Source organism: Dokdonia sinensis, assembly GCF_003688895.1.
Classification (GTDB): Bacteria; Bacteroidota; Bacteroidia; order Flavobacteriales; family Flavobacteriaceae; genus Dokdonia; species Dokdonia sinensis.
The window spans coordinates 57,672-115,342 of the sequence record NZ_REFV01000006.1 but is presented as its reverse complement, the minus strand read 5'-3'; the positions used below and the strand labels follow the sequence as shown (position 1 = coordinate 115,342).

Annotated in this window: 56 protein-coding genes (1 of these 56 only partly in view); 27 read left to right on the top strand and 29 right to left on the bottom strand. The window is 39.6% G+C overall.

Annotated elements, in window-relative coordinates:
• The 4 genes in view from EAX61_RS07875 to EAX61_RS07860 are tightly spaced (at most 18 nt apart) and all read right to left on the bottom strand, a layout consistent with a single transcriptional unit that may run on beyond the window.
• Window positions 1-907, bottom strand: the 5' portion of a protein-coding gene (locus tag EAX61_RS07875) for a class I SAM-dependent methyltransferase (RefSeq protein ID WP_121917133.1). Its footprint begins 278 nt before the window's first position; only the first 907 of its 1,185 coding nucleotides appear in the window; its start codon is at window positions 905-907; its stop codon lies beyond the left edge, outside the window.
• The gene (locus EAX61_RS07870; protein ID WP_121917132.1) at window positions 904-1,992 is read right to left on the bottom strand and encodes an AI-2E family transporter; all 1,089 of its coding nucleotides are present in this window, start codon (window positions 1,990-1,992) and stop codon (window positions 904-906) included. Before EAX61_RS07870 ends, EAX61_RS07875 begins: the two co-directional genes overlap by 4 nt.
• Before the next feature lie 18 nt (window positions 1,993-2,010).
• Window positions 2,011-2,514, bottom strand: coding sequence for a TrmH family RNA methyltransferase (locus tag EAX61_RS07865; protein ID WP_121917131.1), 504 nt, complete (start codon window positions 2,512-2,514; stop codon window positions 2,011-2,013).
• Between the two features lie 6 nt (window positions 2,515-2,520).
• Entirely contained in the window at window positions 2,521-2,928 is a 408-nt protein-coding gene (locus EAX61_RS07860) for an acyl-CoA thioesterase (RefSeq protein WP_430641067.1), read from the bottom strand.
• Window positions 2,929-2,996: 68 nt separating this feature from the next.
• Between EAX61_RS07860 and EAX61_RS07855 the strand changes: the two genes are divergently transcribed.
• Both EAX61_RS07855 and EAX61_RS07850 read left to right on the top strand, forming a co-directional pair.
• Window positions 2,997-3,629, top strand: coding sequence for an NAD(P)H-dependent oxidoreductase (locus EAX61_RS07855; RefSeq protein ID WP_121917129.1), 633 nt, complete (start codon window positions 2,997-2,999; stop codon window positions 3,627-3,629).
• Window positions 3,630-3,726: 97 nt separating this feature from the next.
• Window positions 3,727-4,173, top strand: a complete 447-nt coding sequence (locus EAX61_RS07850; RefSeq protein ID WP_121917128.1) for a thioredoxin family protein — start codon at window positions 3,727-3,729, stop codon at window positions 4,171-4,173.
• Window positions 4,174-4,236: 63 nt separating this feature from the next.
• Here the strand turns inward: EAX61_RS07850 and EAX61_RS07845 are convergent, their stop codons facing one another.
• Complete coding sequence (locus tag EAX61_RS07845) at window positions 4,237-5,451, bottom strand: bifunctional alpha/beta hydrolase/OsmC family protein (protein ID WP_121917127.1); 1,215 nt, start codon at window positions 5,449-5,451, stop codon at window positions 4,237-4,239.
• A gap of 118 nt (window positions 5,452-5,569) precedes the next feature.
• Here EAX61_RS07845 and EAX61_RS07840 point away from each other — a divergent pair, with 118 nt between their 5' ends.
• The 8 genes from EAX61_RS07840 to EAX61_RS07805 all read left to right on the top strand — a co-directional run bounded on the left by EAX61_RS07840 (window position 5,570) and on the right by EAX61_RS07805 (window position 12,918).
• Entirely contained in the window at window positions 5,570-6,775 is a 1,206-nt protein-coding gene (locus EAX61_RS07840) for a DUF418 domain-containing protein (RefSeq protein ID WP_121917126.1), read from the top strand.
• 98 nt (window positions 6,776-6,873) lie between these two features.
• On the top strand, window positions 6,874-7,542 hold the full coding sequence (locus EAX61_RS07835; protein ID WP_121917125.1) for a DUF2306 domain-containing protein: 669 nt from the start codon (window positions 6,874-6,876) through the stop codon (window positions 7,540-7,542).
• Window positions 7,543-7,619: 77 nt separating this feature from the next.
• Window positions 7,620-8,243, top strand: a complete 624-nt coding sequence (locus EAX61_RS07830) for a hypothetical protein (RefSeq protein ID WP_121917124.1) — start codon at window positions 7,620-7,622, stop codon at window positions 8,241-8,243.
• Window positions 8,244-8,246: 3 nt separating this feature from the next.
• Window positions 8,247-9,575, top strand: a complete 1,329-nt coding sequence (locus tag EAX61_RS07825; RefSeq protein ID WP_121917123.1) for a histidine kinase — start codon at window positions 8,247-8,249, stop codon at window positions 9,573-9,575.
• A gap of 128 nt (window positions 9,576-9,703) precedes the next feature.
• A complete protein-coding gene (locus EAX61_RS07820) occupies window positions 9,704-9,967 on the top strand; it encodes a DUF2061 domain-containing protein (RefSeq protein ID WP_121917122.1) in 264 nt (87 codons plus the stop codon).
• Between the two features lie 5 nt (window positions 9,968-9,972).
• Complete coding sequence (locus EAX61_RS07815; protein WP_236642004.1) at window positions 9,973-10,599, top strand: phosphoadenosine phosphosulfate reductase domain-containing protein; 627 nt, start codon at window positions 9,973-9,975, stop codon at window positions 10,597-10,599.
• 5 nt (window positions 10,600-10,604) lie between these two features.
• Window positions 10,605-11,543 (top strand): sulfate adenylyltransferase subunit CysD, encoded by a 939-nt coding sequence (cysD, locus tag EAX61_RS07810; RefSeq protein ID WP_121917121.1) that lies wholly within the window; start codon window positions 10,605-10,607, stop codon window positions 11,541-11,543.
• A gap of 127 nt (window positions 11,544-11,670) precedes the next feature.
• A complete protein-coding gene (locus tag EAX61_RS07805) occupies window positions 11,671-12,918 on the top strand; it encodes a sulfate adenylyltransferase subunit 1 (RefSeq protein ID WP_121917120.1) in 1,248 nt (415 codons plus the stop codon).
• A gap of 72 nt (window positions 12,919-12,990) precedes the next feature.
• Here the strand turns inward: EAX61_RS07805 and EAX61_RS07800 are convergent, their stop codons facing one another.
• On the bottom strand, window positions 12,991-14,637 hold the full coding sequence (locus tag EAX61_RS07800; protein WP_121917119.1) for a SulP family inorganic anion transporter: 1,647 nt from the start codon (window positions 14,635-14,637) through the stop codon (window positions 12,991-12,993).
• A gap of 291 nt (window positions 14,638-14,928) precedes the next feature.
• On the opposite strand from EAX61_RS07800, the gene EAX61_RS07795 reads away from it, so the two are divergent.
• Entirely contained in the window at window positions 14,929-16,230 is a 1,302-nt protein-coding gene (locus tag EAX61_RS07795) for a DEAD/DEAH box helicase (RefSeq protein WP_121917118.1), read from the top strand.
• Window positions 16,231-16,320: 90 nt separating this feature from the next.
• Here the strand turns inward: EAX61_RS07795 and EAX61_RS07790 are convergent, their stop codons facing one another.
• Together EAX61_RS07790 and lysA are read right to left on the bottom strand one after the other, a co-directional pair.
• Complete coding sequence (locus tag EAX61_RS07790; protein ID WP_121917117.1) at window positions 16,321-17,439, bottom strand: serine hydrolase; 1,119 nt, start codon at window positions 17,437-17,439, stop codon at window positions 16,321-16,323.
• Window positions 17,440-17,515: 76 nt separating this feature from the next.
• Window positions 17,516-18,739: a diaminopimelate decarboxylase gene (lysA, locus tag EAX61_RS07785; RefSeq protein WP_121917116.1), complete on the bottom strand. Its 1,224-nt coding sequence runs from the start codon at window positions 18,737-18,739 to the stop codon at window positions 17,516-17,518.
• A gap of 154 nt (window positions 18,740-18,893) precedes the next feature.
• Between lysA and EAX61_RS07780 the strand changes: the two genes are divergently transcribed.
• Both EAX61_RS07780 and EAX61_RS07775 read left to right on the top strand, forming a co-directional pair.
• Window positions 18,894-19,541 carry an LON peptidase substrate-binding domain-containing protein gene (locus tag EAX61_RS07780; RefSeq protein ID WP_121917115.1) on the top strand — a complete coding sequence of 216 codons (648 nt, stop codon included), beginning with the start codon at window positions 18,894-18,896 and terminating at the stop codon, window positions 19,539-19,541.
• A gap of 178 nt (window positions 19,542-19,719) precedes the next feature.
• The gene (locus EAX61_RS07775) at window positions 19,720-20,595 is read left to right on the top strand and encodes a zinc-dependent metalloprotease (RefSeq protein ID WP_121917114.1); all 876 of its coding nucleotides are present in this window, start codon (window positions 19,720-19,722) and stop codon (window positions 20,593-20,595) included.
• An 80-nt stretch (window positions 20,596-20,675) separates the two neighbouring features.
• Here the strand turns inward: EAX61_RS07775 and EAX61_RS07770 are convergent, their stop codons facing one another.
• From EAX61_RS07770 to EAX61_RS07740, 7 genes are all read right to left on the bottom strand, one after another.
• Complete coding sequence (locus tag EAX61_RS07770) at window positions 20,676-21,749, bottom strand: M28 family metallopeptidase (protein ID WP_121917113.1); 1,074 nt, start codon at window positions 21,747-21,749, stop codon at window positions 20,676-20,678.
• Window positions 21,750-21,926: 177 nt separating this feature from the next.
• The gene (gene dnaN / locus EAX61_RS07765) at window positions 21,927-23,045 is read right to left on the bottom strand and encodes a DNA polymerase III subunit beta (protein ID WP_121917112.1); all 1,119 of its coding nucleotides are present in this window, start codon (window positions 23,043-23,045) and stop codon (window positions 21,927-21,929) included.
• 119 nt (window positions 23,046-23,164) lie between these two features.
• Complete coding sequence (gene gldG, locus EAX61_RS07760; protein WP_201739433.1) at window positions 23,165-24,853, bottom strand: gliding motility-associated ABC transporter substrate-binding protein GldG; 1,689 nt, start codon at window positions 24,851-24,853, stop codon at window positions 23,165-23,167.
• 16 nt (window positions 24,854-24,869) lie between these two features.
• The gene (gene gldF, locus EAX61_RS07755) at window positions 24,870-25,598 is read right to left on the bottom strand and encodes a gliding motility-associated ABC transporter permease subunit GldF (RefSeq protein ID WP_121917110.1); all 729 of its coding nucleotides are present in this window, start codon (window positions 25,596-25,598) and stop codon (window positions 24,870-24,872) included.
• Window positions 25,599-25,669: 71 nt separating this feature from the next.
• The gene (locus EAX61_RS07750; protein WP_121917109.1) at window positions 25,670-26,338 is read right to left on the bottom strand and encodes a SanA/YdcF family protein; all 669 of its coding nucleotides are present in this window, start codon (window positions 26,336-26,338) and stop codon (window positions 25,670-25,672) included.
• A 132-nt stretch (window positions 26,339-26,470) separates the two neighbouring features.
• On the bottom strand, window positions 26,471-27,055 hold the full coding sequence (locus EAX61_RS07745) for a hypothetical protein (RefSeq protein ID WP_121917108.1): 585 nt from the start codon (window positions 27,053-27,055) through the stop codon (window positions 26,471-26,473).
• Window positions 27,056-27,190: 135 nt separating this feature from the next.
• Entirely contained in the window at window positions 27,191-27,913 is a 723-nt protein-coding gene (locus tag EAX61_RS07740) for a DUF4159 domain-containing protein (RefSeq protein ID WP_121917220.1), read from the bottom strand.
• A gap of 140 nt (window positions 27,914-28,053) precedes the next feature.
• Between EAX61_RS07740 and EAX61_RS07735 the strand changes: the two genes are divergently transcribed.
• The 6 genes from EAX61_RS07735 to EAX61_RS07715 all read left to right on the top strand — a co-directional run bounded on the left by EAX61_RS07735 (window position 28,054) and on the right by EAX61_RS07715 (window position 34,292).
• Window positions 28,054-30,633: a phosphoenolpyruvate carboxylase gene (locus EAX61_RS07735; protein ID WP_121917107.1), complete on the top strand. Its 2,580-nt coding sequence runs from the start codon at window positions 28,054-28,056 to the stop codon at window positions 30,631-30,633.
• A gap of 127 nt (window positions 30,634-30,760) precedes the next feature.
• On the top strand, window positions 30,761-31,078 hold the full coding sequence (locus EAX61_RS07730) for a hypothetical protein (RefSeq protein ID WP_121917106.1): 318 nt from the start codon (window positions 30,761-30,763) through the stop codon (window positions 31,076-31,078).
• A 63-nt stretch (window positions 31,079-31,141) separates the two neighbouring features.
• On the top strand, window positions 31,142-31,861 hold the full coding sequence (locus tag EAX61_RS07725; RefSeq protein WP_121917105.1) for a DUF1223 domain-containing protein: 720 nt from the start codon (window positions 31,142-31,144) through the stop codon (window positions 31,859-31,861).
• Window positions 31,862-31,962: 101 nt separating this feature from the next.
• The gene (locus EAX61_RS16455) at window positions 31,963-32,103 is read left to right on the top strand and encodes a hypothetical protein (RefSeq protein WP_161555208.1); all 141 of its coding nucleotides are present in this window, start codon (window positions 31,963-31,965) and stop codon (window positions 32,101-32,103) included.
• Window positions 32,104-32,267: 164 nt separating this feature from the next.
• Complete coding sequence (locus EAX61_RS07720; protein WP_121917104.1) at window positions 32,268-33,662, top strand: NAD-dependent succinate-semialdehyde dehydrogenase; 1,395 nt, start codon at window positions 32,268-32,270, stop codon at window positions 33,660-33,662.
• Window positions 33,663-33,746: 84 nt separating this feature from the next.
• Window positions 33,747-34,292, top strand: coding sequence for a DUF4251 domain-containing protein (locus tag EAX61_RS07715; protein ID WP_121917103.1), 546 nt, complete (start codon window positions 33,747-33,749; stop codon window positions 34,290-34,292).
• A 193-nt stretch (window positions 34,293-34,485) separates the two neighbouring features.
• Here EAX61_RS07715 and EAX61_RS07710 read toward each other — a convergent pair whose 3' ends face one another.
• Window positions 34,486-35,703, bottom strand: a complete 1,218-nt coding sequence (locus EAX61_RS07710; protein WP_121917102.1) for a multidrug effflux MFS transporter — start codon at window positions 35,701-35,703, stop codon at window positions 34,486-34,488.
• Window positions 35,704-35,892: 189 nt separating this feature from the next.
• Here EAX61_RS07710 and EAX61_RS07705 point away from each other — a divergent pair, with 189 nt between their 5' ends.
• Both EAX61_RS07705 and EAX61_RS07700 read left to right on the top strand, forming a co-directional pair.
• Window positions 35,893-36,996: an alkene reductase gene (locus EAX61_RS07705; RefSeq protein WP_121917101.1), complete on the top strand. Its 1,104-nt coding sequence runs from the start codon at window positions 35,893-35,895 to the stop codon at window positions 36,994-36,996.
• Window positions 36,997-37,115: 119 nt separating this feature from the next.
• The gene (locus tag EAX61_RS07700; protein ID WP_236642003.1) at window positions 37,116-37,553 is read left to right on the top strand and encodes a nucleoside deaminase; all 438 of its coding nucleotides are present in this window, start codon (window positions 37,116-37,118) and stop codon (window positions 37,551-37,553) included.
• A 44-nt stretch (window positions 37,554-37,597) separates the two neighbouring features.
• On the opposite strand, the gene EAX61_RS07695 is transcribed toward EAX61_RS07700, so the two are convergent.
• Window positions 37,598-38,389, bottom strand: a complete 792-nt coding sequence (locus EAX61_RS07695) for a CDP-alcohol phosphatidyltransferase family protein (RefSeq protein ID WP_121917100.1) — start codon at window positions 38,387-38,389, stop codon at window positions 37,598-37,600.
• Window positions 38,390-38,502: 113 nt separating this feature from the next.
• Here EAX61_RS07695 and EAX61_RS07690 point away from each other — a divergent pair, with 113 nt between their 5' ends.
• From EAX61_RS07690 to EAX61_RS07680, 3 genes are all read left to right on the top strand, one after another.
• Complete coding sequence (locus tag EAX61_RS07690; RefSeq protein ID WP_121917099.1) at window positions 38,503-39,225, top strand: hypothetical protein; 723 nt, start codon at window positions 38,503-38,505, stop codon at window positions 39,223-39,225.
• 145 nt (window positions 39,226-39,370) lie between these two features.
• The gene (locus EAX61_RS07685) at window positions 39,371-40,756 is read left to right on the top strand and encodes a CotH kinase family protein (protein ID WP_121917098.1); all 1,386 of its coding nucleotides are present in this window, start codon (window positions 39,371-39,373) and stop codon (window positions 40,754-40,756) included.
• A 90-nt stretch (window positions 40,757-40,846) separates the two neighbouring features.
• Window positions 40,847-41,566: a DUF429 domain-containing protein gene (locus EAX61_RS07680; protein ID WP_121917097.1), complete on the top strand. Its 720-nt coding sequence runs from the start codon at window positions 40,847-40,849 to the stop codon at window positions 41,564-41,566.
• Between the two features lie 696 nt (window positions 41,567-42,262).
• On the opposite strand, the gene EAX61_RS07675 is transcribed toward EAX61_RS07680, so the two are convergent.
• The 4 genes from EAX61_RS07675 to EAX61_RS07660 form a co-directional block, all read right to left on the bottom strand.
• The gene (locus tag EAX61_RS07675; protein ID WP_121917096.1) at window positions 42,263-42,739 is read right to left on the bottom strand and encodes a cupin domain-containing protein; all 477 of its coding nucleotides are present in this window, start codon (window positions 42,737-42,739) and stop codon (window positions 42,263-42,265) included.
• Between the two features lie 120 nt (window positions 42,740-42,859).
• Window positions 42,860-43,402 (bottom strand): pyridoxamine 5'-phosphate oxidase family protein, encoded by a 543-nt coding sequence (locus EAX61_RS07670; RefSeq protein ID WP_121917095.1) that lies wholly within the window; start codon window positions 43,400-43,402, stop codon window positions 42,860-42,862.
• A gap of 37 nt (window positions 43,403-43,439) precedes the next feature.
• Window positions 43,440-44,039: a DUF6642 family protein gene (locus tag EAX61_RS07665; RefSeq protein ID WP_121917094.1), complete on the bottom strand. Its 600-nt coding sequence runs from the start codon at window positions 44,037-44,039 to the stop codon at window positions 43,440-43,442.
• Between the two features lie 214 nt (window positions 44,040-44,253).
• Window positions 44,254-46,284: a sensor histidine kinase gene (locus EAX61_RS07660; RefSeq protein ID WP_121917093.1), complete on the bottom strand. Its 2,031-nt coding sequence runs from the start codon at window positions 46,282-46,284 to the stop codon at window positions 44,254-44,256.
• 358 nt (window positions 46,285-46,642) lie between these two features.
• Here EAX61_RS07660 and EAX61_RS07655 point away from each other — a divergent pair, with 358 nt between their 5' ends.
• Window positions 46,643-47,203 (top strand): DUF4494 domain-containing protein, encoded by a 561-nt coding sequence (locus EAX61_RS07655; protein WP_121917092.1) that lies wholly within the window; start codon window positions 46,643-46,645, stop codon window positions 47,201-47,203.
• An 89-nt stretch (window positions 47,204-47,292) separates the two neighbouring features.
• Here the strand turns inward: EAX61_RS07655 and EAX61_RS07650 are convergent, their stop codons facing one another.
• On the bottom strand, window positions 47,293-48,552 hold the full coding sequence (locus EAX61_RS07650) for a cation:proton antiporter (protein WP_121917091.1): 1,260 nt from the start codon (window positions 48,550-48,552) through the stop codon (window positions 47,293-47,295).
• A gap of 188 nt (window positions 48,553-48,740) precedes the next feature.
• On the opposite strand from EAX61_RS07650, the gene thiE reads away from it, so the two are divergent.
• Entirely contained in the window at window positions 48,741-49,382 is a 642-nt protein-coding gene (thiE, locus tag EAX61_RS07645; RefSeq protein WP_121917090.1) for a thiamine phosphate synthase, read from the top strand.
• 124 nt (window positions 49,383-49,506) lie between these two features.
• On the opposite strand, the gene EAX61_RS07640 is transcribed toward thiE, so the two are convergent.
• The gene (locus EAX61_RS07640) at window positions 49,507-49,698 is read right to left on the bottom strand and encodes a cold-shock protein (protein ID WP_121917089.1); all 192 of its coding nucleotides are present in this window, start codon (window positions 49,696-49,698) and stop codon (window positions 49,507-49,509) included.
• A gap of 69 nt (window positions 49,699-49,767) precedes the next feature.
• Window positions 49,768-51,330: an SDR family NAD(P)-dependent oxidoreductase gene (locus EAX61_RS07635; RefSeq protein WP_121917088.1), complete on the bottom strand. Its 1,563-nt coding sequence runs from the start codon at window positions 51,328-51,330 to the stop codon at window positions 49,768-49,770.
• 156 nt (window positions 51,331-51,486) lie between these two features.
• On the opposite strand from EAX61_RS07635, the gene EAX61_RS07630 reads away from it, so the two are divergent.
• On the top strand, window positions 51,487-52,380 hold the full coding sequence (locus EAX61_RS07630; RefSeq protein WP_121917087.1) for an EamA family transporter: 894 nt from the start codon (window positions 51,487-51,489) through the stop codon (window positions 52,378-52,380).
• Window positions 52,381-52,551: 171 nt separating this feature from the next.
• Here the strand turns inward: EAX61_RS07630 and EAX61_RS07625 are convergent, their stop codons facing one another.
• From EAX61_RS07625 to EAX61_RS07605, 5 genes are all read right to left on the bottom strand, one after another.
• Window positions 52,552-52,803 (bottom strand): cold-shock protein, encoded by a 252-nt coding sequence (locus EAX61_RS07625; protein ID WP_121917086.1) that lies wholly within the window; start codon window positions 52,801-52,803, stop codon window positions 52,552-52,554.
• A gap of 125 nt (window positions 52,804-52,928) precedes the next feature.
• Window positions 52,929-54,980, bottom strand: a complete 2,052-nt coding sequence (locus EAX61_RS07620; RefSeq protein WP_121917085.1) for a M13 family metallopeptidase — start codon at window positions 54,978-54,980, stop codon at window positions 52,929-52,931.
• Window positions 54,981-55,053: 73 nt separating this feature from the next.
• Window positions 55,054-55,614, bottom strand: coding sequence for a hypothetical protein (locus EAX61_RS07615; protein WP_121917084.1), 561 nt, complete (start codon window positions 55,612-55,614; stop codon window positions 55,054-55,056).
• Between the two features lie 160 nt (window positions 55,615-55,774).
• Window positions 55,775-57,061 carry a DEAD/DEAH box helicase gene (locus EAX61_RS07610; protein WP_121917083.1) on the bottom strand — a complete coding sequence of 429 codons (1,287 nt, stop codon included), beginning with the start codon at window positions 57,059-57,061 and terminating at the stop codon, window positions 55,775-55,777.
• 119 nt (window positions 57,062-57,180) lie between these two features.
• Complete coding sequence (locus EAX61_RS07605) at window positions 57,181-57,630, bottom strand: KTSC domain-containing protein (RefSeq protein ID WP_121917082.1); 450 nt, start codon at window positions 57,628-57,630, stop codon at window positions 57,181-57,183.
• Between the last annotated feature and the right edge of the window lie 41 nt (window positions 57,631-57,671).

Genomic DNA, 57,671 nt, shown 5'->3' with positions numbered 1-57,671 from the left:
TAAAATGACCAGAAACCCATTGAAAGGCGCCTGCTTTCATAAGCGTTGCCATAGGCTCGTAGAGAAAGTTCGCCACATTTCCATATGTCGCACTAGCAAGAATTAAAGCTTCATAACTCATCGTTATATGGTCGCTCGATCTTTCATTTAAATTTACACAATGCACCCGCAATCCAGTAGGTGAAACTTTCCCCTCTATTTTCCAAAGCAATTCCTTAACCTCGTTTTTTACCGCAACGATATGAATTTCTGTGACATTGTGTAGTTCTCTTAGCCCTGCGGCAATATCCAGCATAGGCGCAGTTTTAACCCAAAGGGTCTTACATTTAGAAAGCAACAATAGCAATGATGCAGGAACATTTGGTAAACAATCGGCGAGCATAAAGACTTTGCCTTTGTTGTCGTTTCTTCTTCCTGGATCTAAAAAAATAGTGTCGTAGGTATCCTCCGTGTTCTGGAAATAGGAAATGGAATCGCCTGCTACACAAGTTATATTTTTGGCTTTTAGAGTTTTGAAGTTCGCTTTCGCGAAAGCGGATAACTTGGCATTCATTTCTACATGGATAACCTCGGGAACAACTTGAGAGAAATAGTAGCTATCTATTCCAAAACCACCTGTACCGTCAACTAAAGTTTGACCTGTAATTAAACTGGCTTTGTACGTTGCCGTTTGCGCAGAGGATGTTTGCTCAAGGTTAAGTTTGGGTGGGAAAATTATTCCATCGGTTTCGTACCAAAGCGGAAGTTTCTCTTTTGCCCGGCGTTTTCCTTCGAGCTGCTGAGCTAGTTCTTGTATCGTTATCTCAGAAAATGGACTTCCTTTAAAGATAAAACTAGAAATTGGTGTGCTCTCGTGGGCTGCAAGATAAGCTTGGACTTCATCTGTAAATAATGCCTCGTTAATCACAGGTCACGCGTTAGATTCTGTACAATTTTATATTCGCTTAAGAACTCATTTGAGATAACCTTAATAGCTGTATACGTAGGAATTGCAAGTACCATTCCGATTACACCAAATAATAATCCCGCAATAATTATCGCAAGAAAAACCTCCAGAGGATGAGATTTTACACTATTCCCAAAAATTTTGGGTTGTAATATAAAGTTATCTATGAGCTGCGCAAAACCGTAGCATATAGATATGTATATAAGGTTGGGCAATATCACCGTTTGGAAATCGGCATCAAGATTACTTGATGTTGCCAGTAAAAGCATTACGCCACCACCTACTAATGGTCCTAAATAAGGTACAAGATTAAGTGTAGCACAAAAAAGCGCCACAGCAAAAGCATTTTCTACACTAAAGAAATTTAGAATAATGGAGTACAAAACAAACATTATAAATACTTGCAATAATAAACCGATAAAGTAGCGGGAAAGCAGGTACTTAATTTTTTCAAAAACTCTAAGAAATTTACCCTCATTACCACGATTTGCAAACACGAGAATACTGCTTACTAAAAGTCTGCTATCTTTTAGGAAAAAGAACGTAATAAAAATGACAGAAAATATCCCAATAAGCGCAGCACCTAGGTTACCAATGATCCCATTTAAGAAACTCGGTATAATGCCAAAGTCAATATCCTTTATAAAATTGGATTCTTGGACGCTCCTAATGATCGTTGTGCGACTAACCCCAAAATATTCGGCAATTTCTCCGTAAAGCCTATCAATACTTACCTTCACCTCATTAAAATCGATGTTGGAGAGGTGCGCGCTTTGATCTATAATCACAGGAATAAAAAGCGTAAGGACTCCAGCAATAAACAGAAATACAAAGAGTATAGTAGTTATCGCTGCCCACGTATCTCCCATTTTAAGCCTACGCTTTAAGAAAATAGTGATAGGTCTACCTATTAATGAAATCACAGCTGCCACGGCTAGATAAACAAGGACACTCTGTATTTCATATAGAAACCATAGCAAAAAAAATATCCCAGCAAGGATGCCAAGCGCCCGTAATATACCGTAAGCTATTGCTTTTGAATTCACGATTCAAATATAATAGTTTTATTTACGTCGCAATTCATAAAAAGCAATCGCAGCGGCCTGAGCCACATTCATACTGCTATTATTTCCTAACATAGGTATATGGGCAGTATGTTGTGAGAGTTTGAGGAGTTCTTCAGAAACGCCATTGCGCTCATTCCCTATGATGAGCACCACTTTTTTGGGTTTTGTTTTGATTTGGTCTATTGGGATGCTGTTTTGTGTAATCTCGAGAGCGATACTAGAATATCCCTCGCTGTGGAGTTGAGTAAGGGTAGTGGTAAGGTATTCGCTTTCGCGAAAGCGGACAACCTCATACGTATTGCGCGCCGTCCTACGCAGTCTATTGCTCGAAAGGTCTATCTGTACCCCTCCAAAAATTATTTCATCTACGCCAAAAGCATCTCCTAGACGAAATAATGACCCTATATTGGCAGGACTTTGAACGCCATCACACATCAATATAATTTGTTTTGATATATGCGGTTTTGAGTGGTCTGTATGGGATAGTTGTCGATCAGCCATTTCAAATTAATCTAACATAGGTATGGGTTTTTTGTCTTCATCTATAGCCACAAACGTAAAATAGCCAGTAACAGCTGTCTCGCGGTCTAGACTGTACATGTCTTCCATAAAGATATCTACACGCACCACACAACTTGTTCTTCCCACTTTTTCTACACGGGCTACGAGCTCAATAATAGTACCTTGTGGGATGGGTTTTGTAAAATCAATTTTATCTGTAGAGATAGTTACGACACGTTTTCTACTAAAGCGTGTTGCGCAAATAAAGGATGCTTCGTCCATCATATGGAGCGCCGTCCCGCCAAATAGCGTGTCGTAGTGGTTCGTAGTATTAGGGAAAACAGCTTTAAAAATACGTGTCTCACTTGCCGCTTTACGTTGTTCTATAACTTCCATATTAATTGGTATCAGCATTTATGATACTGTCTGTTATGAAAGCCATAACGAGCATCGTACCTTTGCAAGGTTAAAAAAAGGAAACAATGACGCAAGTAATAGAAGCGCTAAAATGGCGTTATGCCACAAAAAAATTTGATAATCAAAGACTTATCCCTGATGAGAAGATTGAGGTAATAAAGGAAGCTTTTGACCTTACCGCAACAAGTTTTGGTTTACAACCTGTGAGACTGGCTATTGTAAAAAATAAAGAAATACAGCGTGCGCTTGTAACGGTTTCAATGAATCAGGAGCAAATTGCACAAGCATCACACGTCCTCGTTTTCTGCAGGGAGCGTGAGATAGGAACAGATTATGTGAACTCCTATTTTGACAACGTAGTACAAATAAGAAAAACTCCAGAGGAAATTCTTGCGCCCTTTAAAAACTACCTACTTAAAACATTTGAGAACGATACTCCTGAATCTATTGCATTATGGGCAACAAAACAGGCGTATCTGGCAATGGGTAATCTTTTAACGGTGTGTGCGCTAGAGAAAATAGACGCTTGCCCGATGGAAGGCTTTTCTCCAGAGGGGTACAATGAGATCTTAGGCTTGGAAGAAAAGGGACTAGATGCCGTTCTCGTTATGCCCGTAGGGTATCGTGCAGATGACGATATGTTTGCAAGCTTTAAAAAAGTGCGGAAAGGTACTGCAGCAGCTGTTCTAGAACTATAAAAGACACCCTTGCTTTACTTAAATGGACAATATAATGGCAAGATTCTTGTTATTTCGTAAGAGTTTTATATTTTGCAAGAACCCTAATTTGAAACTAATGAAACGAATTACTCTAATCTTATTCCTATTTGTAGCCTTTGGCGTGCAATCGCAGGAAGCCGAATGGCTTACAGATTTTGAAAAAGCAAAAAAGACAGCGCAAAAACAGAAAAAGCCCATATTAATGTACTTCACAGGAAGCGACTGGTGTGGACCTTGTAAAATGCTAAAGAAAGATTTCTGGCAGAGTGAAGAATTTGTAGCTCAATCTAACGATTTTGTTCTGTTAGAAGTAGATGTGCCCTTTAGACTTGACGTGATCTCCGAGTCGCAGATGAAGAAAAACAAGGCGCTTCAAGCAAAATATAATAAGGAAAAATCATTTCCAACTCTTTTAGCCTTAGATGCTAGTGGACGTGTAAAGGATAAAATATCAGCCTATAGTATGTTAAGAGACACAGCACCTTATTTTGCATTTATAGATAAAGCTAGATCTATCCGATAGGAAAATTTAGCATTAAAATAGAAAAAACCGCTCTTGTAGCGGTTTTTTTTGGTCTCGATAAAACTAGACGAGCTTCGTAAGAATTTGCGTCTCACTATGAAGTGTCTTGTGTACAGGACATTTATCTGCAATTACTAAAATTCTTGCGAGTTGTTTCTCATCTAGATCAGCGATAAGCTTTATCTCTCTATGAAAGGTGTCAATTTTTGCATTTTCATCATTTTCACAAGCTTCGCAATCTGCTGCATACGTTTTTGAGTAACTCGTATGAACTTCTACATTATCTATTTTCCAGCCTTTACGCTTAGCATACATCTGTATGGTCATAGCGGTACAAGCAGATAATCCAGCCGCCACGAGTTCATAAGGCGTGGGTCCGTAATCGTTACCACCTACTCGAACAGGCTCATCTGCTCGCATATAATGATTGCCCATCTTAAGCTGAGTAGTGAATCCGTCTTCGTCATCGAGACTCGCTGCCACTTGATGGGTAGTTTTAATTTCCTCCACTTCTGGACTAGGAATATATCTTGCAGCCCATCCAGCAACTATTTTACCCACATATGAGGCGTTTTCTTTATCAATAAGTAAATGTTCTGAGCCGTCTAGAGTTACAAAACTCTTAGGATGCTTTGCGGCGTGGTAGATTTCCTCAGCATTCTTAATCGATACCGTGGCATCCTGAGGGGAATGAAGTATGAGCAAAGCTTTATCAAGGTCGTGGGCAGCTTCGGCACACGATTGAGCCTCGAGATCATCTATAAATTGCTTTTTGAAGGTGAAATCACGTCCCGCAAGGGTTACTTCGGCTTGCCCTTCATTTCTTATTTTTTCTAATTGTGACCCTAGTTGTTTCTCTACGTGTGCAGGATTACTAGGAGCTCCTATGGTAGCAACCGCTTTAATCGTATCGATTTTTTTACCTGCAAATATCACAGCCGCGCCTCCTAGAGAATGACCTACGAGTAGGGAAGGAGCTTTGTAGTCCCTTGCCAAAAAAGCGGCCGCAGCTATTAAATCCTCTACATTACTGGAAAAATTAGTGTCTGCAAAATCTCCATCTGAATCACCAAGGCCCGCAAAGTCAAAACGCAGCACCCCAAACCCCTGAGAGGCCAATGCCCGACTTACATTACGCACCGCAGAAAAGTCCTTTGTGCAAGTAAAGCAATGTGCAAAAATGGCAAAATTATGGGGATGCTGGTCCGCTGGTAAATCGAGGCGAGCGGCTAGGGATTGTCCCTTATTATTTTGAAAACTTATTTTACTTGATTTCATAAACGGTGATTTGCTAGTGAGTTTCTGTCGGTTAATGTTATGACATCTTACTCATCGAACTTTAAGGTACATAAAAAGTACTAAAATAGTTACTTTCGTAAGTGATTGCAGTAGTATAATGACAGATAATCTTTCTTCAAGACCCACACAGCCCAATAAACGCATTGAAACTTTAGATATCCTACGTGGCTTTGCCATCTTCGGGATATTTATGGTTAATGTCGAGATTATGAATTGCGTTTTTATGAATCAAGACGCTTTTGGAGCGCAATGGACAGGAACGGTGGATAAGCTAGCTGTACGCATCAAACAGTTAATCTTTTACAATAAATTCTTTCCTATTTTCTCTTTGCTTTTCGGTATAGGAATAAGTATTCAGATCAGGAATATTAGATCCAAAGGAATTTCGCCCTCATTTTTCTACAGAAGAATGTTTGCGCTTTTCATTTTTGGTGTTGCTCATATCCTATTTTTATGGTCTGGAGACGTCATTCATTTGTATGCTGTTTTAGGAGTTTTGACATTTGCTTTAGTGCGATTGTCTTCTAAGAGACTTTTTTGGCTTGCGCTATTACTTTTAATATTCCCTTTCTATAATCAGCTGTTCGAGTGGCTCTTGTCCGTTACCGGATATACGCCAGAAAGTTACCTATCTGCATATAGTGCTACAGATATTGTGGACACAATAAGAGGCGGTAGTTACATAGATGGTATAAAACTCAGAATACAAGAGTATAAAAGTAACGTGACCGTTTTGTTTGTATTCCTTATGCCTATCGCGCTCGCAATGTTTGTTTTGGGACTGGCAATAGGAAAGAAAGATTGGCTTTATGAAATAAGCTCTAAGGTGAACCAAATCAAGAAATCGGTGCTCCTCATTGCTTTGGTTTCCAATCTATATCGTGTCTTTTTCTTATTCTTTCTTTGGGATTTAGATATTTGGAAAGACCCTTTTTGGCGGGAAGTATTCATCTACTTGATGCAAATTTGTGATACTTTAATGGGGTTGTTTTACGTTTGGGTCATTGCTTATTTATGCCAATACAAACGATGGATTAATCTTTTTATACCACTTAAAGCGGTGGGAAAGATGGCGCTTACTAATTATTTATTACAGAGCTTTATAGGGTTAATTATCTTTTCTTCATTGGGCTTCGAAAAGTATGAGACATTCTCTCCTTATCAAACCTTATTAATTGCTCTCATTGTTTTTGTTTTTCAAATAATAATAAGTACGCTTTGGTTACAATATTTTAAATATGGCCCTATGGAATGGCTCTGGAGGTGTATTTCATATTGGAAAATATTGCCATTTAAAAAGTAGTCCCATAATAAAGTTCAGCCTTGTTTTTCTGCAACTGAGATAGAAATAGTGTTTTAAGTGACTACTCCCTTTTTATATTGCGAGTAGAAAACAATGCAATGACCATCGACCAATTTTTTACAATATTTATTTCTATACACGCGCTCTTTGGGAGCATTTCACTTCTCGCGGGAACTATCTCGGTAATCGCAAGAAAGGGCGGGCGCTGGCATAAAAAGTCAGGGATTATTTTTTATTATGGGATGCTCGTTGCCAGTTTATCGGGAGTTGTAGCATCCTTTATTCCGGGACATGTCAATCCATTTTTATTTGTCGTCGGTTTATTCAGTTTCTATTTGGTTTTATCTGGATATCGGGCGTTACGATTTAAGCGTATAAAGTCACAGGAGCAATTACTTTGGGATAAAATACTTTCTTGGGGAATGTTCATAGTTGGTCTAGGAATGATATTTTTTGGAGTTTCTTCTATTGTTCGAGGGGCTAATATGGGAACTATTCTTATAGTGTTTGGCTTAATTGCCATCTTTAATGCGTCTATCGACTTAAGAGCCTTCAGAGATTTAAAAATGCTTCGGAAGAAGAGTATACGTTTACATATTGGAAAAATTTCTGGAGCATACATAGCCTCTTTTACCGCATTCTTTGTGACCAATAATGTCTTGCCGGCGCTATTGAGTTGGTTACTACCCACAGTTTTTGGCGTTATATTTATTACATATTGGCTCAGGAGAACCAGAATTCCTAAGAAAACTACAATTCGGTCGTGATAAATGACGGTTGGGGAGGTTCCGCTTTCGCGAAAGCGTACAAATCCCAATATTTACACTATCAAAAAACAACCATTATGAAATCAATCTCTCTTTTACTCGCCATCACTTTTTCAATAGGAATGCAGGCACAATCCAAATACGAACAAGGAATGCGCAAGGCCTTCGAACTGTGGGAAGCCGAAAAACTGGACGAAGCCTCAAACCTCTTTGAACGCATCGCTACTGCCGAAAAGGACAATTGGTTGCCAGATTATTACGTCGCGCAAATTCAAGTACTTAAAAGTTGGGATATGAAAGATGAGGCTGTACTGAAAGCTCAACTCGATAAAGCACAGGAGTATGTAAATATGATGAAAACCAAGGCTGGCGAAAATGTATATGCGCTACAAATGCAAGCACAGTTATATACCGCTTGGATTGCCTACGATGGGATGAAATACGGAATGAAATATGCGGGAACGGTCGGTCAACTGTATGACAAAGCTGTACAAATGGAACCAGAAAATCCAATGCTAGTATTGTCTAAAGCCGAGTGGGATATGGGGAGTGCGAGCTATTTTGGGACACCTATAGAGCCCTATTGTGACGACGTGCGCCGTGCTGAAAAACTCTTTACTACCTTTACTCCAGAAACTGAGTTTCACCCTTCTTACGGAGCAGAAAGGGTAGCCGAAGTTTTAAAGAAATGTAACAAGTAAGCAATGACTGGTTTTTTAAAAGAATTTAGAAACGCTTTTCTACTAGGGCTTAACATCTTTGTGGTACACGCTCTAGTGGTGTATTTACTTGGGAATCCTTGGTATGGACAAAGCCCTTGGGAGTTCTTTTATCAGAACCAAATGTTCTCCGTAGCGCTCTATCTCGTTAACACCTACGTTTTTAAGGTATATTATGGCAGATATGATGAGAATTTCTGGACGGTAAATAAGGTGCTTCTCGGACTTTTTCTAGGTGCAATGGCATCTATTGTGACGGTTTTCTTTTTACGCCTTACACTCATCGTAGTTCCTGGATATAGAACATTCTCAGCGTTTGTAGAAAATGAGCGCATCAGCGAGTATTACTTATCACTATCTATATCTGTGGTAGCTACCGCCATTTATTATGCTGTTTTTTACTGGAAAAGTAAACAGGACAAAAAAGTAAAGCGTAGTCGTATCATTGCGGGAACTGCTTCGGCAAAGTTTGATGCACTTAAGAATCAGCTGGATCCACACTTTTTATTTAATAGCTTGAATGTACTTACGAGCTTGATAGAGGAGAACCCGCAACAGGCGCAAAAGTTTACAACCTCGCTTTCTAAAGTTTATCGCTACGTACTGGAACAAAAAAGCAAAGAACTCGTCCCTGTAGATGAGGAACTTGCGTTTGCGCGCACGTATATGAATCTTATTAAAATGCGTTTTGAGGATAGTATAGAAATCATAATCCCAGAAAAAGCCTCAAATCCAGAAGCCAAAGTTGTTCCACTTTCTTTACAGTTATTACTAGAGAACGCTGTAAAACATAATATGGTCACACCGTCTAAAAAGCTTTTCATAACAATAGCCGAAAAGGATGGAATGCTCACCGTGTCAAACAACCTACAGCCCAAACAGATTCTAAAAAAGAGTAGTGGAGTAGGGTTACAAAATATCAAGCAACGCTACCAGCTATTAACCGAACGTAATGTAGAGATACTAGAAAGTAAAACACAGTTTAGCGTGGGTATTCCTATGCTCACGAAGCAAAGTCCTATGGAGGCTGTACAGGAAACCTATATTGAGAATAAAAAATATAAATTGGCCAAAGAGCAGGTAGAAAAAATGAAAGGTTTTTACGTACACTTTGCTATTTACCTCCTTTTTGTTCCCATATTTATTTACCTTAATGTTCAGTCTACCTCATTTCCTTGGGCCTTATTTCCCATAGGAGGTTGGGGGCTAGGAGTTGCGGGTCACGCTTCAGAAACCTTTAACTGGAGTCCTATTTTTAATAAGGAATGGGAGAAACGTAAGATACAGCAGTATATGGAGGACAAGGATTTTTGATCTTCCTCATAGACCTACGTAAAACAAAAAACCTTCATAAATAATTGGGTGCGTCATATATATTTCTTTTTTTTGTGATCTAATAGTCTACTAAATCCATAGACTAATAGACTAAACGATTGAATAGTATGATTTTAGACCAAATACTCATTTCAAATAAGGGATATAAGAAGCGGTACACGGCAGATATTTCTAACGAAAAACCTCTTAGAAGTGTTGTCAAAGCTATAAGCTGGCGCCTCATCGGTACGATTGATACGCTATTAGTATCATACTTACTGACAGGAGAATGGTTGCTTGCGACTTCCATCGCTTCTATAGATTTTGTAACCAAGCTCTTACTCTACTTTTTTCACGAACGCATTTGGAATCGTATTCAATGGGGGAAATAATGACTATGAAGGCACACACACCGACAGAGATAGCCCATCTCAATGAGAAATTTAGGAAAGCATCGCCAGAGGAAGTTGTTTCTTACGCTTTCGCGAAAGCAAACCGCGCAGTCATCACAACAAACTTTAGGCCTTATGAGGTTGCTATTTTACATCTGGTGACAAAAAATCATCCAGAAATACCGGTCTTGTGGTGCGACTCAGGGTACAATACTGCACATACCTATAGGCACGCAGAAGAATTGATTAATACACTTAGTCTCAATATTCAATTATTTGTACCTAAGCAAACGGTAGCTCACCGTAATATTACCCTAGGTATTCCAGAAGTAGATACACCAGAACACGTATTATTTACAGAACAAGTAAAACTAGAACCCTTTAAAAGAGCAATGCAAACTTTTCAGCCAGACGTGTGGTTTACGAACCTCCGCAAAGGGCAAACGGCATTGCGTGATACATTGGATATTTTTAGTACCGATAAAAAGGGAGTGCTCAAGGTAAGTCCGTTTTATCATTATGATGACAAAGCGCTTGATACCTATCTAGAGCAATACCAGTTACCTAACGAATTTAACTATTACGACCCCACAAAAGCACTTGAAAATAGAGAGTGCGGTATACACCTATAACATTTATGGCAACTATAGAAGTTCAAGAGATAACTCGAATAAATCAACCTATTCTCAAACAGAATCCACTAGAAAGCGAGGCGATTTTTATTTTCAGGGAAGTTGTTGCCCAGTTTGAGAAGCCGGTACTCCTATTTTCTGGAGGGAAGGATAGCATCACATTAGTGCGACTGGCTCAAAAAGCATTTCATCCTGCAAAAATCCCATTCCCGCTATTGCACATTGATACAGGACATAACTTTCCAGAGACTATCGCTTTTAGAGATGCGTTGGTAAAAGAACTTGGCGTACAACTTATCGTACGGCACGTTCAGGATGCCATAAATGATGGTAAGGTTATCGAAGAACAAGGAAAATACGCCAGCCGCAACAGCTTGCAGACCACGGTGCTTCTTGAGGCATTAGAGGAGTTTAAGTTTGACGCAGCCATAGGCGGTGCGAGACGGGATGAGGAGAAAGCGCGTGCTAAGGAGCGTATTTTTTCAGTACGCGACGATTTTGGACAATGGGATGAACGCAACCAGCGACCTGAGTTGTTCAGTTATCTTAATGGTCGCATCGATCTAGGGCAGAATGTTCGCGTATTTCCTATAAGCAATTGGACAGAACTTGATGTATGGAACTATATTGCTCGGGAAAAAATTGAGATCCCTTCTATTTACTTTGCCCATCACAGAAAAACCTTTTTGCGCGACGGTATGATTTGGTCTGCTCAGGATGATGTGGTTTTTAGAGCCCCTGATGAAGCGGTTGAGGTGCGTTCGGTACGTTTTAGAACTGTGGGAGATATGTCCTGTACCGCCGCTGTACTCTCTAAGGCAGACACTATCGAGAAGGTGGTTGAAGAAATTAAGGACGCCACCATTTCAGAGCGTGGTGCACGCATAGACGATAAGCGTTCTGAAGCAGCTATGGAAAAAAGGAAGCAACAAGGTTATTTTTAAGGAGAGACATTTATATACATCTCAAAAGGCAAGCTACGCATACTGTAATTGCAATAATTACGCTTTCGCGAACCTGCCTGCCGGCAGGCAGGAGCGTAAAAAACAAAAGTATAACAAGAAGGAATTTATGGAAGTTTTAAAAATAGCAACTGCAGGAAGTGTAGATGACGGTAAAAGCACGTTGATAGGTCGTTTGTTGTACGATACGAAATCTCTTACGACAGATAAGGTAGAGGCGATTGAGGCCAAAAGTATTGCAAACGGGTTCGACTACTTAGATTTTTCCCTTGCCACAGATGGACTAGTTGCCGAAAGAGAGCAAGGAATTACTATAGATGTGGCACATATCTATTTCTCTACAGCAAAGAAAAGTTACATTATTGCAGATACTCCTGGACATATAGAATATACACGCAATATGGTTACTGGCGCATCTATTTCACAGGCATCCATTATTCTCGTTGATGCTAGGAAGGGAGTAGTGGAGCAAACGTATCGCCATTTCTTTATAAATGACCTGTTGTGCGTTCCAGAAGTTATCGTTGCGGTAAATAAAATGGATCTTGTAAATTATGATAGATCTGTTTTTGAATCTATAAAAAAGGATTTTCTGGATTTGGCAGAGCATCAAAGTTTCAATGCTCAAAAAATCACTTTCATTCCCATTAGTGCGCTCAAAGGTGATAATGTAGTACAACCGTCGCAGGCAATGCCTTGGTATAAAGAAGAAACGATTCTTGAATATCTGGAGGAATACACTCCTAAAAGCGATATAACTTCAGATGATTTTCGTTTTGCGGTACAAACGGTTATCCGTCCTAAACAAGATGAATACCACGATTTTCGGGGTTACGCAGGAAAGATCGAAGGTGGCGATATTAGTGTGGGAGATGCTATAACGGTATTACCATCTGGTATGTCCAGTAAGGTAAAAGAAATACTGTTTTACCAAGACTCTTTCGAATCGGCGGGAGCGGGTACCTCTTGTACGCTCACGCTGGAAGATGATATTAACATCAGTAGGGGAGATGTGCTCGTTACTGGTCTTGCCCTGCCACAAACTACCAGACAGCTTCACGCTACCGTTTGCTGGATGGATAATAAGAAGTTACAACCCAGTACAAATTACCTTGTGCAGCAAGGAACTGCACAAGTACTGGCTCGCATAAAAAATATCGACTATAAAATCCATCCTGATTTCTCTGGAACAGATAATCAGGCAAACTACCTCTCCCTTAATGAAATAGGAGATGTAGAAATTCAACTAAGTAAACCTTTGTTAAACGATACATTTGTAAAGAACAAGGCAACAGGAGCATTTATTCTGATAGACCCACAATCAAATACGACTGCGGGAGTTGGGTTTATAAGGTAGAAGCATAACGCTTTCGCGAAAGCAAAACATTGATTCTTGAAGTAAATACCGAGAACCTTTTTTTACTTTGAACTACACCTCTGCATCCATTAAATCTGTCACAACGTGATAGCGTGGATCATCTATCGCTGTTTCGATAACCGTATCAAATCGCGGATTTGCCTTGAGCAAGAGCGCCTTGCACTCTGGAGAAAGGTGCGTGAGCTTAATTTCCTTTCCTGCATCTAGATATTTATTGGCCAGACTGTGCAGCGCTTCGATTCCAGAGTGATCGTTTACACGGGACTCAATAAAATCTATTTCTACTTTATCTGGATCTGTACGCACATCAAATTTTGAATTAAAATTCTGAATAGAACCAAAGAATAAAGGTCCCCAGATACTGTAAACCTTAGTCCCATCTGGTTTTATCGTTTTTCTGGCACGAATCATCGTAGCGTTTTTCCAAGCAAAAACCAACGCACTCATAATCACACCAGCGATTACGGCAACAGCTAAATCCTGCCATACCGTTATTGCCGAAACGGCTATAAGTACAAATGCATCTGCGAGCGGAATTTTATTTATGATTCTAAAACTAGACCACGCAAAAGTTCCGATGACTACCATAAACATAACTCCCACAAGCGCCGCAATAGGAATTTGCTCAATAAGTGGAGCTGCAAAAAGAATGAAGCATAAAAGCGCTACGGCTGCAACTGCACCAGACAACCTACCACGACCACCAGATTCTACATTGATAATAGATTGCCCAATCATCGCGCAACCACCCATACCGCCAAATAGACCATTCAGGATATTTGCACTTCCTTGAGCCACACATTCACGGTTACCGCTTCCGCGCGTTTCCGTAAGGTCATCTACAAGATTAAGGGTCATTAAGGATTCTATAAGACCAACTGCCGCCAGAATTCCCGCTGTAGAGATAATTAATCCCCAGTGTCCATTTAAAGTATCCAGTAATGAAAATATCTGAAATTGGAAGGTAGGAAGACCACCTTCGAGACCAGTACCACCGCCTTCTCTGATGAAAGAACCTACGGTTCCTAATTCTAGTCCGCCAAAGATTACTATAGCAGCAACCACAATTATTGCTACAAGCGCTGGGGGAACTTTAGTAGTAATTTTAGGCAGGAAATACATAATCGCCATCGTAAGTCCTACAAACGCTAGCATTAACCAGAAGTTCCCGTTGCTGAAGAGCTCAGAAAACCATCCTCCCAAGTTGTTCCAGAATGGCGTTTCAGTAGAAACTACATTAGGAAATAAGCCCAGTTGTGAGAGAAAAATAACAATAGCGAGACCGTTTACAAATCCCATCATCACTGGATGTGGTATGAGTCGAACAAATTTACCTAGTTTGAAAATCCCAGCCGTAATTTGGATGGCACCCACAAAGAGGAGTGTTATAAACAACCATTGTAATCCAAGATTCTCAATGGGCGTCGCGAGCGCATCGCCCACTTCATTTCCCTTTTGAATCATATGAACCATTACAACCGCCATAGCCCCCGTGGCGCCAGATATCATACCAGGACGACCACCAAAAAGCGCTGTTACGATTCCCATCATAAAAGCACCATAAAGACCCACAAGTGGATCAATTCCCGCAACAAATGCAAAAGCAACTGCCTCTGGAACTAAGGCTAGAGCCACAGTAAGTCCAGAAAGGATATCATTTTTTGGGTTCTCAGTAAAGTTGTTGAAAATAGGTTTCATTAGGGCTATTTTAAAGCGTGCAAAGATATGGTATTCTTCGGGCTAGTGCTAAGAGAGGCGGTCTAATTGTATGACAACGTTTTCGTGTATAGGGTTTTTATTTCTAGTTACCTTTGAAGATTTACGCTCCTGCCTGCCGGCAGGCAGGTTCGCGAAAGCGGAACCATCAAAAATCCCTACAAATCTTTACTGTTAAAGCATTCGTCAAAAAAGACCCTCGCCCCATTAATAAAAGGTATCTTTGCGCTTCTTAAGGCAACATAAAATAGCGTTGTCTACTAATACCATTTTATGTCATTTGAAAAATTAGGGCTTTCTGAAGCCTTGCTCAAAGCAGTGAGCAAAAAAGGATATACCACCCCATCTCCCATACAAGAAAAAGCAATACCAAAAATACTCGAAGGAAGAGACGTACTGGCTTCAGCGCAAACTGGAACTGGGAAAACGGCAGGTTTTACACTGCCTATGTTACAAATACTTGCAAAGGAATCACCACAGCGCAAGAGAAAAATACGCGCCCTTATTCTTACTCCTACACGCGAACTTGCAGCTCAAGTTTACGACAATGTAAGAGAATACAGTGAGTACCTGGACTTGAAAAGTACAGTGATTTTTGGCGGGGTAAATCAAAATCCGCAAGTGCGTACTATCAGACAAGGTGTAGACATCCTTATCGCAACGCCTGGTCGCTTACTGGATTTAGAAAATCAGCGACTTCTATCACTTAGTGATGTGGAGTTTCTTGTGCTCGATGAAGCAGACCGTATGCTCGATATGGGCTTCCTTAGAGATATAAAGAAAGTACTATCGCTTGTACCTAAACAGCGTCAAAATCTATTATTTAGTGCAACATTCTCTCGAGAAATCAAAAATTTTGCGCGTGACTTGCTTCACAACCCAGTGCTTGTAGAGGCAACTCCAGAGAATACCACTGCAGAGAAGGTAGATCATATGATGTATCGCGTAGATAAATCTAAAAAAACTGCGCTCACCATTCAATTGATAAAAGAAGGGGATTGGGACCAAGTGTTAATTTTTACAAGAACCAAGCACGGTGCTAATAGATTGAGTCAGAAACTAGATAAAGCTGGAATCTCGTCATCAGCCATTCACGGGAACAAAACACAGAATGCGAGAACAAAAGCCTTGAGCGGTTTTAAAAAAGGCTCCATCCGTGTACTTGTTGCTACAGATATTGCTGCACGTGGTCTCGACATTCCTCTGTTACCACATGTTATTAATTATGAATTACCAAATGTACCAGAAGATTATGTGCACCGCATAGGCCGTACAGGACGGGCAGGAGCCAGTGGGGAAGCTATTTCTCTTGTTGGGCTGGACGAGAAAGATTACGTGCGAGGAATCGAACGCCTGCTCGATATGAAAATCCCAAAGGAAACCGTGGACGGATTTGAGCCTACAGACACACTTGCAAGCCTAGAAGAGGCTAAAAAGCAACAAGGCTCAGGAAGACCAGACCGTCGTGGTGGTAGAAGTGCTTCTCGACCAAAATCCAATAGTGGTCGTGGAGGAAATGAAAATCGCGGACATAACAAATCAAAATCTGGCGGAAATCGAAGAAGAAACGGGTAATCACATCACCTATTGAACCCTATTGAAACACCCGATGCGAGCATCGGGTGTTTTGTTTTAGAGATTTATAGGTCCCACTTACTCATCATCTTATTTATTTCCTATCGCGTACTGATGAAATTCCCTTCCTAATTGAGCGAGAAACGGTATACCCACAGTTTCATACTCGTAGGTATTGTCATTAAAAATTCCGTTTTCATTTACAAGTATGGTGGCAGATAGAAGAAATTGCACATTTTCCTTTTCATCGACGATATAAGCTGTTTCAGTGAGTGTTCCGTACGCGTAGCCCACTTTATTATACATCTTGATGTGCTCCGGAATACGTTCTTTCGTATCTCCGTACATAAAAAACTTCACGTAACTGTCGTAATAATCGACCTCGTCATAACCCGCTTGTCTCGGTACGGAACGCATCATTTGTTTAATACGAACCAAGTCTTCTGATGGTATCTGAAAACGCTCTTCTTCCTTAAACTGCTCTGGAAAAAACAGTCGCTGCATCACTCCGTGCTGTGCTTCAAGCGGAAAATAGTTTTTTGAGGAAAAATCCATTGGTGCATTTACGAGTAGGCTGTCTTTCATATAGCCAACTCCTTTTTCGGTTCTTTTGACTTTGATTTTGGCTATAGATCCATCTTTTATATTTCCTTCTAGTACGATATCCCCTTCGTAAGACGGAAAGAATTTTAATTGTGCTGTTTGCGCTTCGTCGGCATTACTCGTTGATAGTCTGTGCGCGATGCGGGTGGGAGCGAGCCCTTTTTCGCGCAAGCGGTCATTTATATAATCCCTTCCCATATATTCATACAATCTGTTATAGGCTTCATTATCGCTCACTGCAAAAATTTGTAACAAATCTCCCGCAACATTGTGAAGTTCGTCATCTCTTTCAGATTTATACAAGATATCCAGATGAAGTAGGGAATCGGTGGCGAGTTTCTCAACGGCCAGAAGTGCAACGGGTAATTTTACAGTGCTTGCTGGATAGAAATAATCTTTTTCGTTTACTTGGAATGCGTGATCTGTAAATTCGATAGATCCATTATCAGTACTATCGATTTGAGTAAAAATGATCTGTACTTCGTGATTTTTCAGATTTTTGGCTACTTGTTTTATTGCAGGGTGGTCGCTTTTCATCACCTCTTGAATAGGCGAGGAGCAAGAAGAAATCAAAATTGTGAGAACTAAAAAGTAGCAGTATTTCATAGATGGTAAATTACAAAACCCGAATTATTTCGAGCTAGATGCTTTAATAATTCGGGCTTGAATATTGGAATTAAATTTATACCTCTATAGATTGAAGTTCTTTAAGTGGAATCTGATTGTGCACTAAGTCATCAAAGGTTTCTCGCTTTCGGATGAGTTGTGACTCCCCGTTTTTCCACAACACTTCTGCAGGACGGTAACGGCTGTTGTAATTGCTAGCCATAGAGAAACAGTAGGCTCCAGCGTTGCTAAAAGCAAGAATGTCTTCTTCACTTATTTCGGCAATACGGCGGTTGTTTGCAAAGGTGTCCGTCTCACAGATGTAACCTACCACGCTATAAAATCGTTGCTTTCCGTCAGGATTTGAAATATTATGAATCTCGTGCTGGCTTCCGTAGAGCATCGGACGTATCAAGTGATTAAAACCGCTATCTATTTGCGCAAAAACGGTCGAGGTCGTCTGTTTGACCACATTTACGCTAGCTAGGAATTTCCCAGCCTCGCTTACGAGAAATTTGCCCGGTTCGAAGGCGAGGGTTAATGGTTTTTTGTACGCTTTCGCGAAAGCGTTAAAACGTTCCCCCAATTTCTCACCAAACTCCTCAATATCCGTCTCTATATCTCCTTCTTTATACGGCACCTTGAACCCACTACCGAAGTCTATGAATTCCAAATCTTCAAAATGCTTTGCCGTATCAAACAATATCTCCGAAGCATAAAGGAATACTTCGATATCTAGAATATCGCTTCCCGTGTGCATATGCACGCCGTTTATTTTCATCCCCGTATTTTCCACAATACGAAGGATATGCGGAATCTGGTGGATGCTGATGCCAAATTTACTATCAATATGTCCCACAGAAATATTTGTATTCCCACCCGCCATCACGTGCGGATTGATACGTATGCAGACAGGTGTTTTTGGATGCTTTGTCCCAAACTGTTCTAAAATAGAAAGGTTATCAATGTTTATCTGAACGCCCATTGCGGCCACGCGTTCTATTTCGGAGAGAGAAACACCGTTAGGAGTAAAAATGATATTTTCTGGCTTTACTCCAGCGGCCAGACCTAGTCTAACTTCCTGTATGGAAACGGTATCTAATCCTGCTCCTAGGTTTTTCATTGTCTGGAGAATCGCAATATTGCTCAATGCCTTAACGGCATAGTTTATCTTGACCTGTTTGACCTTTTTAAAAGCAGCTGTTAAGCGTTTATACTGAGCTTCAATTTTCTCAGCGTTGTACACATATACGGGACTACCGTACTCTTGAACCACTTGTAAAAGGTCTTGATTTGTCATTATTTCTTTTAAATTAATAATTAAGCCTACTAAATTAATAGAGAACAACGTAATGAAAGCAATTAGGAGCCACCAAATGCTGTAAATTCCTTAATTTTTAACAAATGTTTACAAAGTGCCGCCATACATTTCGTAATTTGTAATTAAAAAAGTTATGATTACAGCTACATTACCCATGTTTCCTTTAGAACTCGTTTGCTTTCCTGGAGAACTTCTAGCGCTGCATATTTTTGAAGATCGGTATCAACAGCTTATACAAGATTGTGAGAGTGAAAAAATTACCTTCGGTATACCAGCTTACATTAATAATGAGATGCTTTATGGGACTGAGGTCAGTCTTGAGAAGGTGGTAAAACGTTATGAAACTGGAGCCTGTGACATCCTTTGTCGCGGAGAACGTGTTTTTAAAATGGACAGATTCTATAATGTACTAGGCGACAAACTTTATGCTGGTGCAGATGTGGCTTTTATTTCTTATGTTACTGACGGTTCTGATATTTCTAAAACAAAGCTTATAGATCTTCTAAAGTATTTTTATGGTTTATTGGATTTAGAGCTTCCTGAGCTTCCATTTGAAGAAATAAACGCTTTTACGTACGCTCATAAGATGGGTTTAAGTCTAGAACAAGAATACGAAATCCTCAAAATTACCTCACAATCAGACCGGTATCAATATTTAATTGAACACCTAAATGCTGTTATTCCGACGGTAAGAGCGGTCAATCGGACTAAAGAATTGATACAACTCAACGGACATTTTAAAAACTTTAATCCGCTGGATTTCAAGAAGTTTCAGTTGTGAACGAAAACGTTGTAGTAAGAAAATTCTTGAATTCTCAATAAATCATAAAAATTGATATTTATTTGATAATAATGCAACGATTTGTCTCTAAAACAAATCTTAATGTCGATAGTGTGTTAATATGTGTTAAATTTGTCACAACACAAACTCAATATTTAACCTTTTAACACTAACAACAATGAAGTTAAAATTTAATCTAGGAGTCCTCGCTCTAGCGGCGATGACCGTAACGTTTACATCTTGTGAACGTGACGCAGACGAAGCAATCGTACAAGAAGATGCTATTGCTGAATTTAAATTAGTTACAGATCAAGAAGTTCTTGACAAAATTGCAAATCTCGAAGTGGATAACCGCCCTGCAACCATAAGGGATTTCCATTTTCCTGATGGTACATCGGAGCCCCGTATTTTTATAGGAGATGATATTGCTGTTGCACAAGAAGTATTGATGGAAATGCAGCCTTTTACCGAGGATCTAAGTAAGCAGTATAGAACTTTTAACTTAGTTACTGGTTCAAACCGTACGATAGATATTATAGGATATACGGGTAATGATCAATTCGGTTTATCTAATAAGGCGCAGACCGCATTGCGTTGGGCTGTAAATAACTACAACCGTTTAAGTGGAGTGACGTTGCAATTTAATCTTACTTTTGGAACTAACTTTGGAAACAAGGATATGGTTGTGTATGACAACACCGCAAATAATCCTGGATCTCAAGGAGGAGTTGCAGGTTTTCCGGATAATCAAGGTAGACCTAATAAGTTTGTCCAGATCTATGGTATAGAGGGCTTCTCGACAAATGTAAACGAGCATGTTATTACACACGAAATAGGACACTCTGTAGGCTTCCGCCACTCAGATTGGTTTGATCGTTTAAGTTGTCCACCATCAGCTCAAGGAAATGAAGGCTCTGGTTCTGACGGAGCGGTTCATGTCGCAGGAACTCCTACAGGAAGAGATGTTACATCTGTAATGCAAGCTTGTTTTTCTACAAACGAGGATGGAGAATTCAACGGAAACGATATTACCGCACTTCGTAATATGTACTAAGATTATCCAACTTTTTTCATAAAACGAAAAGCGCTGCTCAAATTGAGCAGCGCTTTTTAATTACAATACTATCGTCTAGACTACTCCGTCTTTACATCCGTTCCATTCATTGCTGGACGTTCGGCACGGTTTGCTAGCTCCCAAGCCGTTGCAAAAATCAACCTTGTACGCTCAGTAAGAAGCGGATAGTTAATTTTATCTGGCGTATCAGAAATCTTATGGTAATCCTCGTGTACTCCATTAAAATAGAAGATTACAGGAACTCCGTTCTTTGCAAAGTTATAGTGGTCAGAGCGGTAGTAAAAGCGATTTGGTTCATTAGGAGCATCAAAACGATAATCTAAGTTCATATCAAAATACTTCTTATTAATCGCCGCAGACACATCGTGCAAATCTTGACTCAGCATTCTAGAACCAATGAGGTAGACGTAATCATTATCCTCCTTATGATCATCATCATTACGGCCGATCATATCAATATTCAAATCGGCGATGGTGTTTTCTAGGGGATATACTGGATTCTCAGCATAATAACGTGAACCGTATAATCCTTTTTCCTCTCCAGTTACGTGTAGGAATAGGATGGAACGTTTAGGACCTACACCGTCTTTTTGCGCTTGTTTAAAAGCCTCGGCGATTTCTAGTATGGCTACTGTTCCGGACCCATCATCATCGGCGCCATTGTACACATTTCCGTCTTTATCCATACCTACGTGGTCTAGGTGGGCAGAGATTACAAGCACTTCTTCTGGCTTTTCCGAACCTTCAATAAACGCTAGCACATTCTCTGATGCGTTAAGTCCGCTGTTTTTTCTAAAAAATTCTTTAGGAACTATTTGAAAATAGTTGCCGTCTTTTGTTCCAGAAGCAATTTGTTGGTCTTTGTAATAGTTTCTTAAATATTCCACCGCTTTTTTTTGCCCAGCGTCTCCAGTATTACGACCTTCCATCTCATCACTCGCATACACATAGAGCATTTCTTTAAGCTCATCTTCGGTGATGGTTTTAATGTATTTTTTGAGATATTTTTCACCTTTTCCATCAAGTGTAGTAAGGTCTATGAAGTTTGGCTTTGCCGGTTCTTTAATGGTTTGCTGAGATTCTTTACAAGCAAATAGTGACACACAAGTGGCCACGAGAAGTAACTTTTTCATTTTAAATATTTTGTGAAATTCGAAAATAGCAAATTTGTAGGAATATTACGCTTTCGCGAAAGCGTACTCATCATAAATTATACTTAAAGGTATTACTCGAGTGATGTTTCTAAACAAAAAACTCCCTCAATTATAAAATCGAGGGAGTTAAAAGATATATTTTGGTTAATAAAAGTCTTAGTTATTTAGCATCACAGGCATAACGAGCATTGTAACACGCTCTCCTTCGTCTAGTCCATCGATAGGAGTGAGGATTCCCGCGCGGTTAGGTAGTGACATTTCAACCGAAACATCACTCGCATTCAGGTTATTAAGCATTTCTGTTAAGAAGCGAGAGTTAAACCCAATCTGCATATCGTCTCCTTGATAATCGCAAGTAAGACGTTCTTCAGCTTTGTTGCTGTAATCAATATCTTCTGCCGAAATATTAAGCTCGGCACCTGCAATCTTCAAGCGAATTTGATGCGTGGTTTTATTTGAGAAAATAGACACACGACGCACAGAATTTAAAAATTGATTGCGGTCTATCGTCAGTTTATTTGGATTCTCTTTAGGAATCACCGCCTCATAGTTAGGATATTTCCCGTCGATAAGACGACAAACAAGCTCTGTATTTTCGAAAGTAAACTTAGCATTAGACTCGTTATATTCCACCGCAATCATTTCTTCGCTACCGCCTAGGATTGCTTTAAGCAAGTTTAAAGGTTTTTTAGGCATAATAAATTCTGCCGTTTGCGAAGCTTTCACATCAGAACGCTCGTACTTTACAAGTTTGTGCGCATCCGTAGCAACAAAAATTAAACCTTCTGTAGAGAACTGAAAGAAAACACCGCTCATTACAGGACGAAGGTCGTCGTTTCCTGTTGCAAAAATCGTATTCGTTATCGCAGTGGCAAGCACGTGACCAGGAATATTTACCGTACTGGGGTCTTCCAGAGAAACCGCGTTAGGAAACTCAGCCCCATCTGCATAAGCCAGCGCATATTTACCGTGGTTTGAGCTTATTTCAACCGTATTATTCTCGTGTTGTGTGAATGTAAGTGGTTGCTCAGGAAAAGTCTTAAGCGTATCCAGAAGCAACTTTGCAGGCAGTGCAATATCTCCACTATCCTGTGACTCCACCTCAAGGGTTGCCATCATTGTAGTCTCTAGATCTGACGCCGAAACTTTAAGAGAATTCCCGTCCAATTCAAAAAGGAAATTATCCAGAATAGGAAGGGTGTTGCTGTTATTTATCACGCCACCCAATACTTGTAACTGTTTGAGTAGGTACGAACTAGAAACTATAAATTTCATATATAAGGAATGATTTGCTGTTGACTTATAAGCCCGAAAAAACTTCGTGGCATCTGCGCTCGACACGCATTACAAATATATTTAGAAAGGGACGGTCTTTAAAACAAACTTATTAACACTTAGCGTGCATACTTGCGCTTGCGCAGACTGTAAAATATAAATCCAAATATCCCCAAAGACACTAACGGAAGCCCGATAGTCAAGGCTTGCCACGTAGGTAATGTCACCGCAGTTTTTTGGACATCCAGAAAAGGCAATGCAATTTCCTTACTTCGTATGTTAATAAGCCCCGTGTCGTCCAGCAGGTAGTTCACCGTATTCTGTAAAAATTCCTTGTTGCCATATTGCGTTCTTGTGAGATAATCAAACCCCAATTCCAGCGGTCGCCCTTTTGGGTCCAGTGCGTTTGCAATGATATCTCCGTCTGAAATAACGACCATTTTTGAGGGGGTTATTCCGCTTTCGCGAAAGCGGACATCCTCCGTTTTAACAGGTAATACTCTATTTGTAAAAGCACTTTCAAACGTCCCTTCTAGCAGTACGGCCAAAGGTTGCGGTCCCGCAGAAAACTGCTTCGGGTCTGGTTCTATATCAATTTGTTCAAGCGAAATAACTTTGGGAACACCTTCTAATTGTGTAAGCACGCTAGACCCCAAAAGCACCGTCTTCCGAACATCTGGAGCAGTTTTTAATACCTCAAGCTGATTTGCATATTCAAACTTAATAGGACGCTCGATATTCGTATTAATAGGGTGTGTGTTAGGCGCAACAACCAATGGTTGATAGAACCAAGGTAACTCCGTGTACTGCGACTGCGAGCCATCACCAGAAGCCAGACTAAGCGGAGCAGAATACAGATCCTTAATCAATAGCGGATTGATACGTACGCCATACTTAAAGAACATATCATTTAGGTTGAGCTCGCGCGGGAAGGAAAGTGTTTGTCCACTCTCGTTGCGCAGGCTGTCCGTTTCCATTGCTACGGCGTCTAGAAGCCAGAGCGAGTTTCCGCCATTCATTGTGTACTGATCTAGCACGTATTTTTGAGCATCGGTAAATGCTTTTGTGGGTTTGGCGACAACGATAAGATCAAAGGTGTTGTTCAGGGCTTTCAATGCCTTTTCGGCATCTTTCTCAACCGCATCCATTGGGAATGGGGCGATGGAGTATGTCTCTCCCAGCGTACGGAACATATCTGCAATGCGGGCATCTGGAAGTTCGCCATTGTCTCTCAGTACTGCTATTCTTTTTGATTTTGCGTTGATGAGCTTATTAAAGCCATCTATAAATTGATATTCCAGATTTTGAATGGAAGCATACACCACTTGCTCTCGTGGCGCACCCATAATATTTTTAAATAAAGAAATAGGTACCGCTTTGTCATTATGGTTTGCGGTGGCGTAGGGGAATATACGCTCTTGGGTTTCCTTCCCGTTTTTCTTTACCGTAAGGTTTACGGGTTGCATCCCAAAATCTGCAAATTGCTGTGCGATTTGGTCAGGATTTGCTCCTTCTTCCACAGGTTTTGAAAAGGCAAACTTAATATTGGGATTATAGTCGTTTATTTCTTCTAGGAGGTAGCGGGTTTCGTTTTGGAGCCGTTTAAATTCCGCAGGGAAATCGCCTTCTAAAAAGACATCTACTATGAGCGGACTTTGAATTTGGTCCAGTACGTCTTTGGCGGGATCACTTAGCGTGTATCGCTGGTCTTGGGTAAGGTCATACCGCTTATGCGCTAATGATGCTAGGGCATTTATCACGACTAAAGCCACAATGGCAATAAGAAGAGCGGGTATGGATTTAAACATTTTCACGAAAGTGTACTTATCGCATTTTTTGTAACCGTTGCACCGTCAGAAATATAAAAACGATGATAATACTGATGAAATAAATGATGTCACGAGTGTCTATAACTCCACGACTTATGCTGTCATAATGGGCTTGCATTCCCAGATTCTGAATAAACGCATCTGCAGAGCCCAGCAGGTTATAATTTGCAAAACCTTCAAAACCAAAATACAGCAAGAAGCACAAAAACACGGCAATTATAAACGCCACAATCTGGTTGTCAGATAGGGTAGAGGCGTACACGCCAATCGCCGTAAAAGAAGCCGAAAGCAACAATAACCCAATATAAGAACCTATGGTCACGCCCACATCCAGATTCCCCACGGGATTCCCCAGCTGGTAGATGGCAACCACGTAAATGAGCGTGGGAATAAGTGCAATAACGATAAGCGTAAGTGCTCCCAAGTATTTGCCAAGTGTAAGCTGTAATGTTGTGATGGGTTTGGTAAGCAATAATTCTAGCGTTCCCGCCTTTTGCTCATCGCTAAAACTGCGCATAGTCACCGCCGGAATGAGAAACACAAAGACCCACGGCGCAAGCAAGAAAAATGGTGCAAGGTCTGCAAATCCGGTGTCTGCAATATTAAAAGGCCCTTCAAAAACCCAAAGAAACAATCCAGTAACCACAAGAAACAACCCGATGACTAAATACCCGATGGGTGAGACAAAAAAAGCGGTTATTTCACGTTTTAGGATAGCGTACACGCAGTTGTGAGTGGTTTAGGTTACAAATGTAAAACTACAGTAGTTTTTACATATAGAAAAACGAATGATTATTAGTTTTGGTATGTGGATTGTGGCGGGCCGTCTATGGGGATTTTGGCGCCTAGATAAGTGGGCTCTTTATTGAATGTGAGTTCGAGATATGCCTTTACGTTTGCCAGTAATTCTCGTTTCTTGTTTGAGGCTTCGTGGCTGTAAATATGCTTGTCGCCCACGTAGCCCACGTAATTCAGTCCCAAGTCATTTGCAATGTAAATCGCCCGTGGTAAGTGGAAATTTTGCGTCACCACAATCGCATCTTTTACTTGAAAGACCGCACTTGCACGATACAGACTGTCGTAGGTGTCAAAACCCGCGTAGTCTAAAAATATATGGTCTTCTGGCACGCCACGCTCAAGCAGGTAGGCTTTCATTGCCTTTGGCTCGTTATAATCTTTGGAGCCGTTGTCTCCAGAAAGTAGGAAGCGTTTTACTTTCCCTTCATTATATAAAAACAATGCGCTCTCCACCCGGTCTTTTAAGATTGTAGAAAGGTTTCCGTTTGCTTTTACACTCGCGCCCAAAACGATGACGGTGTAGGAGGAAGGTAAATCTTCTGCTTTCGCAAAAATTTTCTCACTCGTACTCTTTTCAATATGACTGGACAGTCCGTACACAAAAATGACGGTTATCCCACCTATAGCGAGTAGGGAGAAGAGTAGGATTTTAAGTTTTTTGAGCAAAAGGGAAGGTTTGAAGGGTTTAAGGTTTAAAATTTTGCAAAAATTAAATCTAAGAGAAATTCCGCTAAAGTCTATGAGTGAGCGAAACTATATAAGAATCATACATTATTAGTTGCGTCAACTATGTTCCAACTAAATCAAAATATTATACATTTTTAAAAATGTTAGACTAGAATTCTCTATAAACTCATTCAATTCAGTATTATCGGTAGCCTCTTCGTTTGTTAATTCAAATAAATAAACTCTTGGATTAGCGGTTTTTGGAAACCATAACCAAAATTGAAATCTTTTAATTTTCGGAGAATCAGAAAGAAACTCAAGTTCCTCTAGGTTCATTATACCAAGATTATCGCCTCTACTCATTTCATAAAATACTTTTTCTGAAATAGAAAGAGAATCAAGTTCTTCATCAGTCTTGCGAGGCTCTGTAGTAAATCCGCTAATTAATTGTGGGTATAAAATACCCTTCTCAAAAATCAGTTTTAATGTTTCACTTACTCCAGATAATTTGAATGATTTGTTATCATAAAACAACTGTACCTCATCAATTTCTTCAACTTCATTTATGGCATTAACTTTAATATCTCCGGCATATTTATTAAAATGTTGTTTTTCGTAATGTGATTTAAGAAATCTTCTTAACGTATTTTCTTCAGTAGTTTGCGCACCACATCCAATCGTCAAGGTCAAGAATACTAATCGAATAAGTAATTTCATTTTCTAATTTATGATTTCTTGAAGATTACACATTAATCTAATATTCTAAAACTAGAATGAGGTAAATGGTATGTTTAATGAGTAAAATTTACCTATCATAGAATGTTCGCACGTCAAGAAGTGTTTTCTCAACTTTCAATTCTCAAAAGCATACTTCACAATATTAGCCCCCATCTGTAGTGCTTGTTGACGTACGGACTCCGGGTCACCGTGTACTTCTGGGTCTTCCCAGCCGTCGCCTAGGTCACTTTCGGTCGTAAATAGTAATACTAGTCTTTCTTCAAAAAACAGGCCCAATGCCTGTGGGCGCTTGCCGTCGTGTTCGTGAATTTTAGGTAAACCCTGTGGGAATTTATAAGCAGTTGAGAATACGGGATGTGTTGCCGGTAATTCCTGTAATTCTTGGTCTGGGAAAATTTTTTTAAGCTCTTTTGGCAAGTATTCTGACATTCCGTAGTTGTCGTCTATGTGTATGAATCCGCCACTTTCTAGGTAATTGCGCAGATTTTCGGCGTCTTCGGAGTTAAAAAGAACGTTTCCGTGACCAGTCATATGGAGCAATGGAAATTGGAAAATATCGACGCTTCCTGGCTCCACGGTTTCGGGCTTTTCATTCATCGCCGTGTTTATATTTTGGTTGCAGTACTTTATCAGATTGGGCACCGCAGTCGGGTTACTATACCAGTCGCCACCGCCTTTATATTTGAGCACGGCGAGGTCTTGGGAGTACGCTTTCCCACCTATAAAAAGGAGCACTAAAAGTGATAACGCTTTCGCGAAAGCGTAAACCTTAATTTTTTTTCGGCGGGAAGGCGCAACAGCGGAAAAAAGAACCAGAAAGAATAACCATTTTGGCATTTGCATAAACGTAAAATTCAAAGCACTAAAGTACAGATTACCTATTGATAACGCTAGTTTTTTGGGAAATTGTGAAATCTTGGTTAAAGAATAGTAAAGGCGTATTTTATTCGATAAATTCACAGTAAAACTGAATCAAAATGTCCAGACTGCCTAAAGTAGAACGATTTAATACCAACGTAAAAGCCAAGTACGATGTGTACAATGGGATTTTTATGACGTTGCCCTTTGACGAGGTCACAAATACGGGAGTTTTACTTCCGCTTTTTCATAGTATCTGTAAAAAGGGATACGCCGAAAATAAGAACCCCACGGAAATCATAGGATACTTTTTTGAGCGTTATATGCGAGATACGACGGTGGAGGAGCGCAACGATTTGCTGTTCCGCTTCATACAATATATTGAGCGTCAGGTAGTGCTTTTTGACGCCATAGAGGATGCAAGTTACCGTGTTGTAAATAATATGGACGGTCGCGGAACCCTACGTAATATCAAGGAAGAGGCTGAGGCGCTGGGCAAAAAGGAGGAATTGATTTCGTATCTGAATAAGTTTAAAATTCGCCCTGTGCTCACGGCACATCCTACGCAGTTTTATCCTGGTGTAGTGCTAGGAATTATAAATGATTTGAGCGAGGCGATACGTCAAAATAATCTAGACGACATCCGCACCTTGCTGGCTCAGCTCGGGAAAACGCCTTTCTTCAAGAAAGAGAAACCTACGCCTTATGATGAAGCGGTGAGCCTTATCTGGTATCTGGAAAATGTATTTTATCATAGTGCGGGTCATATTTATGATTACCTGCATACACACTTGATTCAAGATGAAAGTTTTGATAATACGGTGATAGATTTAGGATTCTGGCCGGGTGGGGATCGCGATGGAAACCCATTTGTCACCACCGAAATCACGTTAAAAGTAGCGCGTAGACTGCGAAGCTCTGTGCTACGCAACTACTATCGCGAACTCAGAGCCGTGCGCAGAAGAATAACCTTTGTGGGCACCGAAGCACCGCTGGCAAAACTGGAAGCAGACTTGTATGAGGCGATTTTTGAAACAGGTGCTGTAAAAATTACTCAGGATTCTATTTTGAAGACGCTTAAGGAAGTCCGCTCGCTGGTAAAAGAGAAGCATCAAAGCCTATATATAGAGAAGTTGAATAGCTTGATTCATAAGGTAGAATTGTTTGGATTGCACTTTGCGACTCTTGATATTCGTCAAGATTCCAGTATCCATAAGCAGGTCTTTGAACATATTGTGAGTAATGCAAAAGCAGAGGGAAAGCAACTCTTTCCCGAAGGTTATTTAGAGCAGTCTGAAGCTGAACAGATTAAATTCCTCAACAATATAGAAGGGCAGTTGAGTCCAGAAGACTTTGACGACGAAGTGGTCAACAAGACACTGGGTTCCATCTATGCAATGCAAACCATACAGGCCGAAAATGGAGAGCGTGCCTCAAATCGTTACATTATAAGTAACTCTCAAAAGGCATTACACGTGATGCAAGCGTTTACTTTCTTGCGTTTATGTGACTGGAAACAACCCACGGCAGATGTAGTTCCGCTTTTCGAAACGGTGCCAGATCTTGTAGAAGCTCCAGAAGTTATGGAGGAACTCTACACAAACCCATCATATCTAGGGCACCTCAAACGTCGCGGAATGAAGCAAACGATAATGCTAGGCTTCTCTGACGGAACAAAGGATGGTGGATATCTGATGGCAAACTGGAGTATTTTTAAGGCCAAAGAAGCGCTCACAAAAATCTCTAGAGAGCACGGCGTGAAGGTAATGTTCTTTGACGGTCGTGGAGGACCACCAGCTAGAGGAGGAGGGAAGACCCACCAGTTTTACGCCTCGCTAGGCTCAAATATTGAGGCTGAGGAAATTCAACTTACCATACAAGGACAGACCATTAGTTCTAATTTTGGAACCTTAGATTCTTGCCAATATAATCTTGAGCAACTACTAAGTAGTGGTGTGGCAAATCAGGTTTTTGCTTCTGGAGAGAATGAATTGTCCTATGGAGACAGAATGACGTTGCAAGAACTAGCAGATGCTAGTTATGAGGCGTACACCGCATTTAAAAAGCATCCTAAATTTTTGCCATATTTGGAGCGTATGAGTACACTTAAGTATTATGCAAAAACAAATATAGGTAGCCGTCCAAGTAAGCGCGGAAAAAATAGCGAACTCGTATTTTCAGATCTAAGAGCAATACCATTTGTAGGTTCTTGGAGCCAACTCAAACAAAACGTCCCAGGTTTTTATGGCGTGGGGACGGCCTTAGAAAAATTTGAAAAAGCAGGTCGACTGGACGAAGTGAAAGTTCTCTACAAGAACAATTCATTTTTCCGCACACTACTGGAAAATAGTATGATGAGCCTTACAAAGTCATTCTTTGGTTTAACTGCTTATATGGAGAATGACGAGGAGTTTGGGCCATTCTGGAAGATGATTTTTGAAGAATATAAGCGCAGTAAACGCTTGATGCTCGAGGTTTCAGGGCTCAAGGAATTAATGGATAATGAGGAGGCAGGAAGAGCTTCTATTCAAGAACGGGAACGCATTGTGTTACCCTTATTGACCATACAGCAATACGCTTTGCGAGAAATACAAAAACTTCAAAAAGAGAACGGAGATAAGAAAGCGCTTGAAACTTTTGAGCAAATGGTCACCCGTAGCTTGTTTGGGAACATCAATGCTAGTCGTAATTCGGCTTAAAATGATTTGAGAGAATAGTATTGAAACAAAATTAAGGGGCAAACGCCCCTTTTTTATTGATTTACAGCATTTTAACTTATTTCAAAAGATTTTTCTCATATCTTTAATTGACTATAGACAATGATTTATGAAATTATTTTGGACAGTACTCATACTTTGTTTTGCGCTCTCTAGCGTAAGTGCGCAACGTATGTCTTATACTCCAAAAGATTCCTCATCTAAAATTTCTAAACAAAAAATAGCGTTGTCTCTTAAAACCCCTGTTGAAACGTATCACCGCGCTTTAGAACTGGACGAAGCCCAGGAAGCACAAGTTGAAAAACTACTCAAAAAAGTCAATGGAACTAACGAGAGTTGGGAACAGCGTAAAAAGCGATTTGACCATCAGCTTAAGGTGATTTTAACCGAAAAACAATATGCGCGTTACGAGTCATTACAATATTAAGTTGTGTTCCTAAATTGTAAGAAGAATCGATATTTTTCGACTTAGAATATCTAATATTCTATTATGTCTTTAAAGCAATTTCTGTTTTCCCTTTTAATACTTACTTCTTTTATAAATTTTGCGCAACAGCCCGTGGTTATCGAGCTATTTACATCTCAAGGATGTAGCAGTTGTCCGCCTGCAGATGCGCTATTAGACGAAGTCTCTCAAGAATACGGCGACGATGTCATTGTCCTTTCTTATCACGTGGATTATTGGGATTATATCGGCTGGAAGGATCCTTTTGGTTCTAAACTAAATACAGAGAAGCAGTACGCTTTCGCGAAAGCGTATAACCTCACATCCGTATATACTCCGCAAGCCATTATTAACCAACAAGTACATTTTACAGGGTCTAACGAGCATCATATGAAGGATGCCATCATAAAACATAGTGACCGAAAGGAAAAGGTAAATGTGGTTATAGATGGAGCGACGCGTAAGGAGAATAAGGTCAATCTACTCGTTGAATTTGGTTCCTTACCGTACAATGCCCAAATCACATACGCCATCGCAGTTAGGGAAAAGGCTACCGAAGTTAAGCGGGGCGAAAACAGAAACAAAACATTAATAAACACTCATATCGTTGCAAATTTTGCGCAACGTAAATCTGCCGAAGCAAAGAAAAACCTGCAACTCGAGTTGCCTAGTTGGGTTTCAATTAATGATGAACTTGATGCGATAGTTTACATAAATGTTCCTAGAGAAGGAATTGTAGGTGCGTCTAGAAGTAGGGTTCAATAAGTAGATTCTCCTGTTAAATTCACACAATTAACTAATTTTTAGAATGTTGCGTATCTAATTATTAGATATCTTTATTGCCCTAATTTAAAAAACCAAGTGCTATGGAACCAACAAAAAAGAAAAAACACGCAGACTTTCAAGACCCATATCGTCGTTCGTCTAACTTTAGACGTATAATCCCCAAAGAAGAATTTGTGCTGGATGAAGATGGAGATTTACATTTAGATGATAAAAAAGAATAAGATGAACTCATTTACGATTACACAATACTAAGCTCTCTTTAAAAGGGAGCTTTTTTATGCCCTAGTTTCGTTAATTCTCTATTAATTGTATTCCCAAAAAATATTAAAAGAACATCTTCCATTTCAATTCAGAGCTAATTTTATATAAAACCAAAACAATAGCTATGGATAGAGAGATACAAGGAGGATTTATGACCGTAAACCCTTATACCGAAGAGACAATAACTTCATATACATATATGAATGATGATGAAGTAGAGACAGCAATAAATAGTTGTCATAGGGCTTTTAAAAAATGGAAGGAAACTCCCATAGAAGAAAGAGCACAAATCATTAAGAATATAGGAGAACAACTGAGTAAACAAAAGCAAGAGCTCGTACAACTTATGACCAATGAGATGGGGAAACCGAGCGCTCAAGGCGAAAGCGAAATCGACCTCTGCATAGGCATCGCTCAATATACGGCTACAAATGGACCAAAAGAGCTAGCCCCAGAAGAGCGTGAAACTTCAAACGGAGGGAAAGGAATCATCACATATTCGCCCGAGGGAATTATTTACAGTATACAACCGTGGAATTTTCCAACCTATCAACCGCTACGAGTTGCTATTGCTAATCTTCTCGCGGGAAACGGCGTCCTACTCAAACACGCCGAAAACGTAACAGGCTCCGCTCTTAAAGTGAAAGAAGTCCTTGAAAATGCTGGAGTTCCTAAAGATCTATTTCAGGTATTAATTATAACACACGACCAATCCAATACGGTAATTGCAAACGAAAAAGTTCGTGGGGTGACTTTTACTGGAAGTTCTGCTGGCGGACGTAAAGTTGCAGAACAAGCTGGAAAAGCACTCAAAAAAACAGTGATGGAATTGGGTAGTAATGATGCTTACCTCATACTAGACGATGCCGATGTAAAAACTGCGGTCGAATCCTGTGTGCAAGGGCGTATCATTAATAATGGAGAAACCTGTATCGCGGCCAAAAGATTTATCGTGGTCGATAAGGTATATGAACAATTTAAGGAAGGTTTTATAAAAGGAATGTCTGGGGTAAAAATGGGAAATCCTTTTGATACCTCTACGGATCTAGGGCCGATAGCGAGGGAAGATTTAAGAAATGAACTACACGATCAAGTTAAAAAGAGTGTTGCAAATGGTGCCAAAATAGAAGTAGGAGGCGAGATTCCAGATGGCAAGGGTTATTTCTATCCTTCCACCGTACTGAGTGATGTAAAACCAGGACAACCTGCTTACGATGAGGAACTTTTTGGTCCTGTAGCATCTCTCATAAGAGCAAAAGACAACGAAGATGCAATGCGCATAGCAAACGATAGTAGATTTGGCCTCGGAGGAGGCATATTCTCAAAGGACGAGAAGGGTGCGATAGAACTAGCTCAAAAGCACTTTGACACCGGGATGGTGTTTATAAATTCTTACGGTCTCGCGCAACCTATGATGCCATTTGGTGGTGTAAAAGACTCGGGTTATGGTAGAGAACACGGAGGCTTCGGACTTAAAGAATTTGTAAACATAAAATCTGTAATGGTGGTCAAAGAGTAATTCTTTCAAAACCATCAGCAAATTATTAAAAAGATGATGTCTATTTTGGGCATCATCTTTGTGTTTTAATACCTAAATTTAAGTATGAAAAATCTAGCATTCCTGTCACTTTTTATAATGTGTCTGATAAGTTGCAAAAGCTCTAAAACAGCAGTTACTCCAGAGCAATTCCAAGCAACAAATTCGCTCGTCGCCGAAAAGCAGTTTGAGTTTATTGCAGACTGGGCATTCCCGCTAAATACCAATTCCCTCAATCAAATTGCAAATTCAGGATTATTAGGAATCGGGAATTCTAGTGGTCGGGTGAATCTTATAGGGAATCCTAATTTTATTCGTTTTAAGAATGACAGTATTTCTGGTTACTTACCATTTTTTGGCGAACGACAGATTTCCAGTTTCAATAGTACGGATACCGGAATTTCCTTTAGTGGTATTCCAGTGGATTATGAAGAGGTCGTAAATCAGGAGAATAACAGTATCAAAATTCGCTTTAATATAGCTGAGCGCACGGAAGCTTATCAGGTTTTTATGACCATTTTTGGAAATCGATCGGCCAGAATTTCAATTAATAGTTCACAGCGCAATGCGATACGCTATGACGGGACTATTAAAGAAATGGATCAAGAATAGACCTATAAACCATACGATTTGATTCGGAAAGCTTGGTCATCGTGCATTCTTTCTAAGGGAATGGCGATATGTTTATCCCGATATTCTTTTAATTCATTGAGTAGGTTAAAGCCTCCTGCGATGTATATTTTTTCCGCTTTCGCGAAATTTACTCTGAACTTGTTTCAAGAGCGTAAAAGCAAATATTGTAACATTAGGAAGTTTTCAAGACCAGATTAGCCTTTGCATCTCGCTTTAAAAAGTATAAAATGACGAGCGAAATCCCCGCACAAACAGAAAACCCGATAAATAGGGGATAGGTCGTAAACTCCACATAACGCCCGATGAATGTACTGATGGGCACCGCCATAAGCGTGGAAATCAACCCTGTGATGGCTGCGCCTATTCCTGCGATATGACCCACGGGTTGCATTGCGAGTGCCCGTAGATTACCAAAGAGAAAGCCAATAAAGAAAAATTGCAATGCAAAGAAACCAATGAGCATCAGCACTTCAGGACGATTGCCTTGATAGAACAAAATCAAATACAAGAGCGAAATAATAAAAAAGCCAATGAGGGCAAGCGTCACCAATTTTTCCATCCCGAACCGTACGACGAATGAACCATTTAAAAATATCGCACACCCTATGGCAATGGCCAGACTTGCAAAGATGTACGGAAACTCTTCTTTGAGACCATATTGTACTTCAAAAATTTGTTGAGAAGCACTAAGATATACTAGGAATGACCCGACAATAAATCCTTGAATAATGGTAAAGCCCATTGTTCGCTTATACTTAATAGTTTCTTTAAATCCTTTGATAATGCGCTTTGTGCCGAAGGGGATTCGTTTTTCTTCTATCAAAGTCTCCCGCTGTCCCCGCCAAAACCACAGGGCAACAAGTAAACTTATAATGACTTGTACGTAGAAGATACTTTGCCAGTCATAAGCGTCTAAAATTACCTTCCCCATAGCCGGAGCGACGATAGGAACGAGTAGAAAAACTACAGTCACAAAAGACATAATGCGCGCCATATAATCCCCGTCAAAAAGATCTCTGATAATCGCAATACATATCGTGCGTGGCGCCGAAAGCCCAACGCCCTGCAATAAACGGCCTATGATCATCACGCCTAAACTTTCTGCATGTACACAGATAAAACTAGCGAGAATAAAAATAGCAAATCCGATATACACGGAAGGTTTGCGTCCATAAGCATCAGAAAGTGGCCCAAAAACCAGCGGACCAATTCCCAACCCCATAAATATCATTGTAATGAGCAGTTGATTATCTGCCGGGGTTTCTGTGCCTATGGCAATCCCTATGGTATCTAATGCTGGGAGTAGCGCATCTATCGCAAGGGCTGTTACAGACATCAATGCAGCCATTAAGGCTACGAATCCTGCTTGCGATTGTTTGGTTTTTTGCATTGTGCAAAATTAATGTTTTCGCTTGCAGTAGTTAGAAATAGATTCAGAAGTATTGCTATACATCTATAAGTAGTTTCTATGGTTTTAAATTTATGAGGCAGTTAGAATTAACATAATTAAAAGTATGCTTTAACGGCATATTAACCCACTTATGCTCAATACACTTTTACCTTTATAAAAAAAACAATTATGAGCACAGAGAAAAATATTTTTGAACCCTATACACTGGGGAATATCCAACTAAAAAATAGAATTGTAATGTGTCCGCTCACACGATCACGTGCCACAGCAGACCATATTCCCACACCTATCATGGCAGCCTACTATGGAGAGCGCGCCACTGCCGGTCTTATTATAACCGAAGGAACAGCGCCATCGCCTAATGGAGTTGGCTACCCACGAATTCCTGGGATTTACAACGAGGAACAAGTGCAACACTGGAAAGTAGTAACAGATGCAGTACACACAAATGGTGGGAAGATATTCTTACAGATGATGCACACGGGCCGCGTATCCCATCCAGATAATATGCCAGAAGGAAGCACAGTATATGCGCCCAGCGCAATACAGCCAGAGGAAACAAAAATGTACGTAGATGGAAAGGGAGAACTAGAAATCCCAAAACCTACTGCGATGGAAGTTGAGGACATTAAACACGTTATCGAAGAATACGCACAGGCTGCAAAAAATGCAATTGCCGCAGGTTTTGATGGGGTAGAGGTACACGCTGCAAATGGATATTTACTGGATCAATTCCAAAATCCTGGAACGAATACTCGAACAGATAGTTATGGAGGTTCAGATGAAAACAGATGTCGTCTTACGCTAGAGGTTATAGATAGTGTTGTTACAGCGATAGGAAAGGAAAAAGTGGGTATTCGTATTTCGCCAAACGGCGCGATGAATGACTTAGGACCCTTTGAAGGACAAAAGGAAACGTATACTTATCTAACCGAGGAACTTGCAAAAAGAGACATCGTCTATATGCACCTTGTAAATCACGAGGCGATGGGAGCGCCTGCATTACCATATAACATTAGAGAAATGGTACGCAGTACTTTCCCTAATACGGTAATTTTAAGCGGTGGTTATGATAAAGAAAGTGCCAATAATGATGTACAAGATGATAAGGGAGATTTAGTTGCCTTTGGACGTCCGTTTATTTCAAATCCTGATTTGGTGTATCGTATGAAAGAGAATGAACAACTAGCAGATCCAAATCCAGATACATTTTACACACCTGGAAAAGAAGGCTACATTGATTATCCGCGGTTAGAGCCTGTACAGAAATAGAAATATTTTGAGATAAAGAGATTAATAGGCTTTAAACATTTGTAATTAAATTACAACAGAAGGTTACTTAGGACAATCTGAATTTATGTTCTTTAGTAACCTTTTTAATTCGCAAGACAATGTACCAAGAAAAATTTATGAAAGTCGCTATAGACCTAGCAATTACTGGAAAAGAGGCTGATGGAGGAGGACCTTTTGGGTGCGTAATTGTCCAGAATGGCAAAGTCATCGCACAATGTCATAATGAAGTAAACGGTGATAATGATTGTACACAACACGCGGAGTTGCGTTGCATACAATTGGCTTGCGCGACCTTACAGTCTAAAACGCTAAAAGGCTGTGACATTTATACCAGTTGTGTTCCCTGTATGATGTGCCTAGGAGCAATGAAATGGGCAAAGTTTGACCAAATCTATTATGGAGTCTCTGCAGCAGATGCTAAAAAGGCAGGATTTGTGTATGCTGATATGTACTATGCGTACGGTGATGCACAAAGAGATGCAGATTTTAATATGAGTCAGAAGATGCGCGACGAGGCTGTTGCTGTATGGCAATAGAAGGTATTAAGAATACGCATTTTTAAACGCTCAAAACCTCTAAATCATCTTTTCATAGGGACACGTTCAGGTTTGTTCAGGCCTTTTCTTAAAATGATAAAGACTAAAACCATCACAGTATATCCTATAAAAAATGGAATAATATACTCAATATTTCCCGTCACGAGAAAAACAGCGATAAGGAGTAGCTGGAAACCTAGCCCGAAAGTAGATAGACCTGTCATAAACCAATTAGGAAAGTTTGTTCCCTTAGGAGCATTGGGGTCTAACTTGTAAATTGTATAATCAAAAGCGCCATAGAGCGCTTTGTATATTTTAAATAGGAGCGTTACTGTTTCCTGTTTTTCGCCAGGTAATGCTGTGGGGATATCTGTTTCAAAAATACGACTTGTTGTATCTCCGTCAGACTGGTTGCGCAGGATGACGTAGTAATAATTGTACAAAGTTCCTTGTAGTTGGATTCCCAAAAAGGCTAAAAATGTCCAGTATATAGGAGTATTTGTCAAAGTCCCTATTGTCCCGAGGATAATCGCATTCAAAATAATATCAGATATAGAGTCAAAGAAACGTCCCGTGTACGAAGGCGTTTTCTTTACACGTGCGAGTTCGCCATCTGCTGCGTCAAGAATGGATTTTAAGATCAGGAAAAAAGCGGCTAAAAAGTAATAGCCTAAGTAAATAAACGCAATACCAATGAGACCAGAAACAACAAAAAGCCAAGTAACGTGTATGGGGGTAAAGGCAGTATTCTTAAGTTGCATCGCTATGAAACGCGCGATGGGGCGTCCATAATCAGAGAGATCAATAAATTTATGCTGCTTGGGTAATTTTGACATTTATTAGGTTTTGGCATTTTTAATAGAGAACCTAATAAAACAGCGCATTTATAAGTGGGCAAATATAGGTATTTGGTCATTCTAGAGCTTTCAAAAAATTAGTAACTTGGGGTATGAAATTTTTTAAGCGCTTTCGCGAAAGATTAATTCCTAGAAAGGGATTTCAGAAATATCTGTTATACGCCATTGGCGAGATCTTTTTAGTGGTCGTTGGAATTTTGATAGCTCTTACCGTAAATAACAAAAACCAAGAGTATCAAAAAGAAGCATTAAATCGTCAAAAATCTCAAAAGCTTCTGAAATTGATGGCTTCTGATACATTAGAAATGAGTAATGTGCTAAAAGCGTGGGATTATCTAGAAGAAACCATCGATACCATTCTCTACTTAACACCCTCTAACGGGCCTATTCTTAACTGCAATGGATGTCCTGATATGATGATAAGTGCTACACTTCCGACGCTGGACGATACTGTTCTCAACCTTGTAGCGTCGATGGATACTGAAAATGTGATTTCAGAAGAAATTTTTCAAAAAATAGCTGCTCACTATAAATTTTTGAGTCAGTCAAGAGATTTTAACGACGAGGTAATCACAAAAACAATGTTTGATAATCTTAATTATCTAAAAGATACCAAGCCTTGGTTTGCAGATTATATTACACAAAGTAAATGCGATGAAGACTGTAAAACCTATTTTAGTGAGAGTAGCGATTTTAGAAATCGCATTGCATACCTTCAGCTTGTTATGTATGACTCTTATTATGCAGAATTATTTAGAGCAAAAAAGTTAATTGCAAAAGATATTGAGGACTTACACAAATTATTAAAAGAGTAGGGAGGAAGCGCTTTTTCGCGAAAGCGGTATACTTAACATTATAAATCAGGCTTATACGATTTATTCAAATACTCTGAAAAAGCGATAGTTATACTACTGTATATATTGTATTTTTAAAACGGTAGACACATTTAAATTAAATATTATGTTCAAGAAATTATATACAATCTGTTTTACCTTCCTTCTATTGCTGACGGCCTGTAGCGATGATAATGGGGTAGATACTGGCGCAAATACTGATGACGATGGAGCAATGCAAGAAATTGCGGCCGAAGATAGATTACCTCTTTTTGAGATTAATACCAACGGGGCAAACATAGTAGATGAGCCCAAAATTGATGCACAACTCACGATTACTGAAGCTGGAAATATCACGCATACGGGAGCAATAGGCATCGAGATAAGAGGGTCGTCTTCACAGTTATTTCCTAAAAAACAATTTGGTTTTGAAACCCGGGATGACGCTAATGAGGATGTAGATGTCTCATTAATGGGATTTCCGGAGGAGGAAGACTGGATTCTGTACGCGCCGTATAGTGATAAGTCGCTAGTGCGCAATCATTTAATTTACGAGTTGTCTAACGATATGGGACGTTATGCGAGCAGATCAAAACTTGTTGAAGTACGCATAAATGATGCCTATAACGGTGTGTATGTGTTTATGGAAAAACTCAAGCGTGACGATAATCGTATAAACATTAACAAGTTAAAGGAGGACGAGAACAGCGGGGAGGACCTTACGGGTGGTTATATTCTTAAACTTGATAAAGCAGATGGTTTTGACGAAACATCGTACACTCCATTTAATTCTTTTCGTTCTATTTATGAGCCGTTAAATGCGCAAGCTGGACAGGATATTAATTTTTTATACGACGACCCAGATGCTGAGGATATAACGCCAGAGCAGAAAACATATATCTCACAATACGTAGCCGCTTTTGAAGATGCGCTAGCGTCTGATGATTTTATGGATCCTGCTGTGGGATATCGCAATTATATAGATGTAGACAGTTTTATAGACTTTTTCCTTTTAACAGAGGTGTCTAACAACGTAGATGGCTACAGACTGAGCACCTGGCTCACAAAAGATAAAAATGAAAAGCTTAGAATGGGACCAATATGGGATTTTAATCTCGCCTTTGGGAATGCAGACTACTGTGACGGTGGTGCAACAAATGTTTGGGGATATAAATTTAATGAGCGTTGCCCTACAGACGTCTGGCAAACGCCATTCTGGTGGGATAGATTGCTGAAAGACCCTACGTTTGTAACGCAACTTAAAGAACGCTGGACAAATTTAAGAGCCTCAACATTTGCCGAAAATAATATGATAGGAAAGATAGACAATTATATAGCCCTTATGGAAACTGGCGGCGCTGTAGAGGCTAACTTTAATAGATGGCAGGTTTTAGGACAGTACGTATGGCCCAATAATTTTGTGGGACAAACGTATAATGACGAAGTGGATTATCTCAAGAACTGGATAAGTGACAGGCTTATATGGTTAGATGGGGCGATAGAAGGGTTGTGATGGTTACGCTCCTGCCTTCCGGACAGGCAGGTTCGCGAAAATTGCCACGATTTCAAATACATCTAAAAGGTCATAAAAACTACAAATTCTATGATATACGCAGGCATCGACGGTTGTAAGAGTGGGTGGCTGCTTGTTTATTATGACGGTGAATTCTATAAACACACCGTACTCAAAAACTTTGAAGATATAGCTGCATTACATATTCCAAATTGCAGAATTTTAGTAGACATTCCCATAGGTCTGACAACAGAAAACTTCACAAGAACCATAGAAGCTACAATGCGTGCAGAACTAGGTAAGCGTAGCTCTACCGTTTTTAACGCACCCGCAAGACCTGCAACCAGGGCAACAGACAAAGCGCAAGCCAGAGAAATAAACATAAAATTCACTGGAAAAAGCCTTTCCGAACAAAGTCTAAACATTATGCCTAAAATTAAGGAGGTAGATGAATTCCTGTTAAGTGAAGATTTTAAGCATTATGATCTGACCATTTATGAGAGTCATCCAGAATTGTGTTTTAAATATCTTGCTGGGGAAGTTATACAATCCAGAAAGTCTATGACAGCAGGAATTGAGGAACGATTACAAATTCTAGAATGTTTTGAAACAAATGTCCGAAAACTATATGACGATATTTTATCAAGCGAATTAAGAAAAAACGTAAAGCGCGATGATATTGTGGATGCTATTTGTTTGTGTTTGGTAAATAGATTAGCTGGGGAGAATGGTTTGCAAATTTTAAAAGATACAAATCACTCTGATGAAGCAGGGTTGGGTGTTGGGATTGGCTATTATAAGAAAAAGTAAGTTTTGGAATATTCTATTTTACATAATATTAATTATAGTACACGAGATTATATGTGAATGTCCACGGGACATTTGCATATGGCTGCGAGTTGGTGCGCTGGCCATTGTGCACTTGGTTTAATCAAACTGTGTAGCTATAATTCTATATTATGTAAAATACCACAAGATTATTTGTTATGACTCATTTACAGCTTGGTCTGGCGGTCATTGACCATTTTAGTTTGTGCTATCATTAACCATCGTTAGAATTGTACTATAATTAGTCGTTATGTGCAAATTGCCGCTGCAATTACGCACGATTGTTTTATTTAAAAGATTTAGGCTTTCGCCATAAATTTTTAAAACATAATATGCCAACGCTCGCCAACGCTCGCCAACGCTCGCCAGCGCTCGCCAGCGCTACAAAGCATTTTATCTCTAGCTTCAAATACTCGCGTATTATTGATAATTGTGCTATAAAAAGTTTTTAAGAGAATTATAGGCTTGGTTTGTCCTAAGAGTATAAAATTTCGCCCAACGCTTTCGCCAACAAGAAATTTCTATACACTTACTCTTGTAGTTCTTTTGTCTATAATTTCTTTTGTGATAGCTTTTTTATTATGTCAAATAGATTAAAACTGAGTTAGCCTCAAAAGTTATCGTTTCTTTTCTCTTTGATTTAAAAAAGAAAAAAAACAAGGCTACTATAAACTCAGGTTATTCATTTTTAAGCTTCTCAGCAACACCATCATAATACTCTTGAGTAACGACTTGAGTCCATTCCGTTGGGATTTCTCCACTGTAAAGCGCTAAATACGTAACGTCATTATCCGTAGATGAGGAATGCCAATGTTCCGTATTCTTAGGGCATTTAATAATATCTCCCGTTTTCATTAGGTAAGGTTCTTTCCCTTTTTCTTGATAATACCCTATCCCCTCAACTATAATCAATACTTGAGCTGTACCATGCTTATGCCAGTCTAACGTTGAATTTGCCTTGAAGGTAGCTTTTACAAGATTATAAGGTAAGTCATCACCCTCTTGTAAAATTCTATTCAGCCAGGCTTCTCCAATATAATGGGTATTTGGCGCTTTAAAACCTTCATCTATATATGATGATACTGAATAATCAGTTTCCTGTGCAACTGCACCCATTGAAACTACTAAAACTAAAATCAATATTATTTTCTTCATAATTTTTCTTATTATATTTTCTATTAGCAATCTTTAAAGATTACCTTATTACTATGAGAATTCGCGTAGTCTCTAATTTAGAGCCTGTTAAATTATTTATACCTGTATAACTATCTCATATCAAGGCACCAAAAACTCCCCAGACCAATCATCATCTTTCTTTGTAAACAGAACACGAATATGATTAGGACGCTTTAAGCGTAAATATTCTATAGAAGTCGGGATGATCTTTACGGGACAGAAATGTGCATCTTCTTTTGAATAGGAGACCAAGTCAGGATTTTTAATTGCGGTTCCTGGTGCGCGGTCTGTGGTATAATCCTTTTTAGAAGATTCTTGTACGGTATGCCAATAGGTGGCTATTTCATCTTTATCGGTAATCAATTCAGCCTTACCCGTTATACGTAGCTGTAGTAATTGTTTCGGGTGATAGAATAACGCACTGCAAACATTTTGCTGCTTTAGATCCTCTATTTTTTGAGTTCTACTGTCGGTGAAAAATACCAGACTTAAATCGATCAGTGTTTTACGAAGTACAACGGTGCGTTGTCGGGGTTTGCCATCCTCAATAGTAGCCAAAGTAAAATACCGAAACGGATGACGCTTTTTAGCGTGTCCGTTAACTAATTCTCGTTTGGCTTCTTCTAAAAATTGATATTCCAAGGGTTGGATTTGTTAGTTTATTCTTTGGCGTTCTCTCTCAATAATACAATCTAAAATCCAGCAATTTACATGCCTCATAATGCCGCTGGTGTAACTCCTCTACAACCTCCAGCATATCATCATCTTCCTTAAATAGATGAAAGAAAACCTTATCGAGGTTTGAACTCGCGATTCCCTTATATTCATTTCCGTAACCAGAGATTCCTCTTGCGCCAGTCACATCCAGAAAATATTGCGCTTCTTCCTCGTCTAAATCTAACACCTTTGCGTTTGAAAAATGCAAAATTTTTCCAGCTAATCTACCTTCAAATATTTCTGCAATTTCTTGTAAGCTGTAGTAGTAATCATTAAGGCAAATACTGTTTGCTTCACCCCTCATAATCAAATAGATAATCTCATAATCTTTAAAATGATGATCGTCGAGCACGAGTGCATTTAGGCTGTCTTCCAGTCCTTCTATCGTGTCGCACGTTTTATGAATGCTCGCCACACCATATTGTCTGGTTAATTGTTCAAGACTCTTCTGAGTTTCAGTAGCATCGTCTATCTCTACATCAAGAACACCTTCTAGGCAGTAAATGAAATAGTCTGTCGTCATAGGTTCCTCTTGAGGGAATTGCTGTCTTTTTTCTAACAAATTTGGGAATTTATACTTCGTACTTGTATGACAAAAATAAGACAACACGCTTGTTTTAACCTGAATTTACATAAAATACTGCAAGCAACGATCGTACTTACAGAGTTACAACCAGCATACTTAAAAATGATTATTTGTTTTTGTACGCTTTCGCGAAAGCGTAAACCCTACCCTTATACAAACCTAAATAACAGGGCAAATTAAGATGTAAGAACTACACCTTATACGCCTCTCCTCTACTCTCAAAAGAAACGATAAACTCCGTCCCTATCCCGAGTTTACTCTCACAGTGTATGCTGCCGTCCATAGACTCTACATACTTTTTGGCAATAGATAAGCCTAAACCTATAGACATCTCACCATCTGTAGGCTGCGCGCTCAGTTTTTGGAACCGACCAAAAAGCTTTTTTTGATCGGCCTCGCTTATCCCTGGTCCTTGATCTTTAATAGAAATATATGTGCGATCCTCTCTGGTATTTACTTCAATGTGGATGCTTTTATCTCTTTCTGAAAATTTAATGGCATTAGAAAGCAAATTTTCTATGACTTGTATCAGGTAGTTCTTGTCTACCTCTATAATGTGATTTCCTGACTGAGCAGTAGTTAAAATACGTATATCCTTGTTTTCGGCAGCGAGGCGAAAACTCTTTGTGACTTCCTGTACTACACTGGAAGCATCTAGAAGTTGATTCTTAAGTTTGATTTGATTCGTCTCTAGCGCGTGAATGTCGAGTATCCTACTTATAAGCTGGGAAAGACGGTCTGCAGAGTTGTCTATCTCTGTTAAATAAGAAACCTGATCCTCCGTAAGTTCTAGAGAAGTCATATCTATGAGCTGGATTAACATCCTAATGTGGCTTAATGGTGTTCTTAAGTCGTGCGCCACGACGTTCACCAGCATATCTTTTTCCCTATTAAGATCTATCAGTTTTTCATTTTTTGCAGCAACCTCTGCCGTGCGCTCTTTTACCATACGCTCTAAAATGATATTTTGCTCTTGTATCATTTTTTCACGTTCCTGAGATTCATACAACGCGATGGCCTGGGCTTCCTCTTTCTGTCTTTTGTATAAATTTATACGATCTCCTAGCGCAAACGATAACAGTAATACTTCCAGTGCAGACCCTATTTGCATCGCATTGAGATACGACATCACCGGTACAACGTTTACAGATTCTAAAATGGCAAATACAATTCCTACGATGAGAGCTCCCCAGGCAAATAAGTAAAAAGTTGCTGGTCGATATCCCTTAATTTTAAAACGAATACCGAGAATCATAAAGTAAATAGCCATAAATAATAGGCCGCCTTGCGCAAGTTTTAAACCAGATATCCTATATCCTAGAATTACAAGTATGCAAACGATGACCCCTAGGACTAAGAAAATCATTGAGCCCAGATGCATTTTAGGGCTTGCATACTTTGTATTTAAAAACTTCTGAGTAAATAAAGTTGCTGTAATCATTGTCAAGCCAGAACTTACAACAACTATTTGATTAAGAAACGGCGTTTCTGGCCAGAAATACTCAAAGAAATAACCAAATATTGACGCCATAAACCAAGTGATACTAAAAACATAAGCGATGTAGTATAGGTAAATGCGCTCTCTGGTAGAGAAATACAGAAATAAATTATACAAGAAAATAAGCAACATAAACCCAAAGTAAATTCCCTGTAAGAAATCTAGGTTGTGGTTGAAGGTCATAAATTTATCCAGTGTCCCCACTCGCAAGGGAAAGAACAAAGGTTGGTTACTTTTTACCCTCAGATAAAATGTATGCGTAGCTCCCTGATCATAATCTAGTTTAAAAAGATAGCTCCCTACATTTATTTCTCTACTATTAAAGGGTAAGTCGTCGCCCGTAAGACGTGTTGATATTAGATTATCATTGCTATCAAACTCGTACAGGCCCACTGCATCAATATATGCTGAGCCTACATTGAGGTAAAAATCACCTGGAATTTCTTTAGTAATATCAAACTTGAGCCAATATGCAGATGCGGTTCCAGCAAAATTTATTGCATCCTGTGTGTAGGCTTGGAATTGTGGTTCGTACACATCACTCGCAATTTCCTCTATCGTAAGTTCACCCGTAACATCTTCGGAGAACTGAGTCTTCGCTCCTATTTCTACCAGTGCAGTGGTATTATCCAGATGAATGTCTTCCTGAGCAGCTAAAAGCAGAGGCAAGAAAAAGAATAAGCCTAGTAATTGCTTAAAATTTTTAGGGGAGAACGCTGTCATTTTGGGGGTTGCTTGTATTGCTTAGCAAGGGTACCATATCAGAGAGTTTTATTCTGTGGCGCAAGATAAACAATATTACCCTTTTTTAATAAAACAGAGACTGAGATGCATCACTCATAGCAACTATTGTCAAAGTTTCAGATTCTTATTGCATCTTTCCTTTGGACTCCGCTCAGCACTAGTTTCACATTTTTTACTCTGAACTTGTTTCAAGAGCTAAAAAATCTTTTCAAAAGCTAACTCATTAACGCAAAAGGCACTATCAAAAAAGAAAAACAATTGTGAACATCTATTGAAACCTTTCTCATTTTCGCCTCGAGCGAAACCCTATTTTTGGCTTCCTTAAAAACAAAATAGTATGAGCGCAACGTGGTACGAGTGTAAAGTAAAATATAGAAAATTTGATGAAGCCTCTGGTAAGCACACCAATAAAACCGAGCCCTATCTGGTAGATGCCATCTCCTACACCGAGGCAGAAAAACGCATCACCGAAGAAATGGCTGCCTATCTCGCCGATAGTGAAGAAATCAAAATCACAAACATTAAAGTGGCAAACTATGCTGAGATTCATCCCTTTGAGAATTCGGATAGGTGGTTTAAGTCTCGTGTTTCATTAATAGCCTTTGACGAAGAAAGTGGCAAAGAGCGCAAAACAAATATGTATCTGCTAGTCCAAGCTAATGATGTCAAAGAAGCTTACGAGAATACGGTCACTACGATGAAAGATACAATGGGAGAATACACTATTCCTGCCATTGCAGAATCCCCTATAATGGATGTTTTTCCTTATTTCTCTGGTGAAGAAGGAGAAATGAAAAGCATAGAAGAGTTCATAAAGATAAAAGACTCCAGACCTATCTCTAACGATGAAAATGAGGAAGCCTCAATGGCAGATTCTTTAGTCACTATTGACGAGTAACTCAGAAGAGTTCCCATAATTTAAAGAATCCACCTTGATTTTATTTTGAGGTGGATTTTTATTAAACCTTAAAAGATGGTTTAATGAGATTAATCTTTGGTCTCATTCTTATTCTTAAAATAGGCAATGACAGAAGGACTCGTTAAACCGTGTATCAAAATACTGAAAAGTAAAACGTAAGACACAATTCCTACAACCTGCTCGTTAAAGTTAAAATTCCCATTGAGATAGGCGTAGCTCAAATAAAATAATGTCCCAATCCCTTTAATACCAAAAAAGCCTATCGCCATACGCTTATGCTTGCCTAGATCTGTACCAAATAGCGCAATATAACCAAAGAGTGGTCTTATGATAAGTACAATTCCCAGCGCGATTAGGGCTTCTATCCAGCCCACTAGCCCTAATAATCCCGACATTATTGCCCCACCAAAGAGGATCGTCCACAGTACAATAAGGAGCTTTTCTGACTCGCTCACAAAAAGCAACATCTTATTAGAATCTGGATGTGGATCTTCGTCCTTTTTTGTTCTATAGTATTGAATAAAAATCCCCGTAAAAAATACGCTCATAAAGCCATAAGTAAGCGCAATTTCTGCGACACCGTACGAAAATAAGGTAAGCGCTACGGCAACAAAGCCGTTTAGAATTTCGTTCTGACGTTCTTTGTCTAATTGTTTTAAAGCTGTACTAAACAGCCAACCAATAAGACTTCCTATTAGTATACCACCGGCTAATTTGTAGGCCACATAAAACCAGCTCCACTCCCACCAGTCAAAGGGAACACCAGTATCAATCTTAGATAATAAAATAGCTAAGTACACAAAAGGAAAGGCCAGTCCATCATTAATACCAGCTTCCCCTGTCAAGGTAAAGCGTAAACCTGTATTCTTCTCGTGCATATCCTGATGCTTTTCCAGCTGTAGCTCTGATGCTAGCACAGGATCTGTTGGTGCTAGTACGGCAGCAAGCAATACTGACAATGCCATATTAAGTCCAAGCACAAAATGGGCAATCCCAAATACCAAAATCATAAAAAGGGGCATTGTAATAAGCACAAGGCGAAATGGTTTTTTCCAATCGTTCCAAGTATAGCGGTGCCCTATCTTTAATCCAGCACCCATAAGACTGATGACGACCACAAGCTCGGTAAGAATTTTAGTCCACTCCCAAGGCCATAAGGGATCTGGCCAAGTAATCGGAATACCCACACTATACAATATCATCCCAAATAGCAGTAATGGAATGGTATAGCTAATCCTCAATTTCTCTCCCACAATAGGAAGAAAAGCCATAAGTACTACAGAAAGGCCGACTACTGCAAGGATTAGAAAATAAGGTTCAATGGTCATTACATTGTTATTATTAGTTTTTCAGAATGTTTTTAAAATCACGTATCTCTCAAAAATACGATCTATTATTTCCCTAAAAAGGTAGTTTAATATAGATTTAAGGACTGATGAAATTCTTGCGTGAAGATGTGGCGTATATTTGTACAAATTAAAAATGGTTCATATTCTATTTTTAAATTACCCTCACAATGATCCCAAAACTACACTACATTTCTCAAGGAAGCTCTCAAAATGATCATATAGAAAATATTCAAAAAGCGTGCAACGCCGGTGCAGAGTTAGTACAACTGCGTTTAAAAAATATATCAGAAAAGAGGGCACTACTATTAGCACAGGAAGCTCGAGCAATTACGGCCCACTTCCAGACTAGGCTCATCATAAACGATTACTATAAGGTCGCGAGAGAAGTAAAAGCAGATGGTGTACATCTAGGAAAAAATGACACCTGCCCTACCCTAGCAAGAAGGCATCTCTATACTTGGCAAATAATAGGATGCACGGCAAACACATTACAAGACTGCGAGAATTTAATCGAAAAAGAAGTTGACTATATAAGCTTGGGGCCTCTTCGGTTTACAGAAACTAAAAAAAATCTACCTACAATATTAGGACTTGCTGGATACGCTGCCATTGTAGATGTCTTAAAAACAGAAACTCCTATACTTGGCGTAGGTGGTATTACTCTGGACGATATTACACCTCTTTTGGCAACTGGGATTTCTGGAATCGCTGTTTCTGGAGAAATTACTAAGGACTTTAACAAAATTAAGAGCTTTAATAAATTGCTAGGAGCATCCTCTACCAAAGAGCAACGACATAGTTTTAAATAGTATTTTGAGTAGACTTTTAAGATGTCTCTGAGCACTTTGCTTATTCCGCTTTCGCGAAAGCGTAAAAAACAAAGACCCCATCTAAATGAATAGACGGGGTCTTTTTAAACTTGAAGTATATGTATTAGATAACTTTTACGTTTACTGCGTTTAATCCTTTGTTACCATCTTGAAGATCAAATTCAACTTTATCGCCTTCGCGTATCTCGTCTACTAATCCTGAAATGTGTACAAAGTGGTCTTTTTCAACACCTTCTTCTGTAATAAATCCAAATCCTTTGGTCTCGTTGAAAAATTTTACTGTTCCGTTACTCATAATAATAATATTAAATTTTAATAATCACTCAAAATTAGGTGATTACGCTGGCGAAGGTAGTCATAACTATTACCAATCTATCGGAAAATAGTCTTTTAAAAATTTACCAGACCAATGTTTTCCTGTGTTTATCCCGTCAATGAGCGGATCCATTACCCTCGCGGCACCATCTACAATATCCAGCGGAGGCTGAAAATCGTGTATTTCGACCTTTTTCTTTGATAATTCGGCTGGATCTTCGTCTGTAACCCATCCCGTATCGACTGCATTCATATAGATTCCCGACTTTGCAAAAGTAGCAGATGACGTATGCGTAAGCATATTTAAAGCTGCTTTTGCCATATTTGTATGCGGGTGCCTGTCCTCCTTTTTAAATCTGTGGAACTTCCCTTCCATCGCAGATACATTTATAATGTGTTTTTTACCTGTGTTTTCTTTCATCATAAGGTTAGACAGGCGATTACACAACACAAACGGAGCAACAGCATTTACAAGTTGGACTTCTACCATTTCTGTGGTTTCAATCTCACCTAACTTTAAACGCCAGCTGTTAGTCTTGCGTAAATCTACTTGTTGTAAATCTGCATCTAGCTTACCTTCAGGGAAAACCTCAGAGGTCTGTAAGGTGTTGTCGAAGCTGTATGGAATTTGAGAAAGTTGGGCAGAGTTACGTAATCCTATCCCAGGTTCTGGACCGTGCCAAGTTACTGGCAAAACGTTATTCTTACTTGTTTTTGCAGTAGAAATACTTAAGTCTGCTAGTTCCTGTAAGCAATTAGAATGATCTCTTAATAGGGGTTGAGCACGCTTAGGAAGCTTTTCTATAGGTAGTTTCTCATTTTCCATAAGGTGCGTATAAAACCCTGCGGGTCTACGTACCGTTTGTGCTGCATTATTGATTAAGATATCAAGTCTATCATATTTTTGTTCTATATAATTACAGAAAATCTCTACACTTGGAATATGTCGTAAATCAAGGCCGTGTATGTGAAGTCTATCACTCCAATCACCATAATCTTCTTCCTTAGAAAATCGTATAGCTGAGTCTGCCGGAAAGCGCGTAGTTGCCACTACCGTTGCCCCTGAGCGTAAGGCCATTAACGTTATATGAAAACCTATTTTGAGACGAGAACCTGTGATTAGAGCTACTTGTCCCGATAAATCTGTGGTTTGGAATCGCTTAGCATAATTAAGATCGCCACAATCTGTACACATAGCATCGTAAAAATGGTGTAGTTTGGTATAAACTGTTTTGCAAACGTAACAGTTTCTTGGGGATTCCAATTCTGGAGTATCTTCAGGAATCGCAGCTGCACCCAGAAGTTTAGGAGCAACAAATAGCGCAGCTTCTCTAGCAGAGCGTATTCCCGTTGCTTTACGAGCGTGTTTATCACTTTCTATTCTCTTGCGCTTAGCCGCTTTCTTTGCATCTTTCCTCCTGCGTTGGAACTCATCTCGGTCAGGACGTGAGAGCTTTCCAGATGCTTTTAATAAAGCTGTGCGTTGCTCCTCAGGAAGGGCAAAGAGCTGATTTGTATCTCCTACTAAATTTTCTAAAGTAGCAATACAAGCATCTATTTCCTCCTGAGAAAGGATTCTTTTGGGATCAGAGGCTTTTTGATTTTGAGACATAATGGGTTTAATCAAATTTTTGCGAAGATAATTATACCGCTATCGTGTATGATATTTATGACCTAATAAAATATACTCATAACACCTTTGCATAGTTTATGTTAAATATTCTTCCTGGCATATCCTATACATAAAAACTATATTCGCGCAATGTAGATGTATTTAGGCCTTCTTGCTGCACTTTTTCTGGGATTACACAATTTAGCTAAAAAACACGCTGTTCAGGATAATGAAGTTTTGCCCGTCCTATTAGGGACACTCATTTCTGGGTTCCTACTTTTTCTTCCTTTCTTCATAGGCTCTAAATATAGCCCTGAATATTTTAAAGAGATTGGGTTTCATATAACTACGGTTCCTTGGAAAACACACGGATATATCTTTATCAAGTCTATAATTATGGCTGCCTCGTGGATTCTTGCTTACAAAGCACTCAAACACTTGCCACTCACAATTGTCACTCCCATACGTTCTGCAGGTCCGTTCTTTACGTTTATAGGAGCTATGATAATTTACCAAGAACAGCCCAAATTCCTACAATGGATAGGTTTTTTTGTCATCATCTTTTCTGTGATATTATATTCCAGAGTTGGAAAAAAAGAAGGAATCATTTTTACAAAAAACAAATGGATTTTTGCAATCATAGGTGCAACATTTCTCGGTGCCTCAAGCGGATTATATGATAAATTCTTGATTCAGAATGTATCGCTCAACCCACAAACATTACAATTTTGGTTCTGCTGGTACACCATAATTATCTTAATGTTCATTCTTTCCATTATGTGGTTTCCAATAGCTCAAAAGCGCAAAGCTTTTAAGTTTAGATGGACTATTATTGCGGTGGGCATCTTGCTTCAAACTGCAGATTACTTTTATTTCAAGGCCTTACAGGACCCTGATGCTTTGATTATGTTACTTTCAGCCATTAAGCGTAGTCAACTTATCATTGCCGTGGTTGTGGGTGGTATTTTATTTAAAGAAAAAAATAAGCGTAAGAAACTTGTCCCATTAACGGGAATTCTAATTGGCGTGTTTTTGATTTTATATTCGTAGTGTTACGTTCGTTCAGTTCTAATATAGATTAGCTGTGTTTTTGAGATATTCTCAATACGTTTATTATAAAAATGACTAAGACTATTTGGACTAGAATAATGCTTTGAGCTTAAAAGCAAAAATCCCTACAACAGAGCGTTGTAGGGATTACATTTTAAAAATAGTACGAGGCTATTTTACCTTTTTGACTTTTACAGCTGTTGGTCCTTTTTCACTTTGCTCTATCTCAAAAGTTACTTTATTACCTTCTTTAATTCTGCCGATAACATTGGTCGTATGGGCAAAAATTTCTTCGTTAGAACCATTTACAGTTATAAATCCGAAACCTTTTCTAGTATTGAAAAATTTTACTGTTCCTTCTTTTCTATCGCCTGTAGTTTCTGAACTCCCACCAAATAGTTTTTTAAAAAAATCTAATATCATTGTATTTACTTTAATCTTTAAACGAGAGGTTATTATCTTATCTCTTCCTCTCTACTTCTTTTGTCAAAAATACGTAACTAGATTTTGGTGTAAAATAAATGATATTATTATTTCCTCATTAAACATTACCAAATCCTAACCCGCTCCTCTTCCGTTCTAAAATTCTCATCTCCTTCCTTCACATCAAAAGCGTTGTAAAAAGGTGTAAAATTCATTAACGGCCCGTTTACGCGCCATACGGGTGGCGAGTGTGGATCTGTGGCGACATAATTGCGCAGGTATTCATCACGGGTTTTTACGCGCCATATCCGGGCGATAGACATAAAAAAGCGCTGGTCTAGGGTAAAGCCACCTATGGTCGTATCGCTCTTGCCCTGCGGTGTAATTTTAAACGCATCGTAAGCAATGGCAATACCACCGTTATCTGCCGTGTTTTCTCCTACGGTAAGTGAGCCTTTAAGATGCACGCTATCCAGCACAGTAAAATTGTAGTACTGGTCTGTAATCTGTTGCGTTTTTGCTTTAAATTTGGTGTAATCTTCTTCGGTCCACCAGTTTTTTACATTTCCGTCTTTGTCGTATTGTGCGCCTTGGTCATCAAAGGCATGTGTAAACTCGTGCCCTAGCACCATACCGATACCTCCATAGTTGACCGCATCATCTGCATAAAGGTCAAAATACGGTGCTTGGAGTATCCCAGCCGGAAAGACGATCTCGTTAAGTGACGGATTATAATAAGCCGTTACGGTTGAAGGCGTCGTGCCCCATTCGCCACGATTAGGCGGTTTATTTAACTGTTTAAGATTATAATTGTAACTATCTTTACTTAAGGCAACTACGTTTTCAAAAAACTGACTCCTGTCTATACTGACATCATAGGTGCGCCAAACATCAGGATAGCCTATTTTCTTATTGATGGCATAGAGTTTTTCGACCGCTTTAACCTTTGTACTATCGCTCATCCACTCCAAGTTTTTAATGCGTTTTTCTAATGCAATCTGAAAATTATTCACGAGGTCAAGGGCACGTTCCTTAGCGGCTTCGTCAAAATATCGCTTCACATACAACTGCCCTAGCGCAAAACCAATCATCTGGTCTACATTGCGCACCATACGCTTACTGCGGGACTGTAGCTCACTTTGACCAGAAATCACCTTGCTATATGCAAACGAGGCATCCTGAAAAGCTGTAGGCAACAGATTATCGTATGAACTGATTGTGTGTGCCTTTACGTAAGTTTTCCAGTCGGCTAGTGGGACGCTCTTGAGCATAGTGTCTAGTTTGTCATAGTAGGCCGTTTGGCGCACATCAACCGAATCTACATCTGCTCCCAAGGTTTCTAATATCGCTAGCCAGTCTATGTTTGCGTGGCGTTTGTCCAAATCTGCTACCGAAAGTTTATTATAGTTTTCCTGTATCACCCTGCGCTCGATGCGGGTTTTGTGAGCTTCGGCAAGTTGTTTTTCTAAGTTGTATGTGGTTTCCGCACTTTCGACTGCGCTCAAGTCAGGTTTCGCGAAAGCGTTATACTCACCAGTCAATTCAAACAGCTTCGTAACATAGGTTTTATAAGCTTCCTGTATCGCCACAGAAGATGCGTCCTCGTTAAAATAGTAGTCCCGGTCTGGCAATCCCAATCCCGTTTGTGAAAAGTGAAGGATGTTAAGTTGGCTATTTTTCTGGTCTGGCGAGATGTACGGACTCAACATGGAGTAATCCCCCGTTTTGACCTGCTGGGCTACAAAGGTCAAAAGATCTGAAACGCTATCTATTTTATTTACCTCGTTGAGAATAGGTTGTATAGGTTCAATCCCACGCTTGTCGATACTAAGGGTGTCCATACCCGAAGCATAAAAATCCCCTACCATCTGTTCTACACTTCCCTTTTTGTGCTTCTGAACCGAAACCTCTTCCAGAATATTTTTTAGTTTTCCCTGTTGCGGAATATTGAGGAAACGGTAGGCTCCTACGCCCACTTGGTCATCTGCAATAACGGCATTGTCATACCAGTTTTTATTCACGTGGTTGTAGAAGTTGTCGCCCGGAGCGATGCTGTTGTCAATTCCGTCGAAAACTACAGGCTTCTTTTCGACCGATGCAGATTTAGTTTGTAAACTATCTTTATCGCAAGAAAACATGATTACAGTTAGCAGTGAGATATAAAATAGTCTTTTCATAAGTCAATAATTTTTTCCTACAAGTTTTTAAATATTTGATTATAAGGTAAATACCCTCTTAAAATCTTGGTATTTAATCTTCCCAACCCCACGGAGCACCAGGTGTTTCAATTTCTTTAGTAAGGTCCATAACTACTTTAAATATGCGATCTGTACCTAATCTTTTGAGGTTGTATGTAAATGATGTCTCGTCTACGGTAATCCACCAGACGTTTGTCGCTGCTCCAGGAATCATTTGTTGGGTATGCACATCTGCTGGAAAAAATTGGATATCTGATTTGCCCGTATTGCTCGATGTTCCTCCATAAAAATTTACTTCGTCCTCTGTTCCATCCTCGTGACGGTGATCGTGTTTTAACGTAATGATTCCGTCATTCATTGTGAGTATCCACGTTCTCGATTTGTCGTCGCCCACAAAAAAGGGTATTTTAATCTGATTCTCATCACAAGATCTAACGTGCATGACCAGCTTCTTCCCGCCAAAGGCTTCGTCTTCTTCTGGTAAAACTAGCTTCCCTTCGTATGCCTTACCGCAATGAGCTTGCAGGGTATTCCAGAACGTTTGTGACGGAGATTCTTGGGCGGCAATTGTGATTGTAAATAAAAAGACGAAGGCAGCTGTATATGATTTCATAAACGGAGTTGTACAGTTTGTTAAATACCAAATGTAGCCAATTTAAACCCTAAAGCTTTTCTACAATACAACTTGCCCAAAATTTTAGATATATAGCATCTACCAATGCCAGAATCTAAAATAATGAGGCATTAAGTACTCATTTGCCGTAAGGGTTATGTTAAGCTAGTTTTTCTGCGAGTAGTTTATCGATGAGTTCTTCCTTAGTTAAATGATGAAATACGGCCTGAACTTTCTCTTTCAGCTCAGGAGAAATATCTCGGTTGGGCTTTGTTTTAAAGATTTTCTTAGCCCAGAGCACGGTGTTGTTCTCTTCTATTTGTTGTGGGGTCGCTTTCGCGAAAGCGGAAAAAGAAATCCCTAACTCGTGTTCAAACTCGGCAATCTCGTGCACTTCTTCTTGTTGCAAAACAGTGAGCGCATAACCACTAGCCCCCGCCCTAGCCGTACGGCCGCTTCTGTGCACATACATATCATAAAATTCTGGTAAGTGATAGTTTACCACATACTCTATCTCGCGCACATCAATCCCACGGGCCGCTAGATCTGTGGCCACAAGAATATCGATGTGCCCTTCCCTAAATTGCTCCATCATTCTATCACGTATGGGCTGCGAGAGACTACCGTGTATGGCCCCAGAGGAAAACTTATTAATAGCAAGATTTTTGGCAAGTTTATTTACTGCAGCCTTGGTTTTACAAAAAATAATACCGCGCTGCCCCAACCTACTGTTTAAAAAGTGCATTAACACGTCCAGTTTTTCTATGGGCTCCACTACTACATACTCGTGCGTGATTTTTTTACTCCCAAGGGTTTCCATCTCAGAGCTAATCTCGAGCGGATTCTTACCCAAGTAATTTTGCACAATTTGCTTAATCGCACCCGGCATCGTCGCAGAAAATAAGAATGTGCGCCTGTTGTTAGGCATTTCGGTAACGATCGTGTCAAGACTTTCCTTAAGTGAGGTGACCATCTCATCGGCCTCATCAAGCACGAGATAATTTGCTTGTGTTATATTAATCGCTTTACGCTCAATTAAATCAATGAGACGTCCTGGCGTTGCAACCACAATTTGAGCAGGCTCCTTAAGACGTTCTATTTGTGATTTTACAGGAACACCTCCATAAACTACAGCGCTTGTTACTTCTGGTAAATGGGCTGTAAATGAGGTCAGGTTAGATTGAATTTGCTGTCCCAACTCCCGCGTAGGGACTAGGATTACAGCCTGTACCGTAGGATTTGTACGGTCAATTAGTTGCAACAAGGGAATCCCAAAAGCAGCTGTTTTTCCAGTACCTGTCTGTGCTTGGGCAACCACATCCTTTTTTGAAGTAAGCATTGCAGGTATCGCTAACTGCTGAATATTTGTGGGCGCCGTGATCTGAAGTGCTTTGAGAGCCTCCTGAATAGGATTTATAACTCCTAATGCGGTAAATGTATTTGTCATATACTACGGTTTGTGATGGAGGTAAGTTACGCTTTCGCGAAAGCGTAATCAAAAACAGCCCTAAGAATTTTAAAAAATTTTAGAGCTGTAAATATCTATGGGTCAAAATAGTTTAAGTACTATGCCTCTTGTAAGTGACGCTTGGACTTGCGATAATTGTGTTTAGGGTAGATGTTACGTTTTGCAAAACGATTAAGATTCCCTGCATTTATCATTTTAATATATATCTGCTTGGTCACTCCAAAATATTCGTAAGTTGTTCCGTCTGTAAACGTAATTTCAAGCAATAACCCTTTGTGCTGATAATCTGCAATTGCAGCATTTGTTATGGTCTCCGTATACGCCTCAAGATTTGCTGCCTTGGTTTCTGGCGCCATACTTACTAGGAAATGGTATCCATCGATAATACGGCGGCTCATTACCTCTGCCTCTTCTTGCCTTGGATCACCCTCTTGAAACTTATCTGGATGCCACTCTTTTACTAGATTTCTGTAGCTTTTTTTAAGCTGTTTGAGATCTAACTCTTTCTCTACTCCAAAGAGTTTCTTAAATTCCGTTATACGCTTCATAGTCAGGGCTTTTAATTTTGCGCGAAACTACTTCTTTTTAA

What these genes read in the sequence shown, in the direction of transcription:
- EAX61_RS07865 (WP_121917131.1), bottom strand. Translation starts at nt 2,514, where the DNA reads ATGGCTGATCGACAACTATCCCATACAGACCACTCAAAACCGCATATA.
- EAX61_RS07860 (WP_430641067.1), bottom strand. Translation starts at nt 2,928, where the DNA reads ATGCTGATACCAATTAATATGGAAGTTATAGAACAACGTAAAGCGGCA.
- EAX61_RS07855 (WP_121917129.1), top strand. Translation starts at nt 2,997, where the DNA reads ATGACGCAAGTAATAGAAGCGCTAAAATGGCGTTATGCCACAAAAAAA.
- EAX61_RS07850 (WP_121917128.1), top strand. Translation starts at nt 3,727, where the DNA reads ATGAAACGAATTACTCTAATCTTATTCCTATTTGTAGCCTTTGGCGTG.
- EAX61_RS07845 (WP_121917127.1), bottom strand. Translation starts at nt 5,451, where the DNA reads ATGAAATCAAGTAAAATAAGTTTTCAAAATAATAAGGGACAATCCCTA.
- EAX61_RS07840 (WP_121917126.1), top strand. Translation starts at nt 5,570, where the DNA reads ATGACAGATAATCTTTCTTCAAGACCCACACAGCCCAATAAACGCATT.
- EAX61_RS07835 (WP_121917125.1), top strand. Translation starts at nt 6,874, where the DNA reads ATGACCATCGACCAATTTTTTACAATATTTATTTCTATACACGCGCTC.
- EAX61_RS07830 (WP_121917124.1), top strand. Translation starts at nt 7,620, where the DNA reads ATGAAATCAATCTCTCTTTTACTCGCCATCACTTTTTCAATAGGAATG.
- EAX61_RS07825 (WP_121917123.1), top strand. Translation starts at nt 8,247, where the DNA reads ATGACTGGTTTTTTAAAAGAATTTAGAAACGCTTTTCTACTAGGGCTT.
- EAX61_RS07820 (WP_121917122.1), top strand. Translation starts at nt 9,704, where the DNA reads ATGATTTTAGACCAAATACTCATTTCAAATAAGGGATATAAGAAGCGG.
- EAX61_RS07815 (WP_236642004.1), top strand. Translation starts at nt 9,973, where the DNA reads ATGAAGGCACACACACCGACAGAGATAGCCCATCTCAATGAGAAATTT.
- cysD (WP_121917121.1), top strand. Translation starts at nt 10,605, where the DNA reads ATGGCAACTATAGAAGTTCAAGAGATAACTCGAATAAATCAACCTATT.
- EAX61_RS07805 (WP_121917120.1), top strand. Translation starts at nt 11,671, where the DNA reads ATGGAAGTTTTAAAAATAGCAACTGCAGGAAGTGTAGATGACGGTAAA.
- EAX61_RS07800 (WP_121917119.1), bottom strand. Translation starts at nt 14,637, where the DNA reads ATGAAACCTATTTTCAACAACTTTACTGAGAACCCAAAAAATGATATC.
- EAX61_RS07795 (WP_121917118.1), top strand. Translation starts at nt 14,929, where the DNA reads ATGTCATTTGAAAAATTAGGGCTTTCTGAAGCCTTGCTCAAAGCAGTG.
- EAX61_RS07790 (WP_121917117.1), bottom strand. Translation starts at nt 17,439, where the DNA reads ATGAAATACTGCTACTTTTTAGTTCTCACAATTTTGATTTCTTCTTGC.
- lysA (WP_121917116.1), bottom strand. Translation starts at nt 18,739, where the DNA reads ATGACAAATCAAGACCTTTTACAAGTGGTTCAAGAGTACGGTAGTCCC.
- EAX61_RS07780 (WP_121917115.1), top strand. Translation starts at nt 18,894, where the DNA reads ATGATTACAGCTACATTACCCATGTTTCCTTTAGAACTCGTTTGCTTT.
- EAX61_RS07775 (WP_121917114.1), top strand. Translation starts at nt 19,720, where the DNA reads ATGAAGTTAAAATTTAATCTAGGAGTCCTCGCTCTAGCGGCGATGACC.
- EAX61_RS07770 (WP_121917113.1), bottom strand. Translation starts at nt 21,749, where the DNA reads ATGAAAAAGTTACTTCTCGTGGCCACTTGTGTGTCACTATTTGCTTGT.
- dnaN (WP_121917112.1), bottom strand. Translation starts at nt 23,045, where the DNA reads ATGAAATTTATAGTTTCTAGTTCGTACCTACTCAAACAGTTACAAGTA.
- gldG (WP_201739433.1), bottom strand. Translation starts at nt 24,853, where the DNA reads ATGTTTAAATCCATACCCGCTCTTCTTATTGCCATTGTGGCTTTAGTC.
- EAX61_RS07745 (WP_121917108.1), bottom strand. Translation starts at nt 27,055, where the DNA reads ATGAAATTACTTATTCGATTAGTATTCTTGACCTTGACGATTGGATGT.
- EAX61_RS07740 (WP_121917220.1), bottom strand. Translation starts at nt 27,913, where the DNA reads ATGCCAAAATGGTTATTCTTTCTGGTTCTTTTTTCCGCTGTTGCGCCT.
- EAX61_RS07735 (WP_121917107.1), top strand. Translation starts at nt 28,054, where the DNA reads ATGTCCAGACTGCCTAAAGTAGAACGATTTAATACCAACGTAAAAGCC.
- EAX61_RS07730 (WP_121917106.1), top strand. Translation starts at nt 30,761, where the DNA reads ATGAAATTATTTTGGACAGTACTCATACTTTGTTTTGCGCTCTCTAGC.
- EAX61_RS07725 (WP_121917105.1), top strand. Translation starts at nt 31,142, where the DNA reads ATGTCTTTAAAGCAATTTCTGTTTTCCCTTTTAATACTTACTTCTTTT.
- EAX61_RS16455 (WP_161555208.1), top strand. Translation starts at nt 31,963, where the DNA reads ATGGAACCAACAAAAAAGAAAAAACACGCAGACTTTCAAGACCCATAT.
- EAX61_RS07720 (WP_121917104.1), top strand. Translation starts at nt 32,268, where the DNA reads ATGGATAGAGAGATACAAGGAGGATTTATGACCGTAAACCCTTATACC.
- EAX61_RS07715 (WP_121917103.1), top strand. Translation starts at nt 33,747, where the DNA reads ATGAAAAATCTAGCATTCCTGTCACTTTTTATAATGTGTCTGATAAGT.
- EAX61_RS07710 (WP_121917102.1), bottom strand. Translation starts at nt 35,703, where the DNA reads ATGCAAAAAACCAAACAATCGCAAGCAGGATTCGTAGCCTTAATGGCT.
- EAX61_RS07705 (WP_121917101.1), top strand. Translation starts at nt 35,893, where the DNA reads ATGAGCACAGAGAAAAATATTTTTGAACCCTATACACTGGGGAATATC.
- EAX61_RS07700 (WP_236642003.1), top strand. Translation starts at nt 37,116, where the DNA reads ATGTACCAAGAAAAATTTATGAAAGTCGCTATAGACCTAGCAATTACT.
- EAX61_RS07695 (WP_121917100.1), bottom strand. Translation starts at nt 38,389, where the DNA reads ATGTCAAAATTACCCAAGCAGCATAAATTTATTGATCTCTCTGATTAT.
- EAX61_RS07690 (WP_121917099.1), top strand. Translation starts at nt 38,503, where the DNA reads ATGAAATTTTTTAAGCGCTTTCGCGAAAGATTAATTCCTAGAAAGGGA.
- EAX61_RS07685 (WP_121917098.1), top strand. Translation starts at nt 39,371, where the DNA reads ATGTTCAAGAAATTATATACAATCTGTTTTACCTTCCTTCTATTGCTG.
- EAX61_RS07680 (WP_121917097.1), top strand. Translation starts at nt 40,847, where the DNA reads ATGATATACGCAGGCATCGACGGTTGTAAGAGTGGGTGGCTGCTTGTT.
- EAX61_RS07675 (WP_121917096.1), bottom strand. Translation starts at nt 42,739, where the DNA reads ATGAAGAAAATAATATTGATTTTAGTTTTAGTAGTTTCAATGGGTGCA.
- EAX61_RS07660 (WP_121917093.1), bottom strand. Translation starts at nt 46,284, where the DNA reads ATGACAGCGTTCTCCCCTAAAAATTTTAAGCAATTACTAGGCTTATTC.
- EAX61_RS07655 (WP_121917092.1), top strand. Translation starts at nt 46,643, where the DNA reads ATGAGCGCAACGTGGTACGAGTGTAAAGTAAAATATAGAAAATTTGAT.
- EAX61_RS07650 (WP_121917091.1), bottom strand. Translation starts at nt 48,552, where the DNA reads ATGACCATTGAACCTTATTTTCTAATCCTTGCAGTAGTCGGCCTTTCT.
- thiE (WP_121917090.1), top strand. Translation starts at nt 48,741, where the DNA reads ATGATCCCAAAACTACACTACATTTCTCAAGGAAGCTCTCAAAATGAT.
- EAX61_RS07640 (WP_121917089.1), bottom strand. Translation starts at nt 49,698, where the DNA reads ATGAGTAACGGAACAGTAAAATTTTTCAACGAGACCAAAGGATTTGGA.
- EAX61_RS07635 (WP_121917088.1), bottom strand. Translation starts at nt 51,330, where the DNA reads ATGTCTCAAAATCAAAAAGCCTCTGATCCCAAAAGAATCCTTTCTCAG.
- EAX61_RS07630 (WP_121917087.1), top strand. Translation starts at nt 51,487, where the DNA reads ATGTATTTAGGCCTTCTTGCTGCACTTTTTCTGGGATTACACAATTTA.
- EAX61_RS07625 (WP_121917086.1), bottom strand. Translation starts at nt 52,803, where the DNA reads ATGATATTAGATTTTTTTAAAAAACTATTTGGTGGGAGTTCAGAAACT.
- EAX61_RS07620 (WP_121917085.1), bottom strand. Translation starts at nt 54,980, where the DNA reads ATGAAAAGACTATTTTATATCTCACTGCTAACTGTAATCATGTTTTCT.
- EAX61_RS07615 (WP_121917084.1), bottom strand. Translation starts at nt 55,614, where the DNA reads ATGAAATCATATACAGCTGCCTTCGTCTTTTTATTTACAATCACAATT.
- EAX61_RS07610 (WP_121917083.1), bottom strand. Translation starts at nt 57,061, where the DNA reads ATGACAAATACATTTACCGCATTAGGAGTTATAAATCCTATTCAGGAG.
- EAX61_RS07605 (WP_121917082.1), bottom strand. Translation starts at nt 57,630, where the DNA reads ATGAAGCGTATAACGGAATTTAAGAAACTCTTTGGAGTAGAGAAAGAG.